The organism is Martinezella sp. CNPSo 3957 (assembly GCF_057784395.1).
Genome location: NZ_JBXSOU010000022.1, coordinates 1 through 57,671 on the forward strand (window position 1 = coordinate 1; position 57,671 = coordinate 57,671).

Sequence of the window (57,671 nt, forward strand, 5' to 3'; positions counted from 1 at the left end):
GACAGGCTCCTTGGCCGTCGTGCCAGATCACCTTGATCAGGCCACCACCGCGGCCGCGGAATACGAACAGGTGACCACACATCGGATCGCGCTTCAGCGCCTCCTGCACCATCAACGATAGACCGGGGAAACCTTTGCGCATATCGGTGTGGCCCGTCGCCAGCCAGACCTTCACGCCACTCGGAACCGGGATCATCGCAGCCCCAGCACGCAATCGAGAATCCGGCCGAGCGCGTCCGTGTCGATGTCGCTATCCACGTGGACGCGCCTACCTCGACCAAGTTCGATCATTACATCGCTACGCTTCCGACGGGGATGGGATGTGGTGGGCGGTTCCGGTTGAACGGGAGAGATTGTCGGCGCGGCCTCGGACACGATTACCGGCACCAACACGGTTCCCGTCTCGGCCTGCGGCTCCTCGATCCGGCACAGCTCCTTGCGCCAACGAAACAACTGGCTGACATGTATACCGGCCGCGCGGGCAATCTCGGAGATCACCGCATCAGGTTCAAGGCAGGCGGCGACGAGCCCCTCTTTCTCTTCGCGAGACCAACGACGGCGGCGTTCTACAGATGTAATGACTTCGATCGGATGCTTCGTCATAGGACTATCCCTAGTGTTACCACTAGGACTTCCGACGTTCAGCGTCACCTCACAAGGCGGCCTTCACCGTGGGCTTACTTTATACAACGAGGCGCGATCGAGCCATGTGCAGCGACTGAACATCGCGCTGGTCTTCGCACTTGAGCTCGACGAACGGTATTGTCGCATGCGACGCGGCTTCCGCTATATGCTTCGCATCCTTGTCGTCGTTCTTTTGCACTCTTACGTAGGGCGAGGATACTCGGGCGACATCAGTCGCACTTCGCGCCCTCGTGCCGCGGAAAATCGATCAAGGTGGTGAGCACCGCGGCAGCTTCCATAGCAAGGTGCACTCTGGCATCTTTCCGACAAAATCAAGGGAGCGTCTGATGCCGCATCGGTCGGCGGAAAATCACTGCATCTTTTTCATCAACTGCGACAACGCTACAGCAATTTTTCCTATCTCGGCACCCGTTATCGAAATTGTTATGATCAGGCTCCTCTTCCTTCGAACATGAAAGGCTATGCTGGATGTTTTCGGAAAGGGGTCCTATCCGATAACCAACAAGCCGAAAGCTTACTGGCGTCGCAGCAATCTTTCCTAGCCGCACCTGTTGTGGAGTCCATGCTTTCCCGCGACGGGCGAGATCGAGACCGTCTTCGCGTTGGGGTCGGGGTCTCGAATCTCAACGCCGCGCAGCTTCAGTCGTCTGACCCGAGATCTACCACTATACTCTCGCTGAAGGCCCGCGAGACGCAGGGAATGAGACAGCTTGCCTTCTCTCGAGCCGTAAGAACGAAGTCTCGGTGATCTACTTCGCCGGACAAGTAACGGATCGCGCAGGTGCCGCAACCTCCCGTTTCACAAGAGGAGGGTATCTCATAACCCGCGTTTCGCAAGACTTCGAGAATGGTGGTGTCGGGGTCGACTTCGTGGGCACCGGGCTTTCCCCATACCGTAACCTCAAAGACCCTCGCCGGCTTCCGCCCGGCATTGACGGGTTCGCCAAAGCTTTCGAAATGCAGGTTTTCCTTCGGCCAGTGGCTACCGGCATCGCGGACCGCATCCATCAACCTCGACGAACCGCAGCAGTACACATGGCATCTTGCATCGACCGTTTCGAGAAGCGCACCGATGTCCAGGCGACCCGTTCCGCTGCTGCGGTCGCTTGTGTGGATGTTTACGCATCCAGTGCGCGATTCCTCTAAGCGGTCCACAAGCGGCGCGCAACCAAGCGTAGGGACGCATAGATGAAGCTCCCATATCCCTCCGGTCCGTTCAAGGTACTCGATCATGGGCAAGAAAGGTGTGATACCAATCCCTCCTGCGACGAAGACATGCTTTTCGGCGTTTCCCGACATCGGAAAGTAGTTTCCGGGTTCCGAAATCAGGAGCGTCGACCCTACGGCTACCCCGTCATGCATATAGGCCGAGCCGCCCCTGCTCTTCGCAGACCGCTGCACTGCGATCTCGTAGGAGGCACAGTCAGAAGACTTAGTGAGGGAATAGCTTCTGCTGACGGAATTGGCGATCTTGACATCTATGTGCGCGCCGGGTTCGAACGCCGGCAACGGTTCAGACGTACTCGGGCTCAACCGGAAGATCTTTACACCTGAGCGGTCGTTTCCGATCTCGGCGACGGTGACCTCGAACCATCGACGGACTTCGTTCTGCTCTATGGGGCCATTCCAGAGGCGGTCCTCCCAGTTCTCGACACCCTGCGTCAGGCGCTTGGCGAAGAGGTTCCGGAAACCTTCCGACAACTGCGGAAGCCGCGCGAGCGCAGCGGCGGCGTCGAAATCATTGACCGCATGATACAGATAGTGCTGCATGCGCCTTACCGTCCAATCGGCATTAGGCCGGTCGACGACCTCAATCCGGTCGCCCGCCGTCACAACGCCAGGCTCCAGGACGCGGTAGAACCATCCGGTCCTGCCAGAGGCTTGGGCTTTACGGGCCATGGTCGACACGCCGAAACGATGATTGAGCTTGAAACAGGGTTGCCTGGATTCCGATACCTCGAACAGCGCGGTTCCGGCCCTGACGCGATCGCCGATGCACATATTGCCCTCGTGCATTCCGGAGACGACAAAGTTTTCTCCAAAGCCGCCCGCGACGAGCCTTCCGAGTTGCACGGTCACCTCCCGATCCCAAAGACGATAATGGTCGAGATCGTATTGGAGGATGGCCTTGTCCTTGCCGCCGTGGAACGTCTCGGCTTGTTGGTCGGAGAGAATCCCGACGGGGCCGATCGCGACCGGCCCCTCGATGACCGATTTCGCGATGCCAGAGCGCACCCCTGAAGCGCCGAGGAATGCGACTTTTCCGGCCCGGATTTCCAAGATCGTTCCAAACGGAAGGGCAGAAGCGAGACTATCCATGCGGCTCTCCTTATTTTCAACAGTTTGGCATTTACAGATGGGTGCGGAAATTCTACGAAAAGACAAAGAACGTCGATTTACGGCCAAACTCGGGGCAGCTTGCGTCAAGTGATTACCATTCAACAGCCTAGTTCGTTAAATGTCGCGAAACCCACTCACGTCCGTCCTGTTCGTGTGCTCGCCGAGCGACATATCGATCAGGTGGTCTTCGCGTCGCATGCTCACGCCGATTTTGCACAGCTCATCTGCTGCGTCGAGGGAACCTTACGCGTCCAGTCCGAGTCCGAGGCAGAGGAATGGATCGTTCCGCCCGCTCACGCCCTGTTCATCCCGCCAGCGACCATTCACGGAGTCACCGCGCTTGCGCAGGCGCTTGCACGCACGGTGAACCTTTATCCTGTGGCAGTTCCGAAGTTCGACGAAATGGGATATCTCATCTCGTTGTCGCCGCTGCTCGTTGCGCTCCTCGACAAGGTTGCTGCCTTTGAAGAAGATTATCCGACGGGAAGCGCCGAGAACAGAATGATGATGGTGCTACTGGACGAGTTTAGTACCGCGCCATCCGCAAAATTCCGGCTTCCACTCGGCAAGGACAAGCGAGTGCGGCGGATTACCAACTCGATCGTCGAAGATCCCTCCATCAACCTCACACTTGAGAATTGGGCGAAAGAAGTCGGAGCAAGCGTGCGCAACCTGAGCAGGCTCTTTATCCAGGATACGGGCATGAGCTTCAAGAATTACCGTCGACAAGCGCAGGTCCATTCCGCCATTTTGCTGCTATCACAGGGAGCATCGGTCGGCGATGTCGCTCTTGCCGTAGGCTACGAAAGCCTTTCCGCCTTCATTGTCGCCTTCAGGACAGTAACCGGGACAACGCCACGCCGTTTCGGGACGCCGCCGCGTTCTTCATTCTCTCTTGAAGTGTGACAACGGACACCTCGATTAGGCCATCATAAAGCGGCGATACATTGCGCGGTCACGAGGGAAACTAACGGAAGCAGCTTCGAGATGCCTATGAGTATTCTCTAAGGTGGGCTCCGGCGAACAGGAATGCCCTAAACACGGGGTCAGAACAAGAGCGATTCGAAATCGTACGCTCTCATGAGCGAATTAGGTTTTCTGGACGCATTTGAGCTTCCCCGCTTTCGCGGGGGAATTGTTACAGCCTGTGCACGGTGTCGGAGATGACGATCCGAACCGATGGCTATCATACTCTCGTCCGCGGATTTTCACCACCTGACCGTATTCGATGCGGGTTTGCCTCTCTCTAAGGACGGATATTTCTCCCAACGTAAGTCGAGGGTTCCCTGATCTTTAGCCGACATTTTCAACATGCTGCATAGGCAGGGGAGCATGCGGTGCGTTGAACGGCGCGCTGATAGCCTCTTTTCGAATGCAGCCAATCGATGTTCTCGAAAATTTTAGATCAGAGCCGAAACCCCGCGCTCATGACCCTGATAGGCAGTGCACTTATGCTGATCGCCGGCAACGTGGCGACGCTCGGCTTCGCATCAGTAGGCCAAGTAGTCGGCCAGTTGAATGTCGCGAGGATTTTGGCGTTCGTCGCCGCTGGGCAAGGTTTCGTTATCCTCGCGGGACGCGACGGGATCGATTTGTCGGTCGGTAGCACGATGTGTCTTGCTGTTCTTTTGGCACAGGCTTGCTTGTCGTCCTTACTCAGGGACAACCGTCCGAATCTGCGGCACCGGTCCTCGGGAACTTTCTTTCAAAGCCTTTCCTGTTCGAGATCCCGGCCATTTTGTTTGCCTGGCTCACTCTCGCCGTCATGATCCAGTTCATCCTGAAGAACACACGCTTCCGCGTTAACTTGTACGCAGTAGGGTCTAACGACATCGCATCAAAACTTGCGGGCATTTCGGTGCGTGGTACCCGCATATTTAGCTACACGATCAGTGGCGGTTTCTCCAGCTTGGCAGGATTTGTCCTGCTAGGCTACACCGGAACCGTCTTCGTCGCTGTCGGCGAGCAGTATGTACTTCCCAGCCTCATTGCCGTGGTGCTGGGAGGGACAGCTCTTTCAAGGGGAAAAGGAAGCTATCTCGGAACCGCTGCAGGCGCGATCTTTCTTACACTGCTAACAGCTCTCCTTACAACGTTGAACTTCGATCCGGCGCAGCGCCAGATTGTTTCGGGATCTTCTTGCTAGGGTTCATGCTGATATACGGACGCATGAGGCGCTAGTGAGCGACACGTAGCATCCCTAATGACGCCGCCATTGGATAGGCTGTGGTTACCACCGGCAGGACGAGCCGGCTTGGATAGGATTCCCCGGAGAATACACGCTGCTCGGCAGCAACAAAATCCGATTGCCTGGCGCGGGTAGAGGCGACGCCTGACTGCGGATTGCGATCGAAACGTGGAAAGTTCGAGGATGCAATCTGAAGCCGCAGCCGGTGTCCTCGCTTGAACAAGCGGCTCATATGTCCGAGGCGAATTGAGATCTCTTGAGGTTCATCGCTCAAGTCGCCAAGGCTCCAACGCAGGATGCCGTCAACGATGCCGACACTCCTTCCGTTCGGATCGACCTCGCAAAGCTTAGCGGTCCAATCGCAGGTTGTCGCCGAACTGGTAACCCAGATGCTCGCCGTCACTAACCCCGTCACTTCAAGATCGTCGCGAAGCGGCTGACCGGTGAAGAGAAGCACATCCCCTCGTCCCTCGATCGCCCTCTGATCACGTGGCCCCGAATTGCGGCCAAGAAGCAGACCGGGCAGGAATGTCGCGCCGCCGATGCTCGGCACCGGATTCAACGGATCGGATATGAAGGTGCTGCTCCCTTTCGCACCCGGCATCGAGCCGAGCGTGCCTCGACCGCAATCGAGAAAATGCGGCACGGTGATCGTTTCGCCAAGCGGCCAGTCAGACGCAGCATGCCAACTGTTGGAACCGGAACGGAAATACCGGACTATTGGAGATGTCGACTGGCGATCTGAGAGCGCACTGTCGAAGAACGAGAGATTCTCCTCGGCGAGATCAACCGTCGAGGCGGCATAACCCAGCCATTCCTCACCCTGCCAATCGCTGGGATTGCCATGAGACCACGGGCCGATGATAAGCCGATCCGGCATGTGGCGGTTACCCGACCAGCGTGACTTGGCCTGTTCGAAGAGCTCGAGCGAGCCTTCGAGAAAAAGGTCGTTCCAGCCAGCAACAACCAGCATCGCCGTTTTGTTTGCCTCGATCCAAGCAGGCAGATCGGACCCTGAGCTGCCGCCGATCGCCTGTGGATCAAACCAGTCGCAAACATAGGGTGCGAGCTCGGCAATAGCCTCATCCAAGATCGGCAACCTCGCAAATGCGGCAACCGGATCTTTCTGCAAAAGCGCCAAAAGGCCTTGGACACGATCGCGCATATCGGCGGGCATTTCCGTCATTCGATGCTGGATATGATTGGCTCCAAGCGACTCAATGACCCACAGAAGCAGAAAGGCGAGCTCGAGCGCGCCGCCGCGATACATCCATGTTTCGCCGTGCCGTGCCGTGGTCAGTTGTGGCGCAATGGCCTTCAGCCCATCCGGATTCTCGCAGAGCGCCAGCACCTGCGTTGCGCCGACATAGGACGCTCCGAACATTGCGACCCTTCCGTCACAGAAAGGCTGGCGACGTAGCCACTCGACGGTATCGGCACTATCCTGCCCCTCATGTTTGAAGGGAATAAAGTCACCATCCGACTGGTAGCGTCCGCGCGTATCCTGGACTGCGATCGCGTAGCCTCGGCGCAGTGCGGTCTGGAACTCCAGGGCTGAAATATACTGCGAACCGAAAGGTGTTTCCTTGCGATAGGGAGTGCGCTGGAGAAGGACCGGGCAGGGAGCGTTCGTTTTCGGAAGCCAGATATCGGTCTTCAGCATCACGCCGTCACGCATCGCCACATCGACATTGTCGAGCAGCCTGAACGTTGCCTGTTCCGTCATGGCCGTCTCTCAGCGCCTCCCGACAAGTCGCTGCCGCAGTTGGTCAAAGGAGACGGCAAGAATGAGCAGAAAACCGGTGGCTGCCTGCTGCCAGGACGAGTTGATATTCATCAGGGTCAGGCCATTGTTCAAGATGCCGACGATGAGCAGGCCGATCACTGTACCCAGCATCGTCCCTGTTCCGCCCTTCAGCGATGTTCCACCGAGAATGACTGCGGTAACGACGGCAAGTTCCAGACCGAGGCCCGTTGTGCCTGATGTCGAGCCAAGCTGCGAGGCGCTCATCAATCCGCCGAGCCCGATAAAGGCGCCCGACAACAGGAAACTCAAGAAAACCACGCGCTTCGTCTTGATGCCGACCAGGCGCGCCGCATTCTCGTTGGCCCCGATTGCATAGATGGATCGGCCGAAGACCGTGCGTTTGAGGACGATGCCGACGACGATGGCAACGAGAATGAAGACAAGCGCCGACAACGGGATATTGAGGAAGGGGCGCCAGATCGCCCAGTCGAAATTGGCGATCAGGATATTCTTGCCGCCACCGATCGACTGGGTCAGGCCGCGAAAGATGGCCAGTGTTCCAAGCGTGGTGATCAGCGCGTTGACGCCGATCTTGGTCACTAGGAAGCCGTTGATGACGCCTATGCCCATGCCGACGACGAGCGCCAGCGCACTCGCCGGTATGATACCGATGCTGTTGACGGTCAGCGCCATGACAAGGGCCACGAAAGCAACACCGCTGCCGACCGAAAGGTCGAACTGGCCGGCAATCAACAGCATGGTTCCGCCGGCGGCAAGCACGCCGGTGATCGACAACGCCGTGATCACGTTGACCCAGTTGCCCCAGGTCATGAAATAGGGAGAGCTCAACGAGAAGAAGACGATTTCCGCCAGAAGGAAGGCGAGAAGGGCTGCCGATTCCGGTGCCTTGCGAAAGAAGCTGGCCTTGTCGCCATTCGCATTGATATCCGCCATGGTCGTCATGGCCTCGGATTGAAGCTTATCATGCATGGACACCGCCTCCCGCGGCTTCGGTCAGGGTTTCGGTTGAAATGCGTTCATGCGGGATTTCCGCAATCAACTGTCCACGCACGAGCACCAGCGCCCGGCTCGCGACCGCATTGATATCTTCATAGTCGGAGGTCGCGATGATGATGGCATGGCCTTTGGTGGCCAGTTCGGCGAGTACGCGATAGATCTCCTGGCGGGCACCGACATCTACGCCACGCGTTGGTTCGGTCAAGACAAGGATTTTCGACCCCGCCTCGAGCCAGCGACCGAGCAGGACTTTCTGCTGATTGCCGCCGGACAATTCGGTAATCGTCTGGTTGCCTGAGGCGTCCGCCTTTACGCGCAGTTCACGGTGCCAGCGCGAATAGGCTGAGCGAAGTCGATCGCCGCTCAGAATGCCGTAGCGCGCCAGCCGCGACCAACTGGGCGCGGAGAGGTTTTCGGCGAGCGTCATGGTGCGCAAGAGACCTTCGCTTGCCCGGTCGGCCGGCAAATGACCGATGGACGCGGCGATCGCTTCGGCAGGGTGACGAAAGCGCACTGATTTGCCGTTGACGAGAAGATTGCCGCTGTCGAATGCCCGCGCACCAACCAGCGATGCGGCCAGTTCCTGGACACCGGAGCCGACCTTGCCGTACATGCCAAGCACCTCGCCTGGGCGTAGCGAGAAGGAGATGTCAGTGAACGCATCCGACGCAAGGCGATCGGCTGCGAGTACCGGCGGCGCGACAGGAGAGGGGATGGCAGATGAATGGCGCGCCTGGGCGACCGCTCGTCCGACCATCGCCTCGATCACCTGCTCCTGGCTGACCTCGCGTGTCGGGCGGTTGAGCGATACGCGCCCATCGCGCAGCACGCAGACACGGTCGGCCAGTGCAAAGACCTCATCGAGCCTGTGGGTGATATAGAGAATGGCCGCTCCACGTTCGGCCAGGCGCCGGATCAGCTGGAAGAGCTTTTTTGCTTCGGCGTCCGAGAGGGCGGCGGTCGCCTCGTCGAAAATGATGCATTTCGAGGTACCGATCGTCGCGCGGGCGATCTCGATGATCTGCCGTTCGCCAAGCCTGAGGTTGGCCACTTTCGCGGTCAAAGGCAGATCGGCGCCGAGGAGATTAAGTGCTTCGCGTGCCATCCCCTGCATGGTGCGCAGATCAAGAAGCCCCCGCTTGGTCGGCCAGGCGCCGAGGAGGATGTTTTCTGCAACCGTTAGCGTTGGGGCATCGGCGATTTCCTGGGCGATCAGTCTTATGCCGACGTCGCGGGCGTCGCCCACGCTCTGGAAGGACACCGCCTTGGCGTCCACGGATATCGTGCCGTCATCAGGCCGATGGTCACCGGCCAGAATCCGCACGAAAGTGGATTTGCCGGCGCCGTTCTCTCCGAGAAGGGCGGTGATCGTTCCCGCTGCCAGATCGAGGTCCACGCCATGCAAGACCTCGACAGGGCCGAACGATTTCCGGATGCCGCGGACGGCAAGGAAGTCCTTCGTCATTTGCAGGCGTACTCCGGATAGACCTTGGAGACGTTCTCAGGTGTGATCAGCTCGTGCGGTACCAGAATCTGGCTGTTGATCTTCCCGCCCTTGATCGCCTTGACCAGATTGGGTACGATCAGATCCGCATAACGCTCCGGGAAGTAAGCGGCCGTGGCGATGAAATGCGGCGCGGTCCAGATCTGGCAATTGTCCGGATCGAAATTCTGGACACCGAGATAGAGGTCCTGGTTTCGTCCCTGTGTGCGTGCTGCAGCAAGCGCTGCGGTGATGACGTCCTCATTGATGCCGACTGTAATGATCTTGCCGGCACCCGGCAGGGCGGTCAGAGTATCGGTGAACTGGCGCTGCGCGGCATCGGCCTGACCACCGGCACCCGTATCGATGATTCTGAGGTTCTGAACCGGCCCGCAGACGGCCTCAAAGGCCTTGCGAATACCGCCCATACGCTGATCGTTGACGACGCCGACGGCGGTCGATTCCAGCGAGACGAAGGCATCATATTCGCAGTTGAAGTTTTTGGCGAAATACATGCCGAGTTCATGGCCGACGATCTCGCCGGCATAGGAATTGGCGGCACCCACGAAAGCGGTTTGGCAGGGTTGCTGTTCGATGTCGATCGCAATCACCGGAACCTGAGGGCCTTCGGCGCAAATATTGGCGGCCGCTGCTGCTTCAGCCTGGAAGGTGACGAGGCCGTTGACATTCTGCGTCTTGAACTGGCGGACGCAGGACAGGGCTGTTGCGGCATCCATCTTGGAATCGCAGGTCACGAGCTTGAAGTCCGCGGTTTCGGCTGCCTTTTCCATGCCGCGCTGCAGTGCATCGGTGAAGGGAACGCCGAGGATGAGCTGGGTGAAGCCGATCGTCAGACCCTTGGCGCTGCCGGGTTCAATTGGTTCAAATTTTGCCACCTCGGCCGGTGGCGTCGGCGCCGGAGCGTCGAGATGGATCTCGGCGGCATATGCCGTCTGGCCCCCCAGAGCCAGAACTGCTGCTACAAGCCGTCCCTTTAAACCGCGTCCGCGGATCAGGTCTTTCGAATTCCAAATTGGCATTTCAGGTCCTCCTCACCTGTTGAGCTGTGGTCGACCGGGCCATAGCCCGGCCGTGCGTGAAACTGTTCAGCAGATCTGGACAACCTCGATATCCAGAAGCTTGCCGAGTTTTTCGATTTTCGTTGCTATATGCCCGACGCCGACAGCGCAGTGATGGGCCGGCCCCTCGGCATTCCACGCCTCGACGAAACGGCGGGCGCCGATGTCGAACCTGTACCGGCTGTTGGTGTTGCCGATCTCCAGGATCGGTCCCGCAACGGACTGGCCCTCGGCGCAAAGCAGCACGATCCGCCCCTCGCGCTCGATAACCGACAGAAGTGTCACCGGGCCGTGCCTGACCGACATTTCGACACTGACGCCGGAACCCACCTTGCCATGATAGACCTTCAGCGGCCGGATTTTCGTCTTGCCCTCGGCAACCCTGATATGGCCCGGACCGTCATGGCCCATGAGCACGACGTCCTCGGCAAAATCCATGGCATAATATTCGGTGAAGGATCCGCCGACGCCGAATGCATCCATGATCTTCATCGCCTGCGCGTTCTTGACCTCGTATTCGCCGGCCACCGGCACGCCCTGCGCCGTCAGCAGCGAACTGCCGACGATGACCGAGGTAATCACGTCTTCATATTCGTGGCCGGGCGTGGATTCATAATAGTATGCCAGCGAGCCAAGTTTCCTGCTGTCGACGAATTTGCGCAGCGCAGCCGCGGTGGCCGCCGCTCTGCGCAACTCCGCCGGATCGCAATCCGCATCGATGTCGAACTCAGCCCTTATCGTCGCAAGAATCGAAGCAATTTCATCGTCGGCCAATTCGCGCCGCAGGCGCGCCAATTCATCGATCTCGACGATCTCAATATGGGTGCCGAAGGCCGCTGTCTGCGCCGTCAGGTCGGAATAGATGTCGAGCATGCCGTTATAGTAATGTCCCATCACGCCGAGCCGGTTGTGGGCCATCACATGGGCGACGCGGGCCGCATCTATCCAGTCGGCAATAGCGCGCTCGACATGTGCGTCACCCTGCAGCATGCCGGTGATCTGGTGGAAGGCGACGCCGGACCGGCGAAAGACATTGGCGATCTCTGGAACGGGGCAGGCGCCGCAATGGGCAAGCCACTCACCGGTCATCCTCGTCCGATCGCCGATTGCATTGAAACGGAGATAGTCGATTGCCGCTTCCGGCTGCAAATTGAGAATGATGACGGGAACGCGCGCCCGCCGCACGACGGGCAGGACCGTGGACGAGAGTGCATAAGTGGTCACATGCAGGAAGATGATGTCGACATCGGCCTCACGGAAGCGGTGACCAGCCTCGAATGCCTTTTCAGGTGTATCGATCAGGCCAAGGTTGACGACCTCGATATCCGGACGGGCAAGCTTCCCGGCCATCTGCCCGACATAGGCTGAAAGCCTTTCTTCCAGTCCCGCAAACTGGGGCCAGTATGTTGAAAGGCCTATGCCGAATAGGCCAACCTTAAGCTTGCGGTCCGTCATGGGCGGTCTACCGGGCGGCAATCAAAAGGGTATGGCAGCACGCAAGGGCCGGCCGCTCTCAGCAACGAAAACACTGACGTCTCTCCTCCAGAACCGCAATCGGGCTTGCGCTTCGTCTATGTTCCGTCAGCGGAAAGTTGCGCTGTCGGATCCATTCTCTTTGTAAACCCTAGCATCACACATCCCGGTTGACATCACGCTCATTTCTTCAAAAATGATCTGAAGCATACAAAAACTGATCCTTAGCCAAGATCCATGACCCAGAACTATTTCCTCTATTTGCCCGATAATCGGCTATGTGCTGCCTGGGGATGCACGGCAATCTCCAGTGGGCATACGAAAATCCTGCCTCATTCTGTCTATCCTCCGATCCGTCATCCCGACGATCATCATTTCGACTGGAAAAGGGGTCGCATCCTGCAGGCCTACCAGGTCATCCTCATTGCAGAGGGGCGTGGCCTCTTCGAATTCGGTCGCCGCGGCAGGAGCCAGCCTGTCGAGGCAGGGTCGATCGTTCTCCTGTTTCCCGGCGTCTGGCATCGCTTCGCGCCCGATCCCGAACTTGGCTGGACCGAAAACTGGATCGAGTGCCGCAGCACGGCTTTCGATTTCGCCCGCACAGCCGGTCTGATCGATCCCGCGCGCTCCGTCCTGCCATCCAGCCCGGACGTCGCGGCCATTTTCGAGAAGATCCATAGTCTCGCGGTGGAGGAAGGGCTTGCCAATCAGCCACTTCTTTCAACGCTCGGCCTGCAGCTTCTGGCGCTGCTGTCTCAGCAACGGGAGTTGGAATCCGCCGCGCCAGCCGATCGTCTCGTGGAACGGGCGCGCGTCATTCTGATGGAGCGCTGCACGCAGCGCGTATCGGTAGAGGATGTCGCTCTGGAACTGGGTGTCAGCTATTCATATTTTCGCCGGGTATTCCGGGAAAAGGCAGGCGTCTCACCCAAACAGCACCTCGTGTCGCTGAGAATCCGGCGCGCGCAGGATATCTTCGCGAATACCGACAAATCCATCAAGGAGGTGGCAGGCCTGCTCGGTTTCAGCTCCGCCTTCCATCTGTCGTCGCAGTTTCAAAATTTGGTCGGATGCAGCCCGTCTGAATATAAGACGCGAAGCTTGGCGATGGACCTCGTGTAAGGGGAACACAGTCGCCATTCTGCGCCGAGATCGACAGATGGCTTTGGCAGCGAAACTCAGGATCGCGTTAAAAATGCACAGCTTGTCCGCTTTTCGAGCTTTCGATTGCCGCGAACACCAGTTTGAGTGACGCAAGGTTCTGCCGTGCACTGTTGATCGGGGCACTTCCGTCTTCGATAGAGCGAAGAAGCGCTCCCATCGCTCCGGCGAAGCCGTCGTTGAACCAGCTTCCTTCGAGAGCGGGACTTCCAGCTCCCTTTTCAACAAAAAAGCGTACTGTCTGGTCGGCCAAATCAGGACCAACGCTCCTCACTGTGCCCTTCGTTCCCACGATTGTCGTTATATTCTGGGCGCCGAAGCGAGAGGCGCCGTCAAAGACCAGCGAAGCCTGACCTCCAGGGAATGTGATTGTAGACTGAGCCGCAAGCTTCGATTTGATTTCCTGTCCAGCAGTCGCTGTCCCCGTAGCATACACTGACGTGGCTGTGTCCCCGATGATGCTGGCGACGAAGTCGAACCAATGTATTGCGAAATCTTCGAGGATTATCTGGTCCATCGCCTCGAATGGTGTTCCGGCGATCCAGCTGTGGTCCCACTGCAAGGCAGCATGCACACCGATGATTTCGCCGATCAACCCAGCCCTTGCCACCTCACGCATGTAGGACATGTAAGGGGCCCAGCGACCATTTTGGTTTACGGCGAGAATGACGCCTTTACCCTCCGCTAGCTCCACGAGATTCCTGCCGACTTCGAGGTTCGAGACGAGGGGTTTCTGGGAGAGTATGTGTTTCCCGGCATCGATGGCGCGCCTGATCAGTGACTCACGCGACGAGCCATGAACCGCCAGGTCCAAAACAGGAATAGTTGGATCGTCGAGAAGATCCTGGGGATCGGTCAATGCCCGCGCCGATGGGTAAAATTGATCGCGCCTTGCCTCAGCCCGTTCGATATTCCGGTCGCATATCGCGACAACGTTGAGGCCGTATTTCCGGTAAGCATCCAGATGCGCAAAGCTTATCCCCCCAGCTCCAATAAGGCCGATGGGTATCGAACGGTCGACCGGCATCGGTGGTTCGTAGGCAACGATCGGCGCCTCGATTTCGTCGACCTTCGCCGCCACAAGAGCATAGGAGTCTTCCGATACCAGACCAGCTGGCCGCTGTTCGTTCTCGCTCACGGAAGAAGCTCCAATGTCTTCTGCTCTTTCGCTGATTTGACGGCGGTGTCGATGATACGCTGCGCTGTCCGACACAAGACCGGATCAAGTGGACCGCTGATCGGTTCGTTCGTCTCCTTGCAATGAAGAACGTACTCGACCGGGTTGCGATAAGGGGCAACCTGCACATCTACAGGGATCAAGGTGATTTCGCGCTTCGCGCGTGTTTGAATTCCGACATGCGGCTCGAAATCGTAGCTCGAGATCGTCCCAGCGGTGCCAACGACGACGAACCCACATTTCGGTTGCGGTTGAAGTGTCCATGGGTCTGTGAACGTTCCCCAGCGGGTTTCGAATTTTGACAGCCCGGTCGCGTATCGACAAACGGTAATGGAGTGCTCATCGACCTCTAGGCCCGGATCGGCCGAAATAACAGTCGTGACCGTTTCAGGCGCCCGCCCATTCATGAACCAGGTGCCCAGCGTTGCGCCGTAGCCAAGGTAGTCGAGCAACGAACCGCCACCGGATTCTGCCTTGTACCACCACGAATCCGGCTTTCGCCGCCGCACCTCGTCATCTGAGACTTCGATCTTATCGGCAAGATGGTAAAGTGGCCCTCGGTTCCCATCGTAAAAATGCACTTCGAGCACGTCGCCGATTGTTCCGTCGTCAATTAGGCGTTTGGCAGTGGCGTGCGATGGGTACCATCGAAGCGGCCAGTTGATGGCAAGCCTGGTGCCAGAGCGCGCAACTGCATCGATCATGCGATCCGCATCCTGAAGATTGGCAGCAAACGGTTTTTCGATCAGAATATCGATCTGGTGCCTTGCGACCTGCTCTACTGCTGTCGCATGGTCTGCGGTAGACGGGCACAGGATCACCAGATCAGGTTTGGTGCTTGTCAAACACACATCAACATCCGTGAAGATCTGCTCCGACTGGATGTTGAAGTTTCCAATCGCGTCTCTCATTCTGGCGCTGTCCCGATCGCACAGACCCACGATTTCAGCGTCGGGATGATCGTATGCTGCACGAAGCAGATCGCCCATGTGCATATGGTCAAAGTTGATACCAACAATTCTCCACCGAGCCATTCCAGGTTCTTCCGCGTTCGTCATCTAGATCATCAGGTGCCGTTCGAACCCTCGGCGCCACGCGAGGCCTCAACAGAGGCCAAGATGCGCGCCGAAATTCGAAGCCGTGCTATCGTCAAGTGCCAAGCTTAACGTCGACGGGCTTTCCGTCAGATGCGCATTGATAAATTGCCGACATCACCGCGAAATTGAACGCGAGCCGTGCCTCAGGCAGAATGACGCTGTCCCGACCCTCTATCAGGTCGACAAAGGCCAGCAGTGGTCGGGAATGGACGCTTTCCCAACCGAAGCCGGGAAACTTCTCGACCATTGGCACCAGCTTGCCTTCCACGTCCACATGATGGGTCAGAGTCGGAACATCGTCGTCGAAGGGCGGTGTCCACTGCCAAGTTATACCACCGGCGGAACCATCGACGTTCAGGAGCGACTGTGGGTCTCCGTGGAAACCATTTCCGCGCTCATAGTCGAATGCTACTTTCGCACCCGATGCGAGTTCAAGCGTCATTGCAGCACCGGCATGGGTTTCGATTGAGATCTCGACACCTGCCGGATCAATCGCCGTTTTCGGCGTTGCCAACCACGCCTGATGGATATGAGCCGCAACTGGCCGCAGGACATCGAAGAACATCGTCAGATCATAGACGCCCCAATCGAAGATCGCCCCGCCGCCGCTTTTTTTCTTGTCGAGAAACCAACCGCTCTGGGGCTGGTACTCAACGCCTGGGCGCGATCGGGGGCGCCGGTTGACGAGCCTTGCATGGTAGGGCGAGCCGATGCCGCCGGATAAAAGAATGTCACGGGCCCGGGCGAGCGCCTCATTGCCCAGGAAGCGAACGCTGCAATCTCCGAGCCGTCGACCGGCCGTTGCAGCCGCCGCCAGCAACTCGTTCAATTCCGCTTGAGATCGGGCTACCGGCTTTTCACTCAGGACGTGCCGACCAGAACGGAAGGCGCTTAGCCCTGCGGTGTGGTGCAACCACGGCGGCACGGCCAGAACCACGATATCATGATCTTGCGCTGGCGAGCTTGCCAGCATTGCCTCAGCGTCCTCGTACATGGTCGCATGGGGAAACGCGGCAAGAAAGGTATCGCGTGCTGTGGTAGACGGGTCTGCTGCAAAGAGCTCGACGCCCTCAAGTTTCTTGGCGGCGATAGCGTGCTGATGAGCGATTGCGCCGGCGCCTACAAGGTAGATTCTCCAGGTCATTGCAACGTCCTCAGTTGATTGCGATCGGCGCAAGCAAAGGTTCAAGATAGCGGATGCTGGCGGCATTTGCCTCGACACCCGACATCAGGGCCGGCGTGCCTTCTTCCATGGCGAGCTCAAGTACCATTAGGGCCTTCACGCCATGGCGCACCAAGTGCGCGGCGAGCGCCGGATAGTCGATATCTCCCGCGCCGATGGCCTCGCTCCAAATGCCGTTGATCGACTGCCTGAGGTGGATCAGCCCGATGCGGTTTGCGTAGAGCGATACAACATCATGCAGCGCCAGTTGGCTGTTGTTCGCACCGCGATAGACCCAGTGCGCGTCCAGGCAAAAGCTTACCGCCTGGGGGTCTGTATTGACCATCATGTGGTGAAACTCGCGCGCGCCAGCTTTCATCTCGGGATCGTGGGTATGATAGAGTAGGCGGCTGCCGTCCTTCGCCAATGTTTCGCCGAGTGCGTTGACCGCGCGGGTTTGTGTAGAGATCTGCGCGTCTGATTTCAGAGCTCCGCCGGGCAAGGGATCCGGATTGAAAATTAGTTCACGGACGCCCACGTCCCGCAGAGCGGCCGCAATCTTCAGTGCATTGGCGGTCGCCGCGTCAGCAAGCTCCGGCTCGTGAAACGCACCATGCACATAGGCGGAGCGCATCTCCAAGCCCTTCTGTCTGGCTGTGTCGGCCACTAGCGGAACGTCTTCAGCCTTTCGGAACGAATGTTCCCAACCGGTCAAGCCGGCCATCTTGGCATCTGCCATGGCTTGTCCAAGATCCCAGTCTCGTCCATCGCGACGAGCCAAAAGTGTCCAGCCATATACGTTCGTTGCAAAGAACATCGACATCTCCTTCATGTATTGCTTAAATTCGCCGCGCGCTGGCGGCGTCGAAAATTGAGATTTCTTTGGGGTCAAAGCTTACCGGGACGTTGCCATGGAGCGTGCGTGCAGTTGATGGAGGAACACGCATCACGATGCGTTGCTCGGCAAGCTCGCACCACACAAGGCTGTCGGCTCCCAACGGCTCGATTAGGTGCATGGAGAGCTTCAGCTGACCGCGTCCCCCTGTCTCACCTGGGAACAACTGCTCGGCTCGGATGCCAAGGACAACTTTCGCTCCACGCTCTGGCTGCTGGGCGAACGGATATCCCGTGACGTTGGTGCGGAGCCCATTGTGCTCGATGAAGACTTCTTCGCCGTCGAGAGCGATCTGTCCTTCAATTTGGTTCATTGGCGGAGAGCCAAGGAATTCGGCAACGAAAAGCGTGCTTGGCTTGTTGTAAAGTGCCTCAGGTGAATCGAACTGTTCGATCACTCCACTTCGCATGACAGCAATCCGCGATGCCAGGGTCATCGCCTCGATCTGGTCATGCGTGACGTAGATGAACGTTGCGCCGAGCTTCTCATGCAGAGCCTTGATCTCTACGCGCATCTCCGTTCGCAACTTGGCATCGAGATTCGAAAGCGGCTCATCAAAAAGAAAGAGGTTTGATTTGCGCACCAACGCTCTTCCAATCGCCACGCGCTGACGCTGGCCACCCGAAAGTTGTCCCGGCTTTCGATCGAGCAGCCCTGACAACTGGAGGATTTGAGCGGCCCATTTAACTCTCTCGTCGATTTCCGCGCGGTTGGTGCGTGCAACCTCGAGACCGAACGAGAGATTCTTTCGCACCGTCATGGTTGGGTAAAGGGCATAGGATTGGAACACCATGCCGATATTCCTATCGCTAGGCTCGCGGTTCGTGACCTCTGTTTCATCGAAAAGGATCTGCCCGCCTTGCAGTTCATCCAGTCCGGCTATGGCAGACAGCAATGTCGACTTCCCGCAGCCGGATGGTCCGAGAAGGACGATGAACTCCCCTGATCCAATCGACAGAGAGATGTCGCGCAGGGCATGGTAGTTTCCATAGTAGCGGTCGAGATTTTTAAGCTGAACTTTTGTCATGATGCTATCCCTTGACAGCGCCGGCGGTCACCCCGCGCACGAAGAACCGGCCGGAAAGGAGATAAAGGAGAAGGGGAGGGACCGCCGTGATCAGGGTCGCCGCCATGTTGACGTTGTCCTCGGGAACGCCGATTTGAGTTCCGACCAACGAAGCAAGCGCGACTGTCATCGGAAGATTGTCTCTACCTGCAAAGACGAGACCGAGAAGGTAATCGTTCCAGACGCCTGTGACGGATAGGATCGCGGCGACGATAAAGACGTTGATCGACATTGGCATGATGATGCGGAAGAACGTCTGAAAAAAACCGGCCCCATCAACCCGCGCTGCCTTGACCAACTCGGCGGGCAGAGACACGTAGAAATTCCTGAAGATCAGGATCAGAACCGGCAGCCCGAACAGCACGTGCACGATCACGATGCTCGCCAGGGAATTGTTGATCCCCGAGATGGCGAACATGCGCACAAGCGGAAAGAGCATCACCTGGTAGGGTAGGAAAGCACCCACCAACAGAAAGGCGATTATCTTTCCTTCGTAACGGATGCGCCACTGTGCGAGGGCAAAACCGTTCAATGCGGCGGCAAGTAGCGAAATCGACGTGCTCAATACGAGAATTTTGACCGAATTGAAGAAGCCCGGGCTTATGCCGTTGCATTCCCGACCGATGCATGCTCCAGACCACGCCTTCGTCCAAGCCGCGAAATTCAATCCGTGGGGAAGCGCGAAGATCGAACCGTTGGCAATCTCCTCGGTGGTTTTGAGCGATGTGGTGAAAATCACGAAGAAGGGGATCAGGAAGAACGCCGCCGAAATCACCAGAAATGCATAAAGGCCGAGCTTTCCGGGGGTCAGATGAACTTTCATCATGAGTTGCCTTCCTCCGTTTGAGCACGGGCGCGCCATTTGGATGCGAGCGAGGAACAGCCAAGTAGGATGACGACCGTCAGAAGCATCAGGACGGAAGCGGCGGATGCCCTACCGATATTGGCTCGCTCGAAGAGATGATCGACAACGAATTTCGCCGGGACATCCGTTGAGTAACCTGGGCCTCCGCCTGTCATGGCGACGACCAGGTCGTAGCTCTTGACGACCTGCATGGCGAGCAGCACCAGGCAAGTGACGAACACTGGCGCCAGCATGGGAATGACAACTCGGCGATACATGGTGAATTTGGGAATGCCATCGACCCTGCTGGCACGCCAGATTTCGCCGTCGATCGACTGCAAGCCAGCGAAAATGATTGCCATCATCAATCCCGACGAATGCCAGACTCCGGCGATGACCAGAGTGAAAATCGCCAGTTGCGGGTTGGTGAGAAGATTGAAACGGAAGTCTTCAAATCCCAGGCTGCGCACGAAAAATTCGAGCCCGGTGGTCGGATTGAGCACCCAGTGCCACGCAAGGCCCGTTACAATGAACGAGAGGGCAATGGGATAAAGGAAGACGGTCTGCAGGATATTTTTCCCGCGAATCCCCTGGTCGAGCGCCACAGCGAGCAGGGTGCCGAACAACAGACAGAAAACGATGTAGAGACCACCCAACAAAAACAAGTTTCGGTAGGCCACGGTCCATCTGTTCTGCTTGAAGAGCTCGACATACTGGTAGAGACCCACAAATTTGCCAGTCGGCAAAAGGCCGGATGAGGTGAATGAAATCTGTACTGTCCAAAGCATGCTTCCATAGACCCCCACCGCAGTGAGCAAAATCACAGGAAGCAGAACGAGCTTTGCTACGGTATGTGGGCGGAGCTTCGTACGCGTCATGGAAAACCTATCGCCGGAAGTTGGGAGGAGGCGAGACGAAATTGCTCGCCTCCGGCTTAGATCAGTTTCCCGCGTCCAGAAGCTGCGCATAAGCTTTAGCGGCATCTTCCGGGGTCACGCTCTTGTTGGCCCAAAAATCAGCAAGAAAGTCTTGAAGCTGTCCACGAAGCTCAGTCGGCAAGACGCCTGCGATATAGGGAACGCCCTTTCCACCCTTGATCGCCTCGGCGGCAATCTTGGAACACTCGGAAAGTGAACTCGTGTCAGCGTCTGTCCGTGCCGGGATGGAACCTTTCTGCACAGAGAACGCCGCCTGCACGGCCGGATCCATCATGGAGTCGATGAAGATATTCTGACCTGCTTCGCCATCGGCTGAACTCAGCTTCGGGAATTCGAAGCCGGTTGCACCAATGATCGCGACAGGCTGGCCAGGAGAGAGGGCGCAGCCCCAATCCTTGCCGAAAGCCTTACCGCTTTTGTCGAGCTCTGCGCCCGCCCAACTGCCCATAATCTGTATTGCCGCACGTCCGTTGGCGACAAGATTGAGGGTATCGTTCCAAAGTCGGTTGGGTGCACCGTCGTCGGTGAGCTTCGAGAGGGCTCGGAACGTCTGGAACGCTTTGAGGAGCTTATCGGATTGACGAGCGTCGGCCGTTTGCTTGACGAAAAGGTCGTCGTAGTAGTCGACACCTTCACCGAGAACGACTGAATTGAAAATCAGGATGATCTGCCAACCTTGTTCGCCGACGGCGAGCGGTATGAAGCCAGCTTGCTTGATCTTGTCGGCCTGCGTCAGGAACTCATCCCAGCTCTTCGGGGGCTCGAGACCAACCTTCTGATAGACAGGTTTCGAATACCACATGAAATTCTGAGTCTCGAAAGCGACCGGCAGTGCATAGACGGCGCCACCTTCTCCTCGACCCATGGCCATTGCATAATCAGGCACCGAGGCCAGATAGCCCTTGTCCTTTGCATATGGACCGACATCGCGCATGACACCCTGCGCCCCAAGCTCAGCGGCTTCCGGACCCATGGCTAGGAATGCGACGCCGGGCGGCGTTCCGCCGGCGAGACCAGTCGCCAGCATCGTACGGGCGGCTGACCCGCCGCCTGGAGTAGACATGTCCACCCACTGGCCACCGCGTTTGTTGACGTCATCGGCAAGCACTTTGATTGCCGCAGATTCGGCGCCGGCCGTCAGCCAATGGAGTACTTCAACTTTCGGGGCCGATTGCGCCATCGCGCTTCCTGAAAGCAACAGACCGGCAAGCGTGGACAGGATAGTTGTTCTGATCATCTGGATCCTCCTCCTGGAACCAATCACCTTCGAGCTCCATCCCGGGTGATCGTCGTTGGCGTCCTAGTGTTCCTAAGACGCTGAATGCCTTCCAGTGCTATCCCGACGTCCTGATGGCCTCAATCAAAGGTCACATCAGATTAAATCAATGATGCATTACGTTTCCCATCAATCAGCTGACGGGTTGTAATCTCGATCCTTGCTCGTTAAAGAGATGGACACGTCCCTGCTGGGGCGTGAGGTAAACCCGGTCTCCATGTGAGACGGCGAAGTCGCCGCCAACTCTGGCGGCAAGCGAGCCGATGCCATCGACATTCACGTGGACGAAAGTGTCCGAGCCTAGGTGCTCGGCGACGGTGACTGCGCCTGCCCAAGTCCCTTGCTCGAGCGAAGCGTCAACGTGTTCCGGGCGAACGCCGATGGTGTGGGCACCGTATTTTGCTGCCGTCTGACCAGTGATGAAGTTCATCTTGGGCGACCCTATGAACCCCGCAACGAAGAGGTTGCGCGGGCTGCGGTAGAGTTCCAGCGGCGAACCGACCTGCTCGATATTGCCCTTGTTCAGCACCACGATCTTGTCGGCCATGGTCATGGCCTCCACCTGGTCGTGTGTGACGTAGATCATTGTCGTCTTCAGCTGCTGGTGCAGTTCGCTGATTTCAAGGCGCATGTTGACGCGTAGCGCCGCATCAAGATTGGACAGCGGCTCGTCGAAGAGGAAGGCCGATGGCTGGCGCACGATAGCGCGGCCGATCGCCACGCGCTGGCGCTGGCCACCCGAGAGCTGCCGAGGCTTGCGGTCCAGATAGTCGGTCAGGTTCAGCACACGTGCGGCATCGTTCACCTTGCGGTCGATCTCTGCCTTGTCCATGCCCGCCATCTTCAGCGGGAAGGCGATATTGTTGCGCACGCTCATATGCGGATAGAGCGCGTAGGACTGGAACACCATTGCCAGGCCGCGAGCGGCAGGAGCATTTTCGGTGACATCCTTACCGTCGATGACGATCCTGCCGCCGGAGACATCTTCCAGGCCGGCGATCAATCGCAGCAGCGTGGACTTGCCGCAGCCGGACGGACCGACGAAGACGACGAACTCTCCGCTGTTGATGTCGAGATCGATCGACGGAATGACCGACGCCTCTCCAAATGATTTCGAGACCTTGTCGAGTTTGATGCTGCCCACTGAACCCTCCCAAAATGTGGCGACTGATTTTTGCTGCTGACCGATGACCCTATCGTTCGTCGCCCGGCACTCGGTTTGCCATATAAAGCGCCTGCAGCTTTGCGACTGCCGAAGACGGAGTGTCCCCGTTCTCGAACGATTCCCTCAACTCTATGGTGGCGGCTTCCTGGAACGCGATGTAGCCATTATGACGTGGGCGGACGTAGGCGTTCTCGAGTGTATCGGCGGTGCCGATATAGAAGTTGCCCCAACGGCTGTTGACCCTAGCATCGTGCCATGCCTTTCGGCTTGACGGCTGACCGTCGTGGGCAGGAATGAAACCCGCTTGGGTCTCCTCGCTCAGCAACCATTTCAAATGCGACTTCAGAGGATCGGATACTTGGCAGCGGCCTGTGATCCCGATCCCGGTGCCTCCAAGCACCGAACCGGGTCGGCCACCGACCGCGAGCCGCGGTGCATTGGTAAACGTCAGAGGCTTGCCGTTCTTCGGGGCTGCATAATTTACATAGCCGTAGACCAACGGGCAGAGCACGACATCGTCGTGTTCGGCCATATACTGCAAGATTCCGATAGGGTTCTTGGCGCGGACCGACATTGGGCTGCGCCTTGCTAGTTCCTTGAGCAGGTCGAAAGCCATTGCGCCGATTTCGGCAGATACCAGCTGCTCAGGATCTGCCAACGCCGGTGGCTCTCCCAGTGAAACGCACACCGAAAGAAAGTTCAAAATGGCATGCGGACCAGCCAGGGAGAGTGCGACCTTTCCAGTCTCTGCCGATAACCGCCTGACCTCGTCCCACGTGACCGGTTCTGTTGCGACGATGTCTGGACGGCGAGCCATCACCTGGGTGGCCGCGTCGAGGGGAAGCGCCCAATGCTGGCTCGAAAAGCGATAGCTTGCCAGCGACGGACCGATCGAGTTCTTTCCGAGTTCTGTCACATAATCCGCGCCAAAAACCTTTTCCAAAGATTGAAGGCAGCCAGCTCTTACTGCTTCACCGACGTGGGGATGGTCCATGACAACGAGATCAAATTGGGCGCAAAGCTCGGTGATCGGGTACGACTCAAATCCCTCAAGAGGCTGCTTGTCCCAGACAATCTCCAGACCCGATGCGGCGAGTTCCGGGGTCCGAGATGCCGCAGCCAAGGCGTTATATCCCCGCGGATGATCCCAAGTCAGTGCTTTGATCGTTTGCATCAAAGCGAACCGGCAAGAATTGCGCCCGACTTTTCCAACGCCTCGATCTTATCATCGCTAAAGCCGGCTTCCCGGAGCACGTCGCGGGTGTGCTGGCCAACGACGGGTGCGCCCATACGGACTTCCGATGGTGTCTTGGAAAACTTGAGCGGAAAGCCGGGCGTCTTCACGCGCCCTTCCGTCGGATGGTCATATTCGACAAATGTTTCGTTGTGCTTGATCTGGGCGTCCTCGACCAATTCCGAGTAGCCATAGACGGGACCGCACCAGATGTCCGCGGCCCTGAATAGCGCGAGCCATTCCTCGGAGGTCTTTGCCGTCAGGCGCTCGCGGGTCTTTGCGAAGATTTCGTCGCGGCGGGTCCAGCTGTCGACCTCGTCCTGCATCGTCAGGAAGCTATCCTCCCCGATGATTTCGCCGAATTTCTTGAGCGGCGGGAAAGCGATGATAATGTAGCCGTCCGCCGTCGCGAAGGCGCCGTAGGGAGCGCGTATGAAGACATGCGCATGCGGTTCGGCAGAACGCTTCTGTTCCTTGTGGCCAACCGTAAATACCGACAGTTCCTGCATCTGGAGGGTCGTAATTGCGTCGAGCATATTGGTCTGAACCAGCTGCCCCTCACCGGTACGCTCGCGATGGAGGAGGGCAGCAAGAGTACCTTCGAAGGCGCTGTAGGCGGTTACGGCGTCGACCAGATACTGACCGGCGGCAGTAGGGGCTTCCCCAGCTCGGCCCGTCGACATCATGGCACCGGACAGACCTTGAAGGATCAGATCCTGGCCGGGATTGTTGACGTAGGGGCCGTCCTCGCCGTAGCCGGACATAGAGACGTAGACCAGTCTGGGGTTAATCTTGGAAAGCGTTTCATAGTCGACACCAAGGCGCTTTGCGACACCTGGACGATAGTTCTGCAAGAAGACGTCGGCCGTCTTGACGAGCTCCAGCAACACCTGCTTTCCGTCCTCGCTCTTCAAGTCGATGGCAAGCGAACGCTTGTTGCGGTTCAACGACAGGAACGAAACGTTGATCCTGTTTCCGGTTGCGCCGCCAGCCGAAACGTGGCGCTGCCATTCACCCGTGACGGGCTCGACCTTGACGACGTCGGCCCCGAGATCGCCCAGGCGCTGCGCAGCAAACGGGCCCGCCATTGCGATAGAGCAATCGAGGACCCGGTAACCGGAAAGGATGTTCTTTTTGGCAGGCATGTCCATGGCGTTTTCCTCGTTAGATCGTTCATTTTGGTTTCGCCGGTTCACGGCGAATAATTAGCGTTAACGTTAGCGTTAACATTACAATTCGCATTATGCAAGGCCGATCACCGGTCCCGCTGGTTTTGTTTCCGCTCAGCCTTTCACGCCGCCGGCTGTCATGCCGGAAACAACATAGCGTTGGGCGAAAAGGAAGAAGACAACAGCCGGTATTGTGTACATGAACCCGACCGCCATGACCGTGTCTATGGGCGTGCTGAGTTCCCCGACATAGCTTGCGAGCCCCACTGAGGCGACACGAAGCTGCTCGTCGCTGATGAATGTCTGGGCGAAGAGATATTCGTTCCAGCCATGGAAGAAGGCGATGACGGAAGCCGCCGCGAGCGTGGGAGCGATCAACGGGACGATGATGATGCCAACGATGCGAAGGCGATTCGCACCTTCCATACGGGCCGCTTCCTCGATCTCATAGGGAATGCCGTCGACGGCTCCCTTCAGAATCCATGTGACCACGGGCACGGTGAATGCCGTATTGGCGAGGATAAGTCCGAAAAGCGAGTTCAGCAGGGTAAGATTGGTGAAGATCGAATATAGCGGAACAACCAGCGTAGCTTCCGGCAGCATTTGGGTGATGAAGAGGCCAAGCCCAAAGGCGATTTTGCCCCTGAAACTCAGACGGGAAAGCGCGTAGGCAGGAAGGATTGCAAGCGCGATGCTAAGGGCCGTGGTCCCGAGCGCCACGATCAGACTGTTCTTGAGCCAGAGAAGAAGATTCGTTTCATATAGGGCGTGGAGGTAAACTCCAAAGCGGCTGATCGTCGGGAGCAGGTTCGGACTGTCAGCGAACATCTCGTTCGAGGGCGTCAACGACGTGACGACCATCCAGTAGAGCGGAAACGCGGCAACTCCGAGAAGGGCAAGGATTAGAATGGAGCGGATTGTGTTTGCGGCAGACATTGACCCTACCTCTTTGCTGCGCGCTCAGCGCGAACGCTGAGGGTGAAATAAACGAGGGTGACAGTCAGTGCGACGACAAGACCGATGACGCCCGCAGCGGCGGCCGGGCCGAGCTGAAGATAGACGAATGCACGTCGATAAAGGTCGATTACGAGCGTGTTCGTGCGACCGAGCGGGCCACCTTGGGTCATAAGCCAGATCAGATCGAAGCGTCGAAGCGACCAAACCGTCGTGAACAGGGAAAGCAGGGCGACCGTCGGCCGAATACCCGGCCAGACGACCGCGAGGAAAACGTTCCAGCGGTTTGCGCCGTCCATTGTCGCGGCTTCCCGCAATTCTTTCGGCACGCCTTGCAGGGAAGCGAGGATAACGACCGCAGAAAACGGAAAGATCTGCCATATAGTTGTTACCAGGATCGCTGGAAGCGCAAGGTTCGGGGAGTCCAGCCAATTGCCGAAATCGAGCCCGATGGCACGCAGCCCATGGTTAATGATCCCGTATTGAGCGTTGAACATCCATACGCCAACAAGAGCAACTGCGACGGGTGGGGCGGCCCATGGGATTGTCACGAGCGCACGAACTGCTCCGCGGCCAGCGAAAGGTGCATCCAGCAAAAGGGCGGCGCCGAGGCCCATTGCGAGCGAACCAAACACACATCCGATGGTGTAAATGACCGTTACCCAAAGAGTCTGCCGGAATTCCGGGTCGTAAACGAGTGTGCGGTAATTCTCCAATCCAACGAATTCGGTCTCGCCCGGCGATAGCAGCGAGGACGACGTGAAGCTCAAGAAGAGCTCTTGGATCAGCGGGTACGCCTGGAAAACAAGGAGATAGATCGCCACAGGTGCGATGAAGAACACCGCAAGCCACTGTTGCGGCATCTCGTTCGCCTTGCGCAAGGATATATTTCTCGCTGTTGGCATCACTTTCTCACTTGGAAATGAGGGGCCCTTCCACCAGGGCGGTGAAAGGGCCGGATTTTACTTCTTGATGACCCGTGCGATGACCTGGCGCTGAGCCTCGTCCATGGCCTCTTTCGGATCAACGCCGGCCTGGAGGACCTTGATCACCTGCTCGATGACGATCTGCTGGATTTCCGGGGCTTTGGTCTCAAGGCCAGCCGGGAGGGCGGGAACGCTATATTGTGTCTGGTCGTCGTACACCTTGAGCCACGGCTTTTCCGCGAGTTCTTCCGGCGTTCTTTCGACGACAGTCGCGACGTTCGCAGCGCCAAGAATAGACTGGAGCTCACGCTGGGCGTCAGGCGTCAACATCCATTTGAGGAACTCACCGGCGGCCTCTTTTACCTTGCTGTTGGCGTTAACCGTCACCGGTGCGAGGATCATGCCCTGCGCACGCTCGGGGAAGGGCGAGTGGGCCGCCTCGATCTTGAAATCCTTTGCCTGGGACGACAGAACGGCTGCAATTCCGCCGTTGTCGATTTCCATCGCGACCTTCTTCTCCCAGAACATACGGCGATAGGTAGCCGCGTCAGCACCCTTCGGAGTGGCGGCTGCGTCATAGATGGCCTTGAAGGCCGTCACACCCTTGATGACTTCGGGGCTGTTGATGGTCGGCTCGCCTTTGTCGTTCGACCAGCGGCCGCCGAAGCCGTATACGTAATTGGTAAGATCGTACCACATGCCGCCACGTTCGGCCATCGTCGTGCGGTAGGCATAACCGAAATTGCCGTTCGCGGTAGCAGTCTTCGCAGCCGCCACGAATTCGTCGAACTTCGTCGGCGCTTTGCCGTCCGGCAGAAGAGCCTTGTTGTATATCATGGCGTAGTTACTGATCTCGAACGCCAGGCCATAGCGATGGCCGTCGATCTTCATGTACTTGTCCGGACTTGTGAAATTGTACTTCTCGTTGCCGATCAGATCGTCGATCGGCACGACGCGCTTGGCACCGACAGCGGCATAAAACTCGGGCAGGTCGAAACGGATGATATCCGGACCGGCACCGCCACCCATCTGCGTGAAGATGGTGCTGACGAACGAAGAAAACGGAATGGTGACAGGCTTGACCTCAACAGACTTGCTCTGCTGGTTGAATTTATCAACCCATGCCTTGAGCATGTCGCCGCGGCCGGGTTCGGCGAATGACGCGGCGGCAAAATTAACCACAGCCTTGTCTTGCGCGAGCGCGGGAACTGCGACCTGCAATGCGATGATGGACGCGCCGAGCGCAATCCCGAAAGACCGACGACGGATCTTCAGCATGAATTCCTCCTCCTGAGTGACGCCAGCCGACGAATTAGCTTAGCGTTCACGTTAGCGCTAACGCAAAATTATCCGGATGGCAAGTGACTTCGAAGTTGCCTCTGGCTTCTGAATGGATACAAACCGTCAGAACAAAGTAGGGAGATAATGAACCGCCACGGGTTTAACTTCGGAGAAAGTTGAGTCGCTTTGGTCGGGGAGGTTCAGGTTCTGAAGTTGGGCTCTGCCGGAAAAGGCGCGAGGAAACAGCCGTTCAAATTCTATATCTGACCGCCGCACGGTGTTTGACTGCGCTGGATTGCCGTCGCGCGGCAAGCGATCCGCGGCAAGGCTTACGAGGAAGACTGACCTCTTCTAACTCCGACAACCGATGTTGGCGGCTTCTAACAAAAAATGACTTTGCAAAATCGTAGCTCACTGACTAAACAAATGGTTGACCGTTTAATTGTTTAATCAGGCAACGGCCTACAGGAGCGAGGGATATGAAGGAAGGTCGGCTAAGGGTACGCATCAAGGAGCAGGATGAGGCGCCGGGTACGCTCGTAAAAGGAATGAAGACCCTCGAGCTTTTCTACCATGCTATCAACGAGATTCTGATTAACTCAAGCCGAACCGCTACAAAGTTCGACGCCTCGGACGCCTCGTTCCCCAGCCTCATAAGGTCAGGAGAATACCTCGAAATCACTGCTGTTCTTGTTTGCGATGAAAACGATGTCATGCAATTTGATTGCACCGCCCACAAGATAATTGCTTGGCAGGCGGATCGCGGTGACTTCACTAAACTCGCCGAGCCCGAATTGGCAGCAACGGGATCCGTCTTGGTTCGGGCAGCAACGTCTGAATCGAGAGTAGTATCTGGTTGCTCGAAACCACAATGAAGCAGTCACGAGGTGGATCGTGGAACTCCTAACCAGGACAATGGTGCAGCCATGGCACTGCGACGTAATGGGCCATCTAACCACACGGCACTATATGGCGTTTTTCGATGACGGTGAGAATGTACTTGTAAACCGCGCTACCGGTTGGTCGCTTGCAGAGCCCGAATGGAAAGGCAGGGGCTGGGCGGATGTTCGCCACGAGATAGCCTACCAAGCCGAAGTGCCAGTTGGCGCGATTATCGAAATATTCGGCGCGGTTCAGGAAATCGGTCGAACATCCCTTAAAGGTATACTAGAGATACGTCGAGACGATAAGGCCGTTGCCACGATGCACCTGAAGACCGTGTTCTTTGATTTGGAAGCTCGCAAATCCATTCCACTCACGGATTCTATGAAAGCGCGGCTTTTAAAGAAGATGGACAACGCGTCTTAGGTGATCGAAAGTAGCGGCAGTCTTAAGCGCATTGTCGTCGCGCGGGACGTGATCGGTGTCCTTCTTTCACCTCGGTATTGTTCCCCCTTTAATTTGCTGGCGTTCTAGCCTTTCTAGGGTTACGCTATCACTGGTCCTTTTCTCAGAACGCCCGGAAAAAGCGAAGCGAAGCCCTTCCACAGGGCGCTCAACGGCCGCCCCGACCTGATCTACTTGCCCACGAACAATTCAATATAAACGGTTTTAAACCTTGAGATGGTCTGGCAGCGTTTTGCTGCCGCGAATTTGCATCAGCCTTCGAGCGGATGATCGGAAAAAAAGCGAACACCTGTAAATAACTCTTACGTAAAATTTTTTATCGCATTTGAGACCCGCATCCCGGGAGCAATCTACCTTCCAAGCTTTCTAGAGATTCTAACGAACTGGCACGGAAGATGCACACAAAGAACGGCGGCGTCATTTTTCACTGCCTGTGGCCAGCGATCGCCGCCGATTGTTCGCTTGCTGAAGCTCCCGGGCGATCGTGTTCAAAAGGTCTGGCGCGCAGTGGATTCGGCCTCACAACCGCTCGATTGGATACTGGTTGAGGAGCTTCAAAATTACAATGTGAAGCGGATTTATTGCCGCATTGGAGGAGTATTAATGCAAAGAGAAGTCGTCTTCAGCTCGGCAGTTCGCACAGCCATAGGGACATACGGGCGTTCGTTGAAGGATGTTCCGGCAACCACTCTCGCGGCCACGGTCTTGGAGGCCGCGGTCAATAGAGCCAAAATTGAACCTGAACGTGTCGGACATGTCGTGTTCGGCAACGTCATCCATGGCGAACCGCGGGATGCGTATCTTGCTCGTGTGGCCGCGATCGAAGGCCACCTGCCGCCCCATGTGCCGTGTCTGACACTAAATCGTCTTTGCGGCTCTGGCCTGCAGGCCATTGTTTCTGCCGCGCAATCCATCTTGCTCGGTGATACTGATTGCGCCGTTGCGGGGGGCGCCGAAAGTATGAGCCGGGGAGGCTATCTGCTACCTGCACTCCGAGAAGGCCAACGGCTTGGTGATGCAAAGGCCATCGACATGGTCGTGGGCGTGCTGACCGATCCCTTCGGCAATGGACATATGGGAATAACCGCCGAGAACGTCGCCAGAGAACGCGACATTGATCGCGAAGCGCAAGACCGATTTGCCGTTGAAAGCCACTTGCGTGCGGCCGCGGCCATCGCAGCTGGCCGATTTCACTCGCAGATCATTCCGGTGGAGATTAAGGGTCGTAAGGAAACCGTCGTCTTTGATCAGGACGAGCATGTTCGTGCGGACGCATCCATTGAAAACATGGCTACGCTGCGACCAGCCTTCACGAAGGATGGCAGCGTAACAGCTGGCAATGCGTCCGGGTTAAATGATGGCGCAGCTGCGTTGGTGCTCATGGACCGAAACGTAGCGCACGCTGAAGGTTACCCAATCCTGGGACGTCTGATCTCCTATGCCCATTCCGGTATTGAGCCCTCGGTGATGGGACTTGGCCCGGTTGAAGCATCGCGCAAAGCCCTTGCGCGCGCCGGCATCACCGTAAGCGATCTCGCTGTAATTGAATCGAACGAAGCCTTCGCAGCGCAAGCCTGCGCTGTGGCGAATGAATTGGACTTTCCAACAGAAATCACAAATCCAAACGGCGGTGCAATCGCACTCGGCCATCCGATTGGAGCGACCGGCGCCATTCTGACCGTGAAAGCGCTATTTGAACTCCAGCGCGTCGGTGGCGGATACGGTCTCATTACTATGTGCATTGGGGGAGGCCAGGGAATAGCGATGGTGGTGAAGGCGGAATAAGCACGGCAACGCAAGCTGCCCTACCAAAACACTCGATAACCCGAGGCCGGAGGTCCCAAACACTCCGGCCTCGGGTTATCTCATTTGCAGGCCTAGGACTCATGCCTGCTGCTGTGCGGATCGCTCATTCGACCCAACGACAGTATAATGTTCTTACGTATGTAAAGATATTTTACGTTCAAATATTAATCAGTGATCATTTTTTGTACGGCGATCGCCGGCGTTAACATGCTGTAATCGCAGCTTTTTATCGACCTCCATTCACTTGGCACGAATGCTGCAATCACTTTAAGAACGGCGCGGTCTTAAGCGCCTTTCATGGGTCCAATACAAGCGATAGGAAGCGTCATGGCCGATGCAATGTTGCATCCAGATTTCGAGACGAAATCGCCGACAGAAGTTAGACAGCTGCAAGATCGACTATGGGAACGGCAATGGCCCTATGTGCGTGAATCGGCTTTCTATTTGGAAAAATTCGGCGCGCTGAAAACCAAGGACATCAAGCTTGATGCCCTCGCCGACCTGCCCTTCACGGAGAAGGACGATCTCCGCCGGAGCCAGGAGGCTCTGTACCCCTTCGGCAACTACATAGGCTGCCGTGAGGACCAAGTTGTTCGGTTGCACCGGACGTCTGGAACCACCGGTCGACCACTACATCTGGCCAACAGCCAAAACGATGTCAATCTGATCGCAAAAATTGGGGGCCGTGGACTGTTTGCGGCAGGCCTGCGCCCAGGGGATCGCGTCGTTCACTGCCTCAACTACTGCATGTGGACCGGCGGACTTACGGATCACATGGCGCTCGAGGCGGCGGGTGCCTGCGTCATCCCGTTCGGCGTCGGCAACACAGTAAAACTCGCCGAAACGATTATTGACCTTGGAGTCAATGTCATTTCCTGCACGCCATCCTATCCGTCATTGCTCGAAAAAATTCTCCGAGAAACCACCGACCGCCAACCCCGCGACCTCGGTCTTCGCCTGGGTCTCTTCGGCGGCGAAGCGGGGTTGGACAATGCCGAGTTTCGCGAAGCGATGGAGAGCACGTGGGGCTTCGGCGTCCGCAATGCGAACTACGGCATGTCGGAGATTCTCAGTCTCTTCGCAAGTCAATGTGAACGGACCAACGATCTCCATTTCCACGGCTCAGACGCGATTTTCGTCGAGATCCTCGACGCCAATGAAAACAGCCTGCCGATCCGCGAAGGGACGACTGGCGAACTCGTTTGCACCCATCTCGCCAAGGAATGCCAACCACTGGTCCGTTACCGCACGCGCGATGTGATCACCGTCACTGGGACCGGGCCGTGCGCTTGCGGTCGAACGGCATGGCGGTTTCGAGTCACCGGCCGGACCGACGACATGTTCAATGTGCGCGGCATCAACGTCTTTCCGACGGCAGTCCAGAAAGCGATCCTCAGCCGGCCGGACCTTAGCTCGGGTCAATTCAGGATCGCCCTCAAAGGACCTGGTCCGTACGATCGCATCGAGGTCAGAGCCGAGGCGGCGCGCGACCTTGCACCCGACCAATGGGACGCCGCTGCGAAAGCGCTTGCCAAAGCCATCCAAGAGACGGCCGGCGCTACCGCGTCGGTCACAATCGTTCCTCTCGATCACTTACCACGCACCGAAGGCAAAACGAGCTGGATAGAAAGGGTCTGACCATGAGCTATACCTTATACGAGCGGCGCAACGAGATCGGCCTCGTAACACTCAACAGGCCGGACAGGCTCAACGCCATCAGCACTGACCTGCTAAAGGCTTTCTCGTCCGCGTTGAAACAGGCGAGTGCGGACCCCGACACTTCAGTGATCGTGCTCACAGGCGCCGGACGCGCATTTTGCTCGGGCGACGATCTCAAGGAAGTCGATCACGACAGTCAGACGCCTGAATCCGTTACCAAGCACATTGCCTCCATTCAGGAGATAACCCACCTGATGCTCGGCTGCGACAAGCCGATCGTCGGTGCAATTCACGGCTACGCGGTTGGGGGCGGTTTCGAGTGGCTTCTGAACTGCGATATCGTGGTCGCCTCAGAGCAGCTCACGGCGTTTTTCCCCGAATTCGACTGGGGATACTACGTTACAGGCGGCGTTACCCATCTTCTCCCCCAGACCATCGGTTATCAGCGCGCCATGGAGCTGATGCTGCTCGGCGAGCGCCAGTCAGCAGCCGATTTGAAGGCCTTGGGCCTGGTCAATTTCGTCGTTGCCCAAGACGCGATGGAAGCCAAGGCCTTCGAGATCGCCGAAAAGATCGCCTCGAAAGCCCGGTTCTCGGTCGCACGACTGAAGCGAATGCTGAACATGGACCTGGGCGGACAACTTTGGCGCGCCGTCGAGCTCGAACAGGAAGCAACAATCGAATGCTTCCTGCGCCCCGAGGTGACCGCGCGCGTCGAGCGATTCACAACGAGAAAGCGGGACTGAACCCGTCAATCGACCTGCTGCGGTGGGCGGGTCAACTGGTGTGTTGGAATACCGGAACGAACCTCAAAGAGTGGAACAAGGAGAATATGCAATGTTGAAAAGATTTGCGCTGTCTGCCGCGATGCTCGCGTTGGTCGCAAGCACAGCACAGGCTGATATCATCCTCGGCGTCGCTGGCCCGGTTACCGGACAGTATGCGTCCTTCTACGAGCAGATGAAGCGCGGCGCGGAGGCTGCTGTGAAGGCGATTAACGACGCTGGCGGCGTCAACGGCGAGAAAATCGTCTTGCAGGCGGAAGACGACGCCTGCGACCCGAAACAGGCTGTCGCGGTCGCCAATAAACTGGCTGCACAGAATGTTGCCGCCGTTATCGGACACCTCTGCACAAGCTCGTCGATCCCTGCCTCGGAAGTGTACGCAGAGTCGGCCATTCCGATCATCAGCGCTGCATCCACCGGACCGCTCTTCACGGATCGCGGCTTGCCGAATGTGTTCCGAACCTGCGGTCGCGATGACCAGCAGGCAACGGTTGCCGCTGACGCAATAATTGCTCGCAAACTCGGCACCAAGATCGCCATCATTCATGACAAGTCGACCTATGGCCAAGGCTTAGCTGAAGGCGTCAGAACCAACCTGAATGCGAAGGGTGTCACCGAAGTTGTTTTCGACACGGTAACGCAGGGCGATAAGGATTTCTCCACCCTCATCTCCAAGCTGAAGCAGGCCAACGTCGATCTCGTCTTTTTCGGCGGCTATTTTGCCGAGGGAGGACTCTTCGTCCGCCAGGCACGAGAGCAAGGGCTTAAGGCCACATTCATGGGTGGCGACGGTATCGCCAGCACGGAGTTTGCGAAGATCGCCGGTCCCGCTGCCGATGGCTTTCTCATGACATTCTATCCCGATCCTCGCGAAAATCCCGGCGCGAATGCCATCGTCAAAACCTTCCGCGATGGCGGCTATGAGCCGGAGGGCTACACGCTCTATACTTACGCGGCGGTTCAGGCCTATGCGCAGGCTGCGAAACTGGCAGGATCGTTCGACGGGACCGCTGTCTCTGAAGCTCTCCATAAGGGTAAATTCGAATCTGTCCTCGGGCCGATCTCCTTCGACAAAAAGGGAGATCCGAGCACCGAACCCTTCATCCTCTACGCTTGGAAAGACGGCAAGTACGCGCCGTTGAAGTAATCCAAGGTAAAGCAGCGCTGCCGGACGGTCCAAGAGGCCGCCCGGCTCACTGACATATTCTAGCGCCGAGAATACTCGGCCGGAGGGGGTTGCATGGCGTATTTTCTTCAACAGACGATCAACGGTCTGACGCTCGGATGCATTTATGGCCTGGTCGCACTGGGCTATACGATGGTTTATGGCATCGTCGGCATGATCAATTTCGCGCACGGCGAAATCTACATGATCGGCGCCTTTATTTCGCTGATCATGTTCACATTGCTCGGTATCCTCGGGATCACCTGGGCGCCTCTGGCAATTCTGCTGGTGCTCATCCTTGCCGTCATTTTCACCGCAGCCTACGGCTGGGCGGTTGAACGGATCGCCTATCGCCCGCTCAGGGGCTCGTTCCGTCTGGCGCCATTGATTTCAGCCATTGGCATGTCGATCTTCCTGCAGAACTACGTCCAACTGCTTCAAGGTGCGCGCTTGAGAACGATGCCGTCTCAGATCACCGGTGGCGTACCGCTTCTCGAGCAGGACGGTTTTGTCGTTCAGGTGAGCTACATGCAGATCGCGATCGTCGTTCTGACCACCTGCCTGATGTTGGCTTTGCACTACATCATCAATCGCACCAAGCTTGGACGGTCGCAACGTGCATGTGAGCAGGATCGGCAAATGTCTGGAATGCTCGGGATTCCGGTCGATAAGACGATTTCGCTCACATTCGTCATTGGAGCGGGACTTGCGGCCGCAGCCGGTCTGATGGTGACCCTCTATTATGGATCGATCGATTTCTTCATCGGCTTTCTGGCCGGAGTGAAGGCATTCACGGCCGCGGTGCTCGGCGGTATCGGTTCGATCCCCGGCGCAATGCTCGGCGGGATTCTGATAGGCCTGGTCGAAGCCTATTGGGGTGGCTACGTGTCCGGAGCCTACAAGGACGTTGCCGTTTTTGCCGTGCTCATCCTCATCCTGACCGTCATGCCGACCGGCCTGCTTGGCCGCGCCGATATTCAGAAGGTCTGAGACGATGCAGATCAATTCAGTGCGCGCCTCAAGCGCTTTGCGCCAAGCGGTATTTGCTGCCTTTGTGGCAGCCGTACTCGCATTTCCGCTTGTCGGCTTCAAGCTGGAGGATTTCGGAAGTCAAAGCGGTCTCGCCTATCGACCAATCACAGTCTTGGTTGCGGTTGGGGCGGTTTTCGTCGGACGTTTCCTCTTCCTCATGGCTATCAATCCAAGCCGCGCACCACGTCCCCGATGGTGGAGCCTTCCCACACTGAAATCGTGGCAAGTCTCCCTCCTTCTGGGATTGTTCCTGGCGCTGGCCGCGGTCTTTCCGTTTCTACCGATCTCGACACGCTACACCCTTGACCTTGCAACCACGTTCCTCATCTACGTCATGCTCGGTTGGGGCCTCAACATCGTTGTCGGGCTTGCCGGTCTTCTCGATCTTGGCTACGTCGCTTTCTATGCAGCCGGAGCTTATACGCTGGCACTGCTGTCGACATATTACGGCTTTGGCTTCTGGGAGGCGCTCCCTATCTCTGGCGCTGTCGCGGCGCTGCTGGGCATATTGCTCGGGTTCCCGGTTCTTCGCCTGCGCGGGGACTATCTCGCCATTGTCACGCTCGGCTTTGGCGAAATCATCAGGATCATTCTGATCAACTGGACGGACGTCACCGGCGGGCCAAACGGAATCGCCGGCATCCCAAGACCGAGCTTCTTCGGTATTTCGTTCCTCCCTTCGTCCGCCGATGGCTCGCCGACCTTCTCCAATGTGTTCGATATTCCGTTTTCGCCGCTTCAGAGAATCGCCTGGCTCTACTACGTCATCCTCGCATTGGCTGTCGTCACATTGCTTTTCACCCAGCGGCTGAGACGTCTGCCGATAGGGCGCGCATGGGAGGCACTTCGCGAAGACGAGATAGCCTGTCAGGCCCTTGGTCTCAATCCCACCATAGTCAAGCTTTCTGCGTTCTCTCTCGGCGCGATGCTCGGTGGCTTGGCAGGCTGTTTCTTCGCTGCCCGGCAGGGATTTATCAGCCCGGAAAGTTTCACGTTCACCGAAAGCGCCGTGATCCTGGCGATTGTCGTCCTCGGTGGGATGGGGAGCCAGGTCGGCGTTGTCATTGCTGCAGCGGTGCTTGTCTGCCTGCCGGAACTGGGAAGAAATTTCGCCGAATACCGTATGCTCCTGTTCGGACTGGCGATGGTCGCCATCATGGTCTGGCGTCCTCGCGGGCTCCTTTCCGGTCGACGGCCATCCGTCGTAGTCGATATACAGGGACGTCCAGCGGCGGCGGTGGAGGCAAACGTATGATAGTCAATGAATCCGCACGCGGACGATTGTCCGTCAAGAACATGACGATGCGTTTCGGCGGCATTGTCGCGGTCAATAATCTCGATTTCGTTGCCGAGAGTGGCGAAATCACCGCCATTATCGGTCCCAATGGCGCTGGAAAAACGACCGCCTTCAATTGCCTCACAGGCTTTTACAAGCCGACCTCGGGTGAAGTCTCGATAGCCTATGATGGGACGTCGGCGCGCGTAGACCAGATGCCCGGGCACCAGATTGCGTCACAGGCGAAGATCGCAAGGACGTTCCAGAATATCCGGCTGTTCGCCGGGATGACTGCTCTTGAAAACCTGCTGGTTGCCCAGCATCGAGCCATGAGCGGTTCCGGCCTGCTCCAGCTTGCCGGACTGGTCGGGCTCCCCAGTTATCGAAAAGCCGAGAAGGCAGCCATCGATGTCGCGATGCACTGGCTTGAGCGCATGAACCTGGCGGAGCGGGCGAACGACGAAGCTGGAACGCTGCCCTATGGGCTGCAAAGGCGGCTGGAAATCGCGCGCGCAATGTGCCTCGATCCACGCTTTCTGTGTCTCGACGAGCCGGCCGCGGGCCTCAACCCTCGCGAATCCGCATCGCTCGGCGAACTGCTAAGGGAGCTTGCCAGCGAGCTTGGACTGGGTGTTTTGCTCATCGAGCATGACATGAGTGTCGTCATGAACGTTTCGGACAGGATCGTGGTCCTTGAACATGGAACCAAGATCGCGGAAGGTACGCCGGCCGAAATTCGCACGGACGCCAAGGTGATCAAGGCCTATCTCGGCGAGAGCGACGAGGCGCCCAAGTCAACACGACAAGGCCCATCGCAAGACGATAGCGCCAAGCAGAGCATATCTCTTGACCTGCGCGGCGTTCGGGCCGGCTATGGTGCGGTCGAAGTGCTTCATGGTATCAACATGACCGTGCGAAAAGGAGAAATCGTTACTTTGCTGGGCGCCAACGGGGCCGGCAAATCGACATTACTGCGCACGCTTTTCGCCGCTCCGGCTGCCAGGGAAGGTGCCATCACCTTCGAGGGCCGCGAGATTACAAAGCTCGCGGCTCATGAGATTGCGCGGCTGGGCGTTGCGCATTCTCCTGAAGGACGGCGCATCATGCCGCAAATGACGGTCTTCGAGAATCTGCAGCTCGGGGCAACGGTCGCCGACGAGCAGTACTTCGAGGAAGATCTGGAATCTGTCTATGGTCTTTTTCCAAAACTCAAGGATCGTTCACGCCAGAAGGCGGGTACGCTGTCAGGCGGTGAACAACAGATGCTCGCGATCGGACGGGCACTCATGCAAAGACCAAGCCTGCTTCTTCTGGATGAGCCCTCTTTGGGTCTCGCGCCGATCATCATACGCCAGATCTTCCAGGCGATTGTCGAAATCAACGATCGGCGCGGGATTACGGTGTTGCTTGTCGAGCAGAACGCTGCCCAGGCACTATCGATTGCGGACCGCGGTTATGTCTTGCAAACTGGCCGCATCGTTCACCAAGGCGACGCCAAAGTACTTGCCGACATGCCGGAAATCCGAGGAGCCTACCTCGAAGGCATGGCCTCTAGCTTGTGAGCCGGTCCTGCGCACTTGACTTCCTATCCCTACGTCTCACTCTGGCGATGGCAATAGGTGACGTATGGTGGATTCAAAACTTCGCTCGCTGATCGACGGTGCGATCGCGGAAATTGGAGAACTTCTGAATGCAGCCCTGCCTACGGCGGGGCTGCATCTGGCTCTTCTTGACGAGCACCAAAAGCTCCTCTCATCGTATTCCCACAACATTTCGGTGGCTGCGCCTGCTATTGGCGCGTCTTACGGGCCGATACTGGACAAGTTGGCCGCGCGCGACAGGGTCCATGTTGCGAAATCTGAAGTCCGCTCTCGGCAAGCGGAAGGACTACTTCTGTGTCTCGCGGCTGAATTAGACCATTCCGACGCAATTGAGAATATTGCAAAAATCGCCGCGAAGTACCTGTCTCGCTCGATGACGCAGCATACGAACACTGAATCGCTCAACAGGGCGATCGCCGAGCAAATGGCGATCATGGATCACATTTCCGACGGCCTGCTTGTTTTGGACAGCGATGGCGTCGTGCAGCACATGAATGTCCCTGCATCGCGTATGCTCAAGCTTGAGATTTCCGATTGCCTCGGGAAGCAGCTCGGTAAAATTCTTGACTTCGATCTTACCATCCGTGACGTGTTTCGAACGGGGAACCCTTACGTAGATCGGGAATTGCATATCCGATCGTCCCGCCTCGATCTGCAAATCATGGATACGGCCATCCCCATTCGGAACGGAGATGGGACCGTTCTATCGGTCGTAAACACGTTCCGGGAGATGTCTCGCGTCAAAAAGCTTTCTAACCGAATGGCCGGCGACCGTGCGCGCTACCGCTTTTCGGACGTCCTAGGTCATTCCAGAGCCATCAAGGACGCAATTGTCGAAGGCAAGAGAGCGGCACGCTCCGACGCAAATGTGCTGATTTCTGGTGAAAGCGGAACCGGCAAGGAGGTCTTCGCCCAAGCCGTGCACAACGAAGGCCGTCGAGCCGGCAGCGCCTTCGTCGCAATCAATTGTGCGGCATTGCCGAGAGACTTGATCGAAAGCGAGCTGTTTGGATATGTTTCCGGGAGCTTTACCGGTGCAGACAAGGTTGGTCGGCCGGGCCGCTTTGAACTCGCCTCAGGAGGTACGATCTTCCTGGACGAGATCTCCGAGATGCCGCTCGATGTTCAAGCGAAGCTGCTGCGCGTCCTTCAGGAGCGTCAAATTACGCGCATAGGAGGGGCTGCCAGCATAGCTATCGACGTGCGCGTCATTGCCGCAACCAACCGAGACCTCAGGGAGATGGTCGCAAAGTCCGCGTTCCGGGAAGACCTGTACTATCGCCTGGATGTCATACCGCTCAACCTTCCCCCACTTCGTCACAGACGTGAGGATATCGCAAGACTGACGGACGAGTTCGTCAGGCGCAGTTGCGCGAATTTACATCGCTCTACGATCTCGCTGTCCAGGGAAGCACTCGGTCAGCTCACAAATTTCTCGTGGCCGGGCAATATCAGGCAACTTCAGAACATCATCGAGCGTCTTGTCAACTCGGTGGATGGCGACCATGTGGAAAGCATCCCGGACAATTGTTTGTCAGTCGAATTGACTCCCGCCGCGACAGCATCGGTGACAGAGGAAGGAAAGTTCAATCTGGATGCTATCGAGAGGCAGACCATACTGCGTTGCCTCGAAGATAGCGGATACAATATAGCGAAGTCTGCCGGTGCACTTGGTATCACCCGGCCGACGCTCTATGCGAAACTTCGGAAATACGGAATCCGTCTGACAAACCAGCTTGTGCGAGGCGTTTGAAAGTATTGAGCTGAAGAAGCGACACGTCTGAGGACCGATAATCGCCTGAAACATAGCCGCCAACAGCTCGCTGGAATCCGGTGATTTTCGGCACCCGGCAGAATGCTCGGCTTTTCAGGGTGGATTGCGAGATGCACTTCGTCTGACGCCACTATTTTTCGTCAGGCGCATCTGCGCGGTCGGACAAGGCGCGAGATTGTTCCTCGAACTCAAACAACGCGCCGTGAAAATCCTTGGGATGGGCGAAGAGGACGGGTTTTCCGTGGGCGCCGATTTTCGGCGTGCCGTCGCCGAGAATGCGGGCGCCGGCGGCGTGGACGGCTTCCGCTGCGGCGCCGATATCCGCCACCTCGAAGCAGAGGTGGTGGACACCGCCGGCCGGGTTCGTCTCCAGAAAACCGGCGATGGGGGAGACCTCGCCGAATGGATGGAGCAGTTCGATCTTGGTGTTCGGCAGCTCCACGAAGACGATGGTGACGCCGTGTTCGGGCAGGTCCTGTGGCGCGGAGACCTTTGCACCCAGCTGGGCATAGCGGTCGGCGGCAGCGGCGAGGTCGGGCACGGCGATGGCGACGTGGTTGAGCGCTCCGAGCATGGGCTTCTCCTTACTGATTGCGGATCCGGCCTTCGACAAGGTCGAGCACGGCATTGGCCGCGTCGAGCACATTGGTGCCGGGGCCGAAGACGGCGGCCACGCCGTTTTCGATGAGGAAATCGTAGTCCTGCCGCGGAATGACGCCGCCGACGACCACCACGACATTCTCCGCCCCGCGTTCGCGTAAGGAGGCGACCAGCGCTGGCGCCAGCGTCTTGTGCCCGGCGGCAAGCGAGGACATGCCAACGACCTGCACCTTCGCGTCGACGGCAAGGGCGGCCGCCTCTTCCGGCGTCTGGAAGAGCGGCCCCATCAGCACATCGAAGCCGAGGTCGCCGAAGGCCGAGGCGATCACCTTCGCGCCGCGGTCATGGCCGTCCTGACCGAGCTTGGCCACCATGATCTTCGGCCTGGCACCGTGCGCGGCTATGCGCCCGGCGAGCATCGTGTATTCCGGGTCGTCGCCATAGGCGGGGCCGTAGATGTCGCCGACCACGTCGGGCACGGCGGCGTGGTCGCCGAAGGCGCGGCGCATGGCATCGGAAATCTCGCCCACCGTCGCGCGCGCCCGTGCCGCAGCGACCGCTGCTTCCAGAAGGTTGCCTTCGCCGGTCTTCGCGGTCGTTTCCAGTGCGCCGAGCGCTGCGGCCACGGCCGCGCCGTCGCGCAGGCGGCGGATGTCGGTGAGCCTCTTGATCTGCGCGGCGCGCACGGCGCTGTTGTCGATCTCCAGAATGTCGATCGACTGTTCGTCCTCCAGCCGGTATTTGTTGACGCCGACGATCACCTCGTCGCCGCGGTCGACGGCGGCCTGCCGGCGGGTCGCGGCCTCCTCGATCAGGCGTTTCGGCAGACCCTCGATCACCGCCTTCGTCATGCCGCCCATCGCCTCCACCTCTTCGGTCAGCGCCCAGGCCTTTTCGGCGAGCTCATGGGTGAGGCTTTCGACATAGTAGGAGCCGGCCAGCGGATCGACCACTTTGGTCACGCCTGTCTCGTGCTGGAGGATGAGTTGCGTGTTGCGGGCGATGCGGGCGGAAAATTCCGTCGGCAGCGCGATCGCCTCGTCGAAGGAATTGGTGTGCAGCGACTGCGTGCCGCCGAGCACGGCGGACATCGCCTCGAAGGCGGTGCGCACGATGTTGTTGTAGGGGTCCTGCTCCTGCAAAGAGACGCCGGAGGTCTGGCAATGGGTGCGCAGCATGCGCGAGGACGCCTTCTTCGGCTGGAACTCGTCCATGACGCGGTCCCAGAGGAGGCGGGCGGCGCGCAGCTTGGCCGCTTCCATGAAGAAGTTCATGCCGATGGCGAAGAAGAAGGACAGGCGGCCGGCAAAATCGTCGACATTCAAGCCCTTGGCGATGGCGGCGCGGACATATTCGCGCCCGTCGGCGATGGTGAAGGCTAATTCCTGCACCAGCGTCGCGCCGGCTTCCTGCATGTGATAGCCGGAGATCGAGATGGAGTTGAATTTCGGCATCTCGCGCGCCGTGTAGTCGATGATGTCGGCGATGATCCGCATCGAGGGCTGCGGCGGGTAGATATAGGTGTTGCGGACCATGAACTCCTTGAGGATGTCGTTCTGAATGGTCCCGGACAGCGCCTCGCGCGCCACGCCCTGTTCCTCGCCGGCGACGATGAAGCTCGCCAGGATCGGGATGACCGCGCCGTTCATCGTCATGGAGACGGAGATCTTCTCCAGCGGAATGTTGGAGAACAGGATCTTCATGTCCTCGACGCTGTCGATGGCGACGCCCGCCTTGCCGACATCGCCGACGACGCGCGGATGGTCGCTGTCATAGCCGCGATGGGTGGCGAGGTCGAAGGCGACGGAAACGCCCTGCTGGCCGGCGGCGAGCGCCTTGCGATAGAAGGCGTTGGAGGCCTCGGCGGTTGAGAAGCCGGCATATTGCCGGATCGTCCAGGGGCGGCCGGCATACATGGTGGCGCGCGGCCCGCGCACGAAGGGGGCAAAGCCCGGCAGCGAGCCGAGATGATCAATGCCCGCGACGTCGTCGGCGGTATAGACGGGCTTGACGGCGATGCCCTCAGGTGTGCGCCAAGTCAGTGTTTCCGGGGCGGCGCGCAGTTCCTTTTCGGCGAGCGCCTCCCAGTCCTGAAACGTCTTGTCGGCCATCATTCGAACTCCAGGATCGTTTCATCCACCGCAAGGCTCTGCCCAACCGTGACGGCGAGGCGCTTGACGGTGCCGCGGCGCTCCGCCCGCATCATGTTTTCCATCTTCATCGCCTCGATCGTGGCAAGCGCCTGACCCGCCTCGACGACATCGCCTTCGGCAACGAGCAGCGCGATGACGACGCCGGGCATCGGGCAGAGCAGTAGTTTCGACGTATCCGGCGGCGCCTTCTTCGGCATGAGGCGGGCAAGGGCGGCGACACGCGGCGCACGCACATGCACCTTCACGTCCATGCCCTGCCAGCGCAGGCGGATCGCCGGCCCCACGAGGTCGACCTTCACGCCTAGCCGCTGCCCCGCGACGGCGAAACCGGCATGACGGCGGCCGGGCGTCCAGTCGCTTTCGACAGAAAGCGTCTCGCCGGTCTCGAACTGGACGGAAACGCTGCCGTCCCGGTTTTCCAATGTCAGCGCCTGCTCGCCATCGGCAAGGCTGGCGACCCATCGCTTGCCGACGACGCGGCGGTGATTGCCGATCGTGCCGGAAATCTGCGCGGCGCGCTCCTGCACGGCCTGCTGCACGAAGGCGGCGACGGCGGCAAGCTGCCGGGCTGCCGTGGCATCCGGTGCGACGCCGTGAAAGCCGTCGGGAAACTCCTCGGCGATGAAGGCCGTGGTGAGCCGTCCGGCGCGAAAACGCTCATGGCCCATCACGGCGGAGAGGAAGGGCAGGTTGTGGCCGATGCCTTCGACCTCGAAATCGTCGAGGGCATCAGCCATGGCGTCGATGGCGGCAAGCCGCGTCGGCGCCCAGGTGCAGAGTTTCGCGACCATCGGGTCGTAATACATCGAGATTTCGCCGCCCTCGAAGACGCCGGTATCGTTGCGCACGATGGTGCCATCCGCCTGCGCGCCTTCCGCCGGGGGGCGGTAGCGGGTGAGGCGGCCGATCGAGGGCAGGAAGTTGCGGTAGGGGTCTTCCGCATAGAGCCGGCTTTCGATCGCCCAGCCGTTGAGCTTGACGTCATTCTGCCCAAAGGACAGGCGCTCGCCGGCGGCAACGCGGATCATCTGCTCGACGAGGTCGATGCCGGTGATCAGCTCCGTCACCGGATGCTCCACCTGCAGGCGCGTGTTCATTTCGAGGAAGTAGAAATTCCTGTCCCCGTCGACGATGAATTCCACCGTGCCGGCGGAATGGTAGCCGACGGCTTTGGAAAGCGCGACGGCCTGTTCACCCATGGCCTTGCGCGTCGCGGGGTCGAGGAAGGGCGAGGGCGCCTCCTCGACGACCTTCTGGTTGCGCCGCTGGATGGAGCATTCCCTCTCACCGAGATAGAGCGTCGTGCCATACTTGTCGCCCAGCACCTGGATTTCGATATGGCGCGGCTGCGTCACGAATTTTTCGATGAAGATGCGGTCGTCGCCGAACGAACTCTTTGCCTCGTTCTTCGAGGCCTGAAAACCCTCTCGCGCCTCCGCATCGTTCCAGGCGATGCGCATGCCCTTGCCGCCACCGCCGGCAGAGGCCTTGATCATCACGGGATAGCCGATCTGGGTGGCGATCGTCACCGCCTCGTCGGCATCCTCGATCAGGTCCATATGGCCGGGCACGGTCGAGACACCCGCCTCGGCCGCTAGCTTCTTGGAGGTGATCTTGTCGCCCATTGCCTTGATGGCGCCGACCGGCGGACCGATGAAGGCAACGCCTTCCTTCTCCAGCGCCTCGGCGAAGGCGGCGTTTTCCGAGAGGAAACCGTAGCCGGGATGCACGGCATCCGCCCCGGTCTTGCGGATCGCCTCGATGATCCTGTCGATGACGATATAGGACTGCGCCGAGGGTGCCGGGCCGATATGCACGGCCTCGTCGGCCATCTCGACATGCAGCGCCCCGCGGTCGGCATCGGAATAGACGGCGACGGTGGCGATGCCGAGCTTCTTCGCGGTCTTGATGACCCGGCAGGCGATTTCGCCGCGATTGGCGATGAGGATCTTCTTGAACATTCTTTCAGGCCTTTATCGCGTCGCTCAGAGCGGGATCGTGTCGTGCTTCTTCCAGCGCGTTTCCACCTGCTTGCCACGCAGGGAGGCGAAGGCGCGGGCGATGCGGCGGCGCGAGGAATGCGGCATGATCACCTCGTCGATGAAGCCACGTTCGGCGGCGACGAATGGGGTGGCGAAGCGCTCCTCATACTCCCTGGTGCGCGCATCGATCTTTTCCGGGTCGCCGAGTTCCGAGCGGTAGAGGATTTCCGTCGCGCCCTTGGCGCCCATCACCGCGATCTCGGCGGTCGGCCACGCATAGTTGATATCGGCGCCGATATGTTTGGAAGCCATGACGTCATAGGCGCCGCCATAGGCCTTGCGGGTGATCAGCGTCACCATCGGCACGGTGGCCTGGCTATAGGCGAAGAGCAGTTTTGCGCCGTGCTTGATGACGCCGCCATATTCCTGTGCGGTGCCCGGCAGGAAGCCCGGCACGTCGACCAGCGTCAGGATCGGGATGGAGAAGGCATCGCAGAACCGCACGAAGCGGGCGGCCTTGCGCGAGCTGTCGATGTCGAGGCACCCGGCCAGCACCATCGGCTGGTTGGCGACGACGCCCACCGTTTCGCCCTCGATGCGCACGAAACCGATGACGATGTTCTTCGCGAAAGCCTCCTGGATCTCGAAGAAATCGCCCTCGTCGGCGACCGCCGTGATCAGTTCCTTCATGTCGTAGGGCTTGTTGGAACTGTCGGGAACCAGCGTGTCGAGCCGGGCTTCCAGCCGCGCCGGATCGTCGTGAAAGGGGCGCAGCGGCGGCTTCTGGCGGTTGTTGAGCGGCAGGAAATCGAACAGGGCGCGGACCTGCTCCAGCACCTCGATATCGTTTTCATAGGCGCCGTCGGCGACGGAGGACTTTTGCGTGTGGGTGCGCGCGCCGCCGAGCTCTTCCGCCGTGACGATTTCGTTGGTGACGGTCTTCACCACGTCCGGGCCGGTGACGAACATGTAGGACGTGTCGCGCACCATGAAGATGAAGTCGGTTATGGCCGGCGAATAGACCGCGCCACCCGCGCACGGCCCCATGATGACGGAGATCTGCGGGATGACGCCCGACGCCTCGACATTGCGCTTGAAGACATCCGCATAGCCGGCAAGCGAATCCACGCCCTCCTGGATGCGCGCGCCGCCGGAATCGTTGAGCCCGATTACCGGCGCGCCGTTGCGCACCGCCATGTCCATGATCTTGCAGATTTTCTGCGCATGGGTCTCGGAGAGGGAGCCGCCGAGCACGGTGAAATCCTGGCTGAACACATAGACCTGCCGGCCGTTGATCGTGCCCCAGCCAGTCACCACGCCATCGCCGGCGATCTTCTGCCCCGCCATGCCGAAATCGACGGCACGGTGTGTGACATACATGTCATATTCTTCGAAGGAGCCTTCATCGAGCAGAACGTCGATACGCTCGCGCGCCGTCAGCTTGCCCTTGGCATGCTGCGCATCAATGCGCTTCTGGCCGCCGCCAAGGCGGGCTGCATGCCGGCGAGCTTCAAGTTGGTCGAGAATTTCGTGCATGGGATCCGTCCGTAGGGCAGTGCCGCCACGCGCTGCGGGGTGTACCTGAAAGCCACTTCGCAGCAGCCGTCGATGATGAATGAGCTCAGGGCGCTCGATGCACCGAAGCGCCGACGGCAAATTCCGCCGAGGTCTTTGCGGCTATCTCATCGATGGTCACACCATCGGCGACCTCTTGAAGGACAAGCGCACCGTCCTCGATCCCGAACACCGCAAGGTCGGTGATCACGAGATCGACCACGCCTTTGCCGGTCAACGGCAGGGTGCACGCTTGCACGAGCTTGGGAGCACCGGCGGCGCAATGCTCCATGACAACAACGACCCGCTTGACGCCGGCAACAAGATCCATAGCGCCCCCCATGCCCTTGACCATTTTTCCAGGCACCATCCAATTGGCGAGGTCCCCATCCTGCGAGACTTGTAGCGCGCCCAGAATGGATAGATCGATGTGTCCGCCTCGGATCATTGCGAACGAATCTGCCGAGGAGAAAAAGCTCGAGGTCGGCAACTGGGTGATCGTCTGCTTGCCAGCGTTGATAAGGTCTGCGTCTTCCTCTCCCTCCAATGGGAAAGGGCCCATGCCGAGCATCCCATTCTCGCTCTGCAACTGCACCGACATGCCTTCCGGTATGTAGTTCGCAACGAGCGTAGGTATTCCGATTCCGAGATTGACATAATAACCATCGCGCAGCTCCTGCGCAGCGCGGGCCGCCATCTGGTCGCGTGTCCAAGCCATTAGTTCCTCCTCATGCCGTTTCTCTGCGGCGGACCGTTCGTTGTTCGATATGTTTCGACGGATTTGCATTGACGACGATCCGGTCGACAAAGATGCCAGGTGTCACGATGGCGTCGGGATCGAGCTCGCCGCATTCCACCAACTGTTCGACTTCCACCACACAAACTCTTGCGGCGGTTGCCATGACCGGATTGAAATTTCGGGCGGTCTTGCGGAAAATGAGATTGCCTTCACGGTCCGCTTTCCATGCGTGAACGAGGGCGAGGTCGGCCTTGAGAGCACTTTCAAGAACGTAGGTTTCGCCATCGATAACCCGCGTTTCCTTGCCCTCCGCGACGATCGTGCCGGCGCCGGTCTTGGTGAAGAAAGCCGGGATACCGGCACCACCGGCGCGGATGCGTTCGGCGAGCGAACCTTGCGGGGTGAATTCCAGCTCAAGCGTACCGGACAGATACTGCTCGGCGAAAAGCTTGTTTTCGCCAACGTAGGAAGACACCATCTTGCGGATTTGCCGCGTCTCCAGCAGCAAGCCGAGACCTATGCCGTCAACGCCTGCATTGTTGGAGATAATCGTCAGGTCGCGTGCACCTGTTTCCTTGAGAGCATGGATCAGCTCCTCTGGAATGCCGCACAGCCCAAAGCCGCCCGACATCACCGTTATTCCGTCCGACACGACACCCGATAGGGCTGCCGCGGCACTTTCGAAGATTTTGTTCACACTGCCCCTCCATATTTCAATGAGTGAAGACGGGAGCGCGCTTCGACAGGAAGGCATCGACCCCCTCGGCGAAATCGTCACGCGCCGCGCATGCCAGAAACGACGTCTTCTCGGCATCGAGATGGGCCGCGAATGCTGGTAGGAAATCACGCTTGAGAAGAGCCTTTATCCCACCGGCAACGCTTGCCGAATTTCGGGACAGCTCTACGGCCAGCGCATCGACCGCATTGTCCAACTCGGCGGCGGTGGTGACCGAACTGATAAGACCCATCTCAAGAGCCTGCTCGGCTTTATAGGTTCCGCCCGTCAAGAAGAGTTCGGCCGCCTTGGTTGGTCCGATCCGCTCCGGCAACAGAAAAGTGCCGCCGCCATCGGGGGTGGTTCCCAACCGGCGATAGGCAGGGGTAAATCGCGCTGTCTCATCCGCGACGACAATGTCACCGCCAATCGCCACGGAAAAACCACCGCCTGCCGCAGCGCCGCGCACGGCGCAGATAACGGGCTGCGGAGCCTTGTGCAAAGCGAGGATGAACGCGTGGAAGTGATCGATGATTTCTGTAATCACCGGCTGCGTCTTTTGAGGCTCACCTTTGAACGCGGAAATGTCGCCGCCGGCCATGAAGTGATTTCCTGCGCCGCGCAGGACAATGGCTTTCATGCCGCGAATAGATGGAAGTTCCTTGGCCAGGTCACCCATCGCGCGGGACATCTCGAGATTGACGGCATTGAGTTCCGCGGGGCGATTGAATGTGATCGTTCCCGTTGTCCCGGAAAGTTCAAAAAGAAGCGTATCGCTCATAGGCGGTCCCTTTCATTTAGGCAGTTCTGGAGTGGCCAAGCGCGCGGAAAACAGCCGATTGCGGTTCTTTGCCGAGTGTTGCGGCTATGAACGACACGGCTTCGAGGAGCGCGGTCAGGTTAACACCGCTGTCGATGCCCATGCCGTTGAGCATGTAGACGACGTTCTCCGTCGCTACGTTGCCGCTGGCACCCTGGGCGTACGGGCATCCGCCCAGGCCACCGGCTGCGGTATCGATGACAGAGACGCCTGCTTCGAGCGCCGCATATATATTGGCCAATGCCTGGCCATAGGTGTCATGAAAGTGGACGGCGGTCTCCTCGATGGGAATAGAACCGGCCAAGGCCGCTATAAGGTCACGAACCTTGCCCGGGGTACCCGTTCCGATCGTATCGCCCAAAGAGATTTCGTAACAACCAAGGCCGGAGAGTGCTTCCGAAACAGACACGACAGCGCCTAAATCCACCGTGCCCTCGTAGGGGCAGCCGAGCACACAGGAGACATAACCGCGTATACGAATTCCCGCGCTACGGGCGCGTTCGGCCACGGGGCGGTAGCGATCGATCGATTCTGCAATGCTGCAGTTGATGTTCTTTCGAGAAAAACTTTCCGACGCTGCGGCAAAGATTGCGATTTCCCGCGCACCGGCCTCCAAGGCGGCATCAAGCCCCTTCTCGTTTGGCACAAGGACGGGAAAGTTACATTTGTGGTGTGCCTGGACAGCCCTCAGGACGTCGGCCGTGCCAGCCATCTGGGGAACCCATTTCGGCGATACGAAGCTTCCCACTTCTACCGTATCCAGTCCGCAAGCCAGCAACTTCTCGACGAACGCGATGCGGGTTTCAACATCAAGCGAGACAGCCTCGTTCTGCAGACCATCGCGCGGGCCGACCTCGACAATTCTGACGGCAGTCGTCATCATTCGGATCCTTTCGCTTCGAACTCCGCGAGCTCCACGCCTTCCTGAACGAAGTCGCCGAGAGCACATTTCAACGCCACAAGCGTTCCATCGGACGGGGCTTTCAACGTGTGCTCCATCTTCATCGCCTCCATGATGAGGACGGGATCGCCCCGCTTCAGCACATCGCCCGGCGATGCGAGAATCTGGGAAACGGTGCCCGGCATCGGTGCTTTGAAGTGGCCTCCCGATGCAGCTGTATCGTCATCTCCCTGCAGCGGATCGATCCAGCGAAGTTTTCGGCGGCCGCGGGGTGTTACCAGTTCCAGATCCCGTTCAGTCCAGCTTGCAGAAACAGTTTCCTTCGCGTCGCCGAGGAAAACGTCGAGGCGACCGTCATCCCGGATCCGTGACTGAAATGGCAAACTGTTGGGGCCGAAGGTGAGCGACAGTCCGTCCCGCCCGTAGACGAGGGTGGTTTCGACCGTAGCTCCCGCAGTTTCGAAGGCGAACGAGCGTTTGCGCCTCCCCGCGATCATCCAGCCGTCATTTGCGTTCCAGGGAGAGCCCGTCGTTCCGGCGGGTGCAATACGCGCAATCGACAAGGCTGCGGCCACGGCAGAGGCCGTATCAAGTTCTGTTGGTTCACCTTCGGGCGCCAGTAGCGCACCGAGCTCGCGTTCGATGAACCCGGTATCCATCGCCCCGCTTCGAACGTCGGCATGGCTGACCAGCGCGCGGAGAAATGCGGAATTGGTTTTCACACCGCCTACCTGGAAGCCATCGAGAGCCTCGCTGAGACGATCTAGAGCCTGAAGCCGGTCCGCCCCGTGGACGATCAGCTTGGCGATCATCGGGTCATAATGCGGGCTAATCCGGTCACCCTTGCGAAAACCGCTGTCGATCCGTAGCGACGGACCGGTCGGAGGTTGCCGCCATGTGGTTACCGCGCCAATGGACGGAAGGAAGCCGCTTTCGGGGTCTTCTGCATAGATGCGTACCTCGAAGGCATGACCCTGCATTTTGATCTGATCTTGCTGAAGCGGCAGCGCCTCCCCGAAGGCGACCCTCAGCTGCCATTCCACGAGATCGATACCGGTGATCATTTCTGTCACAGGATGCTCGACCTGGAGGCGGGTGTTCATTTCGATGAAGTAGAAGCCGTCGTCGTTTGCAACAAACTCAACTGTGCCTGCGCCAACATACCCGACTGCCTGACCCGCAGCGCGAGCAGCAGCGCAGACTTCCTCGCGCGCGGCTTCGCCGAGCGTAGCAGAGGGCGCTTCTTCGACCACCTTCTGATGGCGGCGCTGGAGCGTGCATTCGCGTTCAAAAAGCGAGACGACATTGCCGTGGGTGTCGCCAAAAATCTGCACTTCGATATGGCGAGGCCTGACGATGTATTTTTCGACAAGCACGTGATCGTCGCCGAATGCAGCAGCGGATTCACGCTTTGCGGCAGCGACGGCATCGGCAAGCGTGGATGCGCTTTCGGCTACACGCATCCCCTTACCGCCGCCACCGGCGGAGGCCTTGATCAGAACCGGGTAGCCAATATCCTCTGCCGCTTTCGAGAGCGTATCGATATCCTGCAGCTTGCCATGATACCCGGGGACCAAGGGCACGCCCGACCCTTCCATCAGTGCCTTGGCGGACGACTTCGATCCCATGGCTCTGATCGCTTCGACGGACGGTCCGATAAAGATCAAACCGGCGTTCGCACAAGCCTCCGCGAACTCCTCCTTTTCGGAGAGAAAGCCATAGCCGGGATGAACGGCTTCGGCGCCGGTCCGTAGGGCAGCGGCAATGATCTTTTCGATGCTCAGGTAACTTTCGCGAGCAGGCGCCGGACCCAACCGCACCGCTTCGTCCGCAAGCGATACGTGCCGAGCATCGCGGTCGGCGTCGGAGAATACCGCCACAGTGCGAATTCCCATCCGCCCCGCCGTTTCGATGATCCGGCAGGCAATCTCGCCGCGGTTGGCGATCAGCAGCTTATTGAAACGGCGCGCGAGTTGGGTTGCTTTGATCTTGCTCATTGACTGTCACTTTCCGATATCCAGTTGGGCTTGCGGCGCTCGAAGAAAGCGGCGAGCCCTTCCTTGGCCTCGTCCCGTGATCGAATGTCTGCGATGCGCTCCGCCGTCATATTGGTCAGCGCATCATTGATCTCTGCAAACGCGATATCGGAGATCAGCTGCTTTGCCGCCTTTCTGGCCTCGGGCGCGTTGGCGCGTAAGAAGCGAACAATTGCCAGCACACGTTCTTCAAGGCTGTCGGCGTTAACGACCTCGTGAACGAGGCCGATGTTCATCGCCTGTACAGCGTCGAAGGCTTCCGCTGTCTGGAAATAGCGACGTGCCTGGCGCGGGCCGATCGCCCGCACGACATAGGGACCGATGGCCGCCGGGATGAGACCGAGCTTCACCTCCGACAAAGCGAACTTTGCGATGTCGGCGGCGATGGCAATGTCGCAGCAAGCGACCAGTCCGACTCCGCCGCCGTAAGCGGGGCCCTGAATGGCGCAAACGGTGGGTTTGGAAAGACCATCGAGCGTACGCATCAGTCGTGCCAAGGCACGCGCGTCGGCAATATTATCCGACCTTTCCTGCTGCGCTGCCCGCTTCATCCAGTCGAGGTCACCGCCGGCGCTGAAGCTCTTGCCCTTTGAGGCAAGGACAACGACATCGACGGCCGAGTTTTGATCGAGGTCGACGAACGCGTATGTGAGCGCTGTGATGAGAAAATCGTCGAAAGCGTTGTGTTTGTCGGGGCGGTCTAAAGTGATCCGCCCGACGCCACTCTCTATCTCTACCGTAAATCCCTCACTCATGGCTACATCCTGAACACGCCGAACGTCGTCGGCTCTACGGGGGCGTTCGTGCCTGCGGCGAGCGCTAAGCCCAGCACGCGACGGGTATCGGCCGGATCGATGACTCCATCGTCCCAGACTCTTGCTGTCGCGTAATAGGGGTGCCCCTGCGTCTCGTATTGCTCGCGGATCGGTGCTTTGAACGCTTCTTCGTCTTCGGCGCTCCAACTACCCCCTTTCGCCTCGATGGCTTCGCGACGCAGCAGCGACAAAACGGTTGCGGCCTGCTCACCGCCCATCACAGAGATTCGGGCATTGGGCCACATCCACAGGAACCGCGGCGAATAGGCCCGGCCGCACATGCCGTAATTCCCGGCGCCGTAGCTGCCACCGATCACAACGGTGTATTTCGGCACGTTGGTCGTCGCGACAGCCGTGACGAGCTTGGCGCCGTCCTTGGCAATGCCTGCCGCCTCGTATTTGCGGCCAACCATGAATCCGGTGATGTTCTGCAGGAACAGCAGGGGGATATTGCGCTGACTGCAAAGTTGGATGAAATGCGCCCCCTTCTGCGCGCTCTCGCCGAACAGAATTCCGTTGTTGGCCACGATCCCGATCGGATGGCCCCAGATGTGCGCGACGCCGCAAACAAGCGTCTGCCCATACAACTCCTTGAATTCGTCAAACTCGGATCCGTCGACTATCCTCGCGATGATCTCGCGGACATCGAAGGGCTTGCGTGCATCCGCCGGCACGATCCCGTACAGATCACTTGCCGGGTACAAAGGTTCGCGCGGTGCGATGACACCTCGCGTGTGACGGCTCGGCGGATTGCTCTCCGCGACAATCCGCCGTGCAATGCCGATCGCATGTGAATCGCTGCTTGCGTAGTAGTCGGTGACGCCGGATTGCCGGCTGTGGACCTCAGCGCCACCGAGGTCCTCAGCGCTGACGACTTCGCCGGTTGCAGCCTTTACCAAGGGGGGGCCGCCCAAAAAGATCGTGCCTTGGTTCTTTACGATGATGCTTTGATCGGACATTGCCGGGACATAAGCACCGCCCGCCGTACAGGACCCCATGACAATTGCGATCTGCGGGATACCAGCTGCGGACATCCGGGCCTGATTGTAGAAAATGCGGCCGAAATTGCGCTCGTCGGGAAAGATCTCGTCCTGTTGCGGAAGGAACGCTCCACCGGAGTCGACCATGTAGATGCACGGAAGATTGTTCTGCAGAGCGACATCCTGGGCCCTCAGATGCTTCTTTACAGTGATCGGATAATAGGTGCCGCCCTTGATTGTTGCGTCGTTGGCGACGATCACGCATTCGCGACCGCTAACGCGGCCTATCCCCGTAATGATGCTGGCCGACAAAACGTCTTTGCTATACATGTCGTGTGCCGCCAGCGGAGACAACTCAAGAAACGGAGTGCCGGGATCAATAAGTAGATCCACACGGTCGCGGGGCAATAGTTTCCCGCGTGCGACGTGACGCGCCCTGGATTCCGGATTTCCGCTTTCTGCGACGATCAGAAACTTTTCGCGAAGGTCGCGCACTGACGCGTCCATCGCCTGTCGGTTTCCCTCGAAGTCAGGCGACCGCGTATCCACGGAACTTTTGAATATAGGCATCGAGCCTCCACTTGCTTTGGTTCGAGCGACAAACGGGCGCAGAACTATCTTGAGCCTTAATCAAACGGCTGACCGTTTCTTTAAACGCATATACGGCTTGAATGGTAGATTCAAGAGGTCGCAGATATGAATCCAGATCTTGTGTTTGGTACGTATGCCGCTCCAAGGGCCGAAACACGCTTGTGGTCGAGCGTTCGCCGCCAAGAGGCGTTCCTCTTCGAACCAAACTGCCTCTCGGGAGAATTGCTGGATCTATGGGACCGCTTATGATACCTGCGTCAGCGAAGGTCGATTTTCGCTGATATTCCAGCAACATAATAAAACGGCTGACCGTTTTATTATGTTGCTGGAACCTATTGGTTGCGATAGTGAAGAGGTTCGTCAGCAAACAGAATGAGAATTTCAAATGGCACGGACAGTCGGCTCAGATGGATCAAAGACCGAGGAAGCCATTCGATCTGCCGCGGTCGATCTTATCGCAGCCCACGGGTTTCAGGCCGTGACGTTAAGAGAGTTGGCGCGAACTGTTGGCATTCAGGCGGGATCACTCTACCGCTACTATCCCAGCAAAAGTGATCTTCTTCTTACAATAATGGTCAGTCATATGGAGGATGTGTTGACCACTTGGCGGTCCGAGCGCCCGTCGAATGGCGATCCAATTGCCAGACTGAATGCCTTTATCACCTTTCACGTACAGTACCATGCTCGTAGGCAAAAAGAGGTCTTCATCGGGAACATGGAGTTCCGAAGCCTGCTGCCAGAGCATCAGAGGACCGTGGCGCACTTGCGAAGCGAGTATGAATCCGAGCTAACGGCCATACTACAAGATGGTGTGATGGAAGGCATGCTGAACACACCAGACATCAAAGTTACAACCTTTGCAATTCTGGCAATGTTGACGGGATTGACGGCATGGTACCGGGAAGGTGGCCGCTTATCGAAGGACGAACTCGTGGAGTGCTACAAGCACTTGATTTGCCGAGGAGTTGTAACGCCTCAATGAGAATGCATTCGTGGCACTCTGGCGCTTGGAGGGCTATGTCAAAGGCCACGATCGGATTTGCACATTCACGTTCCGCGAACGGCTGGCCTCTCGACTCGGATGTGGGAGACCGGATCGGAAGTACCGCTAATCGAACAAGCCAGATCCGAAAGAAGCCCGTCCTTTAAACCATACACCCAACCATGTATTTCCACTCGCTTTCCCGCCCGCCAAGCAGACTGGAGCGTTGGCGTGCGTGCGAGCCGCCGCACCTGCGACCTGATCGACGCTTCGCAAAGGCGATCCAGATCCTCATCGCTCCAGGTCGAGCATTCTCGGCATTCGAAAGCCTGATCGGCTACATCCCGGATCGGTTGCAGCCAATGCTCGATCAGACCTAACCGGTCGCCGTTGACAGCGGCACGAACACCTCCACAGCCATAATGGCCGCACACAATGATGTGGTTCACCTCGAGCTGGTGCACAGCGTATTCCACTACTGACAGCATATTAAGGTCGGTGGGATGAATGAGGTTTGCGACGTTGCGGTGGACAAATACTTCGCCTGGCTCCAGACCGGAAATGACATTGGCCGGCACCCTACTGTCGGAACAGCCAATCCAAAGATACTCTGGTTGCTGCAAGTTCGACAGCCGTTCAAAATAGTCAGCACGGTCCGCTTTCCGCTCCGCAGACCACCGCTTGTTGTTAGCGAGGAGATCATTAATCAATTTGTGGCTCCGCATTACTGGTTGATATACGATGGACTTCGTCGGCGTTGACCAGTCCCGGTTACGACGGCATACGTCTAAGCACTTGGTTCGAACTCCCTATATGCCGAGGAGGACAGCCCCGCCCATCAAGCCTGCTCCTGCTGCTGCAAGAAGCAGTTTCTCGCCCGCGGCGAGTGGCCTTTCGCGGTGGGTGACGGAAAGGGACAGTGCAATCGTCGCTGCCGACGAGTTTCCAAAATCCTGGATCGTCCTGACCGTCTTGCACTGATCGATGCCAAGATTTCCAGATACCGCATCGAATATCCGCGTGTTCGCCTGATGAGGCACGAAACGATCGACCGCCGATGCGCGCAGACCAGCTTCCTTCAGAACGCATTCGCCAGAGACCGACATCATCTCCACGGCGCGAGAGAACACTTCACGGCCGTCCCGCATCGTCATCAGAAAATCCTCGGACGCCATACCAGTCGCAAAAGGCTTGTTGCTCCCGCCTGCCGGGATCGTGATCAGGTCATAGCGACTGCCGTCGGCGGCGAGCTCCGCGGCAAGAACTCCCTTTTCGGCGTCGTCGCACGGAGTCATAACAGCCGCGCCAGCGGCATCGGCAAAGAGCACGGCGCTGGCCCGCTCGCCTGGATTAATCCGGCGGCTTAGGATGTTGGCGGCTACGACTAGGACCGGTTTTCCCTGAGCGCGGACGAACGCGTCGGCAAGCGTCAGCGCATAGAGGAAGCCGGAGCAAGCGCCGGCCAGATCGATCGCACCGCTGTTGGCGAGGCCTAGTCGATGAGCCAGCAAGGGCGCTGTCGGCGGCAGAAGGTGATCAGGCGTGGAGGTCGCGAGGAGGGTCAGCGCTATCTCATGTCCCGCGATACCCGAGTGCCGAAGCGCTGCGCCCCCAGCTTGCGCAGCCAGTTCGCTCAACGTGTCGGTCTCGTCCGCCCAATGGCGGGCGCGGATACCTGTCCGTTGTTCGATCCAGCCTGACTCCAGTCCCAGCCGCTTCTCGATCTCCGCGTTCAGGACTCGGCGGGCCGGCACCGCATGGCCGAGTCCCGCAAGCGACGACGCGCGGGCGCTGCTCATAGCTGCCCCTTGTCGAGCAGGTCAGCGGCTTCCGCGATGGCTTCGTAGGCATGGTCGAGGTCAGCTGGGGTGACGCAATATGGTGGCATCAGGTAGATGACGTTGCCCAGCGGTCGGAGCAGTAGATCTCGACTCCGGAAGAACGTCCGCAGTCGCGGTCCGACCTCAGAGAGGTACCCGCCCTTCGGAACGACGAGGTCGAGCGCGGTGATCGTCCCGGTTTGGCGGACGTTGGCAAACCG

The 57,671-nt window shown here is 58.5% G+C and carries 51 protein-coding genes (1 of these 51 running past the window's edge); 14 read left to right on the forward strand and 37 right to left on the reverse strand.

What is annotated here, in order from left to right:
- The 4 genes from tnpB to AC13QE_RS30105 all read right to left on the reverse strand — a co-directional run.
- Positions 1 to 196: IS66 family insertion sequence element accessory protein TnpB (gene tnpB, locus AC13QE_RS30090; RefSeq protein WP_488486492.1), on the reverse strand; the 196-nt coding region annotated here is incomplete at its 3' end.
- Positions 193 to 603 carry an IS66-like element accessory protein TnpA gene (gene tnpA / locus AC13QE_RS30095; protein WP_488486493.1) on the reverse strand — a complete coding sequence of 137 codons (411 nt, stop codon included), beginning with the start codon at positions 601 to 603 and terminating at the stop codon, positions 193 to 195. The genes tnpB and tnpA, both read right to left, overlap by 4 nt.
- 79 nt (positions 604 to 682) lie before the next feature.
- Positions 683 to 823, reverse strand: a complete 141-nt coding sequence (locus AC13QE_RS30100) for a hypothetical protein (protein ID WP_488486494.1) — start codon at positions 821 to 823, stop codon at positions 683 to 685.
- A 461-nt stretch (positions 824 to 1,284) separates the two neighbouring features.
- Entirely contained in the window at positions 1,285 to 2,964 is a 1,680-nt protein-coding gene (locus tag AC13QE_RS30105) for an MOSC domain-containing protein (protein ID WP_488486495.1), read from the reverse strand.
- A gap of 108 nt (positions 2,965 to 3,072) precedes the next feature.
- On the opposite strand from AC13QE_RS30105, the gene AC13QE_RS30110 reads away from it, so the two are divergent.
- On the forward strand, positions 3,073 to 3,891 hold the full coding sequence (locus tag AC13QE_RS30110; RefSeq protein ID WP_488486556.1) for an AraC family transcriptional regulator: 819 nt from the start codon (positions 3,073 to 3,075) through the stop codon (positions 3,889 to 3,891).
- A gap of 733 nt (positions 3,892 to 4,624) precedes the next feature.
- Entirely contained in the window at positions 4,625 to 5,131 is a 507-nt protein-coding gene (locus tag AC13QE_RS30115) for an ABC transporter permease subunit (RefSeq protein WP_488486496.1), read from the forward strand.
- Between the two features lie 31 nt (positions 5,132 to 5,162).
- On the opposite strand, the gene AC13QE_RS30120 is transcribed toward AC13QE_RS30115, so the two are convergent.
- The 5 genes from AC13QE_RS30120 to AC13QE_RS30140 form a co-directional block, all read right to left on the reverse strand.
- Positions 5,163 to 6,899, reverse strand: coding sequence for a CocE/NonD family hydrolase (locus AC13QE_RS30120; RefSeq protein ID WP_488486497.1), 1,737 nt, complete (start codon positions 6,897 to 6,899; stop codon positions 5,163 to 5,165).
- 9 nt (positions 6,900 to 6,908) lie between these two features.
- A complete protein-coding gene (locus AC13QE_RS30125; RefSeq protein WP_488486498.1) occupies positions 6,909 to 7,910 on the reverse strand; it encodes an ABC transporter permease in 1,002 nt (333 codons plus the stop codon).
- Entirely contained in the window at positions 7,903 to 9,402 is a 1,500-nt protein-coding gene (locus AC13QE_RS30130; protein ID WP_488486499.1) for a sugar ABC transporter ATP-binding protein, read from the reverse strand. Before AC13QE_RS30130 ends, AC13QE_RS30125 begins: the two co-directional genes overlap by 8 nt.
- On the reverse strand, positions 9,399 to 10,460 hold the full coding sequence (locus tag AC13QE_RS30135) for a sugar ABC transporter substrate-binding protein (RefSeq protein WP_488486500.1): 1,062 nt from the start codon (positions 10,458 to 10,460) through the stop codon (positions 9,399 to 9,401). The genes AC13QE_RS30130 and AC13QE_RS30135 overlap by 4 nt, the downstream gene beginning before the upstream one ends.
- A 66-nt stretch (positions 10,461 to 10,526) precedes the next feature.
- Positions 10,527 to 11,954, reverse strand: a complete 1,428-nt coding sequence (locus AC13QE_RS30140; protein WP_488486501.1) for an arabinose isomerase — start codon at positions 11,952 to 11,954, stop codon at positions 10,527 to 10,529.
- 255 nt (positions 11,955 to 12,209) lie between these two features.
- On the opposite strand from AC13QE_RS30140, the gene AC13QE_RS30145 reads away from it, so the two are divergent.
- The gene (locus AC13QE_RS30145) at positions 12,210 to 13,094 is read left to right on the forward strand and encodes a helix-turn-helix transcriptional regulator (RefSeq protein WP_488486502.1); all 885 of its coding nucleotides are present in this window, start codon (positions 12,210 to 12,212) and stop codon (positions 13,092 to 13,094) included.
- 67 nt (positions 13,095 to 13,161) lie between these two features.
- On the opposite strand, the gene AC13QE_RS30150 is transcribed toward AC13QE_RS30145, so the two are convergent.
- The 14 genes from AC13QE_RS30150 to AC13QE_RS30215 form a co-directional block, all read right to left on the reverse strand.
- A complete protein-coding gene (locus tag AC13QE_RS30150; RefSeq protein ID WP_488486503.1) occupies positions 13,162 to 14,271 on the reverse strand; it encodes a Gfo/Idh/MocA family protein in 1,110 nt (369 codons plus the stop codon).
- Positions 14,268 to 15,368, reverse strand: coding sequence for a Gfo/Idh/MocA family protein (locus tag AC13QE_RS30155; protein ID WP_488486504.1), 1,101 nt, complete (start codon positions 15,366 to 15,368; stop codon positions 14,268 to 14,270). The genes AC13QE_RS30150 and AC13QE_RS30155 overlap by 4 nt, the downstream gene beginning before the upstream one ends.
- A gap of 91 nt (positions 15,369 to 15,459) precedes the next feature.
- Positions 15,460 to 16,551, reverse strand: a complete 1,092-nt coding sequence (locus AC13QE_RS30160; protein WP_488486505.1) for a Gfo/Idh/MocA family protein — start codon at positions 16,549 to 16,551, stop codon at positions 15,460 to 15,462.
- 10 nt (positions 16,552 to 16,561) lie between these two features.
- Positions 16,562 to 17,386, reverse strand: a complete 825-nt coding sequence (locus tag AC13QE_RS30165; protein ID WP_488486506.1) for a sugar phosphate isomerase/epimerase family protein — start codon at positions 17,384 to 17,386, stop codon at positions 16,562 to 16,564.
- Positions 17,387 to 17,408: 22 nt separating this feature from the next.
- On the reverse strand, positions 17,409 to 18,491 hold the full coding sequence (locus AC13QE_RS30170; protein WP_488486507.1) for an ABC transporter ATP-binding protein: 1,083 nt from the start codon (positions 18,489 to 18,491) through the stop codon (positions 17,409 to 17,411).
- Between the two features lie 4 nt (positions 18,492 to 18,495).
- On the reverse strand, positions 18,496 to 19,392 hold the full coding sequence (locus tag AC13QE_RS30175) for a carbohydrate ABC transporter permease (protein ID WP_488486508.1): 897 nt from the start codon (positions 19,390 to 19,392) through the stop codon (positions 18,496 to 18,498).
- The gene (locus AC13QE_RS30180) at positions 19,353 to 20,162 is read right to left on the reverse strand and encodes a carbohydrate ABC transporter permease (protein ID WP_488486509.1); all 810 of its coding nucleotides are present in this window, start codon (positions 20,160 to 20,162) and stop codon (positions 19,353 to 19,355) included. Before AC13QE_RS30180 ends, AC13QE_RS30175 begins: the two co-directional genes overlap by 40 nt.
- Positions 20,163 to 20,313: 151 nt before the next feature.
- Positions 20,314 to 21,549: an ABC transporter substrate-binding protein gene (locus AC13QE_RS30185; RefSeq protein WP_488486510.1), complete on the reverse strand. Its 1,236-nt coding sequence runs from the start codon at positions 21,547 to 21,549 to the stop codon at positions 20,314 to 20,316.
- Positions 21,550 to 21,721: 172 nt separating this feature from the next.
- On the reverse strand, positions 21,722 to 22,732 hold the full coding sequence (locus AC13QE_RS30190) for an ABC transporter ATP-binding protein (RefSeq protein WP_488486511.1): 1,011 nt from the start codon (positions 22,730 to 22,732) through the stop codon (positions 21,722 to 21,724).
- Positions 22,733 to 22,781: 49 nt separating this feature from the next.
- Entirely contained in the window at positions 22,782 to 23,927 is a 1,146-nt protein-coding gene (locus AC13QE_RS30195) for an extracellular solute-binding protein (RefSeq protein ID WP_488486512.1), read from the reverse strand.
- A complete protein-coding gene (locus AC13QE_RS30200; RefSeq protein ID WP_488486513.1) occupies positions 23,927 to 25,138 on the reverse strand; it encodes a CaiB/BaiF CoA transferase family protein in 1,212 nt (403 codons plus the stop codon). The genes AC13QE_RS30195 and AC13QE_RS30200 overlap by 1 nt, the downstream gene beginning before the upstream one ends.
- A 132-nt stretch (positions 25,139 to 25,270) precedes the next feature.
- On the reverse strand, positions 25,271 to 26,092 hold the full coding sequence (locus tag AC13QE_RS30205) for a carbohydrate ABC transporter permease (RefSeq protein WP_488486514.1): 822 nt from the start codon (positions 26,090 to 26,092) through the stop codon (positions 25,271 to 25,273).
- Between the two features lie 5 nt (positions 26,093 to 26,097).
- Positions 26,098 to 26,973, reverse strand: a complete 876-nt coding sequence (locus tag AC13QE_RS30210) for a carbohydrate ABC transporter permease (RefSeq protein ID WP_488486515.1) — start codon at positions 26,971 to 26,973, stop codon at positions 26,098 to 26,100.
- A 99-nt stretch (positions 26,974 to 27,072) separates the two neighbouring features.
- Positions 27,073 to 28,314, reverse strand: coding sequence for an ABC transporter substrate-binding protein (locus AC13QE_RS30215; RefSeq protein ID WP_488486516.1), 1,242 nt, complete (start codon positions 28,312 to 28,314; stop codon positions 27,073 to 27,075).
- Positions 28,315 to 28,796: 482 nt separating this feature from the next.
- Here AC13QE_RS30215 and AC13QE_RS30220 point away from each other — a divergent pair, with 482 nt between their 5' ends.
- From AC13QE_RS30220 to AC13QE_RS30265, 10 genes are all read left to right on the forward strand, one after another.
- Entirely contained in the window at positions 28,797 to 29,192 is a 396-nt protein-coding gene (locus tag AC13QE_RS30220) for a hypothetical protein (protein ID WP_488486517.1), read from the forward strand.
- 19 nt (positions 29,193 to 29,211) lie between these two features.
- Positions 29,212 to 29,625, forward strand: a complete 414-nt coding sequence (locus tag AC13QE_RS30225; protein WP_488486518.1) for an acyl-CoA thioesterase — start codon at positions 29,212 to 29,214, stop codon at positions 29,623 to 29,625.
- A 642-nt stretch (positions 29,626 to 30,267) separates the two neighbouring features.
- Positions 30,268 to 31,449 (forward strand): beta-ketothiolase BktB, encoded by a 1,182-nt coding sequence (gene bktB, locus AC13QE_RS30230; RefSeq protein ID WP_488486557.1) that lies wholly within the window; start codon positions 30,268 to 30,270, stop codon positions 31,447 to 31,449.
- A 348-nt stretch (positions 31,450 to 31,797) separates the two neighbouring features.
- Positions 31,798 to 33,108: a phenylacetate--CoA ligase family protein gene (locus tag AC13QE_RS30235; protein WP_488486519.1), complete on the forward strand. Its 1,311-nt coding sequence runs from the start codon at positions 31,798 to 31,800 to the stop codon at positions 33,106 to 33,108.
- Between the two features lie 2 nt (positions 33,109 to 33,110).
- A complete protein-coding gene (locus AC13QE_RS30240) occupies positions 33,111 to 33,875 on the forward strand; it encodes an enoyl-CoA hydratase/isomerase family protein (protein WP_488486520.1) in 765 nt (254 codons plus the stop codon).
- A 91-nt stretch (positions 33,876 to 33,966) separates the two neighbouring features.
- Positions 33,967 to 35,061, forward strand: coding sequence for a branched-chain amino acid ABC transporter substrate-binding protein (locus AC13QE_RS30245; RefSeq protein WP_488486521.1), 1,095 nt, complete (start codon positions 33,967 to 33,969; stop codon positions 35,059 to 35,061).
- Positions 35,062 to 35,154: 93 nt separating this feature from the next.
- Positions 35,155 to 36,069: an ABC transporter permease subunit gene (locus tag AC13QE_RS30250; RefSeq protein ID WP_488486522.1), complete on the forward strand. Its 915-nt coding sequence runs from the start codon at positions 35,155 to 35,157 to the stop codon at positions 36,067 to 36,069.
- A gap of 4 nt (positions 36,070 to 36,073) precedes the next feature.
- On the forward strand, positions 36,074 to 37,366 hold the full coding sequence (gene livM, locus AC13QE_RS30255) for a high-affinity branched-chain amino acid ABC transporter permease LivM (RefSeq protein WP_488486523.1): 1,293 nt from the start codon (positions 36,074 to 36,076) through the stop codon (positions 37,364 to 37,366).
- Positions 37,363 to 38,949, forward strand: a complete 1,587-nt coding sequence (locus AC13QE_RS30260; RefSeq protein WP_488486524.1) for an ATP-binding cassette domain-containing protein — start codon at positions 37,363 to 37,365, stop codon at positions 38,947 to 38,949. The genes livM and AC13QE_RS30260 overlap by 4 nt, the downstream gene beginning before the upstream one ends.
- Positions 38,950 to 39,016: 67 nt before the next feature.
- Positions 39,017 to 40,741 carry a sigma-54 interaction domain-containing protein gene (locus AC13QE_RS30265; RefSeq protein WP_488486525.1) on the forward strand — a complete coding sequence of 575 codons (1,725 nt, stop codon included), beginning with the start codon at positions 39,017 to 39,019 and terminating at the stop codon, positions 40,739 to 40,741.
- 151 nt (positions 40,742 to 40,892) lie between these two features.
- On the opposite strand, the gene mce is transcribed toward AC13QE_RS30265, so the two are convergent.
- The 11 genes from mce to AC13QE_RS30320 all read right to left on the reverse strand — a co-directional run bounded on the left by mce (position 40,893) and on the right by AC13QE_RS30320 (position 54,627).
- Positions 40,893 to 41,336 (reverse strand): methylmalonyl-CoA epimerase, encoded by a 444-nt coding sequence (mce, locus tag AC13QE_RS30270; protein ID WP_488486526.1) that lies wholly within the window; start codon positions 41,334 to 41,336, stop codon positions 40,893 to 40,895.
- Between the two features lie 10 nt (positions 41,337 to 41,346).
- A complete protein-coding gene (gene scpA, locus AC13QE_RS30275; protein ID WP_488486527.1) occupies positions 41,347 to 43,473 on the reverse strand; it encodes a methylmalonyl-CoA mutase in 2,127 nt (708 codons plus the stop codon).
- The gene (locus AC13QE_RS30280; protein ID WP_488486528.1) at positions 43,473 to 45,476 is read right to left on the reverse strand and encodes an acetyl-CoA carboxylase biotin carboxylase subunit; all 2,004 of its coding nucleotides are present in this window, start codon (positions 45,474 to 45,476) and stop codon (positions 43,473 to 43,475) included. Before AC13QE_RS30280 ends, scpA begins: the two co-directional genes overlap by 1 nt.
- A gap of 24 nt (positions 45,477 to 45,500) precedes the next feature.
- Positions 45,501 to 47,033 carry an acyl-CoA carboxylase subunit beta gene (locus tag AC13QE_RS30285; RefSeq protein WP_488486529.1) on the reverse strand — a complete coding sequence of 511 codons (1,533 nt, stop codon included), beginning with the start codon at positions 47,031 to 47,033 and terminating at the stop codon, positions 45,501 to 45,503.
- Positions 47,034 to 47,118: 85 nt separating this feature from the next.
- The gene (locus AC13QE_RS30290) at positions 47,119 to 47,769 is read right to left on the reverse strand and encodes a 3-oxoacid CoA-transferase subunit B (RefSeq protein ID WP_488486530.1); all 651 of its coding nucleotides are present in this window, start codon (positions 47,767 to 47,769) and stop codon (positions 47,119 to 47,121) included.
- A 10-nt stretch (positions 47,770 to 47,779) separates the two neighbouring features.
- Positions 47,780 to 48,487 (reverse strand): CoA transferase subunit A, encoded by a 708-nt coding sequence (locus tag AC13QE_RS30295; protein WP_488486531.1) that lies wholly within the window; start codon positions 48,485 to 48,487, stop codon positions 47,780 to 47,782.
- 16 nt (positions 48,488 to 48,503) lie between these two features.
- Complete coding sequence (locus tag AC13QE_RS30300; protein WP_488486532.1) at positions 48,504 to 49,286, reverse strand: enoyl-CoA hydratase-related protein; 783 nt, start codon at positions 49,284 to 49,286, stop codon at positions 48,504 to 48,506.
- Positions 49,287 to 49,302: 16 nt separating this feature from the next.
- A complete protein-coding gene (locus AC13QE_RS30305; protein ID WP_488486533.1) occupies positions 49,303 to 50,205 on the reverse strand; it encodes a hydroxymethylglutaryl-CoA lyase in 903 nt (300 codons plus the stop codon).
- The gene (locus tag AC13QE_RS30310) at positions 50,205 to 52,223 is read right to left on the reverse strand and encodes an acetyl/propionyl/methylcrotonyl-CoA carboxylase subunit alpha (protein ID WP_488486534.1); all 2,019 of its coding nucleotides are present in this window, start codon (positions 52,221 to 52,223) and stop codon (positions 50,205 to 50,207) included. The genes AC13QE_RS30305 and AC13QE_RS30310 overlap by 1 nt, the downstream gene beginning before the upstream one ends.
- Positions 52,220 to 53,017, reverse strand: coding sequence for an enoyl-CoA hydratase/isomerase family protein (locus AC13QE_RS30315; RefSeq protein WP_488486535.1), 798 nt, complete (start codon positions 53,015 to 53,017; stop codon positions 52,220 to 52,222). The genes AC13QE_RS30310 and AC13QE_RS30315 overlap by 4 nt, the downstream gene beginning before the upstream one ends.
- A gap of 2 nt (positions 53,018 to 53,019) precedes the next feature.
- Complete coding sequence (locus tag AC13QE_RS30320; protein WP_488486536.1) at positions 53,020 to 54,627, reverse strand: carboxyl transferase domain-containing protein; 1,608 nt, start codon at positions 54,625 to 54,627, stop codon at positions 53,020 to 53,022.
- 406 nt (positions 54,628 to 55,033) lie between these two features.
- Here AC13QE_RS30320 and AC13QE_RS30325 point away from each other — a divergent pair, with 406 nt between their 5' ends.
- Complete coding sequence (locus AC13QE_RS30325) at positions 55,034 to 55,630, forward strand: TetR/AcrR family transcriptional regulator (protein WP_488486537.1); 597 nt, start codon at positions 55,034 to 55,036, stop codon at positions 55,628 to 55,630.
- 65 nt (positions 55,631 to 55,695) lie between these two features.
- Here AC13QE_RS30325 and AC13QE_RS30330 read toward each other — a convergent pair whose 3' ends face one another.
- From AC13QE_RS30330 to AC13QE_RS30340, 3 genes are all read right to left on the reverse strand, one after another.
- A complete protein-coding gene (locus AC13QE_RS30330) occupies positions 55,696 to 56,355 on the reverse strand; it encodes a carbonic anhydrase (RefSeq protein WP_488486538.1) in 660 nt (219 codons plus the stop codon).
- Positions 56,356 to 56,439: 84 nt separating this feature from the next.
- Positions 56,440 to 57,429, reverse strand: a complete 990-nt coding sequence (locus AC13QE_RS30335; protein ID WP_488486539.1) for a beta-ketoacyl-ACP synthase III — start codon at positions 57,427 to 57,429, stop codon at positions 56,440 to 56,442.
- On the reverse strand, positions 57,426 to 57,671 hold the final stretch of the coding sequence (locus tag AC13QE_RS30340; RefSeq protein WP_488486540.1) for an adenosylmethionine--8-amino-7-oxononanoate transaminase. It continues 1,023 nt past the right edge of the window; the window shows 246 of its 1,269 coding nt (coding positions 1,024–1,269); its start codon lies beyond the right edge, outside the window — the gene reads right to left on this strand; it ends in the stop codon at positions 57,426 to 57,428. Before AC13QE_RS30340 ends, AC13QE_RS30335 begins: the two co-directional genes overlap by 4 nt.

Excerpts from the sequence above, each read along its gene's own strand:
- tnpA (WP_488486493.1), bottom strand. The coding sequence starts at position 603 with ATGACGAAGCATCCGATCGAAGTCATTACATCTGTAGAACGCCGCCGT.
- AC13QE_RS30105 (WP_488486495.1), bottom strand. The coding sequence starts at position 2,964 with ATGGATAGTCTCGCTTCTGCCCTTCCGTTTGGAACGATCTTGGAAATC.
- AC13QE_RS30120 (WP_488486497.1), bottom strand. The coding sequence starts at position 6,899 with ATGACGGAACAGGCAACGTTCAGGCTGCTCGACAATGTCGATGTGGCG.
- AC13QE_RS30125 (WP_488486498.1), bottom strand. The coding sequence starts at position 7,910 with ATGCATGATAAGCTTCAATCCGAGGCCATGACGACCATGGCGGATATC.
- AC13QE_RS30130 (WP_488486499.1), bottom strand. The coding sequence starts at position 9,402 with ATGACGAAGGACTTCCTTGCCGTCCGCGGCATCCGGAAATCGTTCGGC.
- AC13QE_RS30135 (WP_488486500.1), bottom strand. The coding sequence starts at position 10,460 with ATGCCAATTTGGAATTCGAAAGACCTGATCCGCGGACGCGGTTTAAAG.
- AC13QE_RS30140 (WP_488486501.1), bottom strand. The coding sequence starts at position 11,954 with ATGACGGACCGCAAGCTTAAGGTTGGCCTATTCGGCATAGGCCTTTCA.
- AC13QE_RS30145 (WP_488486502.1), top strand. The coding sequence starts at position 12,210 with ATGACCCAGAACTATTTCCTCTATTTGCCCGATAATCGGCTATGTGCT.
- AC13QE_RS30155 (WP_488486504.1), bottom strand. The coding sequence starts at position 15,368 with ATGACGAACGCGGAAGAACCTGGAATGGCTCGGTGGAGAATTGTTGGT.
- AC13QE_RS30160 (WP_488486505.1), bottom strand. The coding sequence starts at position 16,551 with ATGACCTGGAGAATCTACCTTGTAGGCGCCGGCGCAATCGCTCATCAG.
- AC13QE_RS30165 (WP_488486506.1), bottom strand. The coding sequence starts at position 17,386 with ATGTTCTTTGCAACGAACGTATATGGCTGGACACTTTTGGCTCGTCGC.
- AC13QE_RS30170 (WP_488486507.1), bottom strand. The coding sequence starts at position 18,491 with ATGACAAAAGTTCAGCTTAAAAATCTCGACCGCTACTATGGAAACTAC.
- AC13QE_RS30175 (WP_488486508.1), bottom strand. The coding sequence starts at position 19,392 with ATGGCGCGCCCGTGCTCAAACGGAGGAAGGCAACTCATGATGAAAGTT.
- AC13QE_RS30180 (WP_488486509.1), bottom strand. The coding sequence starts at position 20,162 with ATGCTTTGGACAGTACAGATTTCATTCACCTCATCCGGCCTTTTGCCG.
- AC13QE_RS30185 (WP_488486510.1), bottom strand. The coding sequence starts at position 21,549 with ATGATCAGAACAACTATCCTGTCCACGCTTGCCGGTCTGTTGCTTTCA.
- AC13QE_RS30195 (WP_488486512.1), bottom strand. The coding sequence starts at position 23,927 with ATGCAAACGATCAAAGCACTGACTTGGGATCATCCGCGGGGATATAAC.
- AC13QE_RS30200 (WP_488486513.1), bottom strand. The coding sequence starts at position 25,138 with ATGGACATGCCTGCCAAAAAGAACATCCTTTCCGGTTACCGGGTCCTC.
- AC13QE_RS30205 (WP_488486514.1), bottom strand. The coding sequence starts at position 26,092 with ATGTCTGCCGCAAACACAATCCGCTCCATTCTAATCCTTGCCCTTCTC.
- AC13QE_RS30210 (WP_488486515.1), bottom strand. The coding sequence starts at position 26,973 with ATGCCGCAACAGTGGCTTGCGGTGTTCTTCATCGCACCTGTGGCGATC.
- AC13QE_RS30215 (WP_488486516.1), bottom strand. The coding sequence starts at position 28,314 with ATGCTGAAGATCCGTCGTCGGTCTTTCGGGATTGCGCTCGGCGCGTCC.
- AC13QE_RS30220 (WP_488486517.1), top strand. The coding sequence starts at position 28,797 with ATGAAGGAAGGTCGGCTAAGGGTACGCATCAAGGAGCAGGATGAGGCG.
- bktB (WP_488486557.1), top strand. The coding sequence starts at position 30,268 with ATGCAAAGAGAAGTCGTCTTCAGCTCGGCAGTTCGCACAGCCATAGGG.
- AC13QE_RS30235 (WP_488486519.1), top strand. The coding sequence starts at position 31,798 with ATGGCCGATGCAATGTTGCATCCAGATTTCGAGACGAAATCGCCGACA.
- AC13QE_RS30240 (WP_488486520.1), top strand. The coding sequence starts at position 33,111 with ATGAGCTATACCTTATACGAGCGGCGCAACGAGATCGGCCTCGTAACA.
- AC13QE_RS30245 (WP_488486521.1), top strand. The coding sequence starts at position 33,967 with ATGTTGAAAAGATTTGCGCTGTCTGCCGCGATGCTCGCGTTGGTCGCA.
- AC13QE_RS30250 (WP_488486522.1), top strand. The coding sequence starts at position 35,155 with ATGGCGTATTTTCTTCAACAGACGATCAACGGTCTGACGCTCGGATGC.
- livM (WP_488486523.1), top strand. The coding sequence starts at position 36,074 with ATGCAGATCAATTCAGTGCGCGCCTCAAGCGCTTTGCGCCAAGCGGTA.
- AC13QE_RS30260 (WP_488486524.1), top strand. The coding sequence starts at position 37,363 with ATGATAGTCAATGAATCCGCACGCGGACGATTGTCCGTCAAGAACATG.
- mce (WP_488486526.1), bottom strand. The coding sequence starts at position 41,336 with ATGCTCGGAGCGCTCAACCACGTCGCCATCGCCGTGCCCGACCTCGCC.
- scpA (WP_488486527.1), bottom strand. The coding sequence starts at position 43,473 with ATGGCCGACAAGACGTTTCAGGACTGGGAGGCGCTCGCCGAAAAGGAA.
- AC13QE_RS30280 (WP_488486528.1), bottom strand. The coding sequence starts at position 45,476 with ATGTTCAAGAAGATCCTCATCGCCAATCGCGGCGAAATCGCCTGCCGG.
- AC13QE_RS30285 (WP_488486529.1), bottom strand. The coding sequence starts at position 47,033 with ATGCACGAAATTCTCGACCAACTTGAAGCTCGCCGGCATGCAGCCCGC.
- AC13QE_RS30290 (WP_488486530.1), bottom strand. The coding sequence starts at position 47,769 with ATGGCTTGGACACGCGACCAGATGGCGGCCCGCGCTGCGCAGGAGCTG.
- AC13QE_RS30300 (WP_488486532.1), bottom strand. The coding sequence starts at position 49,286 with ATGAGCGATACGCTTCTTTTTGAACTTTCCGGGACAACGGGAACGATC.
- AC13QE_RS30305 (WP_488486533.1), bottom strand. The coding sequence starts at position 50,205 with ATGACGACTGCCGTCAGAATTGTCGAGGTCGGCCCGCGCGATGGTCTG.
- AC13QE_RS30310 (WP_488486534.1), bottom strand. The coding sequence starts at position 52,223 with ATGAGCAAGATCAAAGCAACCCAACTCGCGCGCCGTTTCAATAAGCTG.
- AC13QE_RS30315 (WP_488486535.1), bottom strand. The coding sequence starts at position 53,017 with ATGAGTGAGGGATTTACGGTAGAGATAGAGAGTGGCGTCGGGCGGATC.
- AC13QE_RS30320 (WP_488486536.1), bottom strand. The coding sequence starts at position 54,627 with ATGCCTATATTCAAAAGTTCCGTGGATACGCGGTCGCCTGACTTCGAG.
- AC13QE_RS30325 (WP_488486537.1), top strand. The coding sequence starts at position 55,034 with ATGGCACGGACAGTCGGCTCAGATGGATCAAAGACCGAGGAAGCCATT.
- AC13QE_RS30330 (WP_488486538.1), bottom strand. The coding sequence starts at position 56,355 with ATGCGGAGCCACAAATTGATTAATGATCTCCTCGCTAACAACAAGCGG.
- AC13QE_RS30335 (WP_488486539.1), bottom strand. The coding sequence starts at position 57,429 with ATGAGCAGCGCCCGCGCGTCGTCGCTTGCGGGACTCGGCCATGCGGTG.